General features: G+C 67.4%; 45 protein-coding genes. 15 read left to right on the top strand and 30 right to left on the bottom strand.

Annotated features, from left to right (window positions below; all coding sequences use genetic code 11):
• From ACFOD4_RS11095 to def, 6 genes are all read right to left on the bottom strand, one after another.
• Positions 1–980, bottom strand: a 980-nt coding sequence (locus ACFOD4_RS11095; RefSeq protein WP_379596431.1) for an OmpA family protein, incomplete at its 3' end; no start/stop codon positions are given.
• Between the two features lie 203 nt (positions 981–1,183).
• The gene (locus tag ACFOD4_RS11090; RefSeq protein WP_379596429.1) at positions 1,184–2,272 is read right to left on the bottom strand and encodes an OmpA family protein; all 1,089 of its coding nucleotides are present in this window, start codon (positions 2,270–2,272) and stop codon (positions 1,184–1,186) included.
• Positions 2,273–2,459: 187 nt separating this feature from the next.
• Entirely contained in the window at positions 2,460–3,584 is a 1,125-nt protein-coding gene (locus tag ACFOD4_RS11085; RefSeq protein WP_379596427.1) for a 5-(carboxyamino)imidazole ribonucleotide synthase, read from the bottom strand.
• Positions 3,581–4,036, bottom strand: coding sequence for a 5-(carboxyamino)imidazole ribonucleotide mutase (gene purE, locus ACFOD4_RS11080; RefSeq protein WP_379596960.1), 456 nt, complete (start codon positions 4,034–4,036; stop codon positions 3,581–3,583). Before purE ends, ACFOD4_RS11085 begins: the two co-directional genes overlap by 4 nt.
• A 124-nt stretch (positions 4,037–4,160) precedes the next feature.
• A complete protein-coding gene (locus ACFOD4_RS11075) occupies positions 4,161–4,802 on the bottom strand; it encodes a COQ9 family protein (protein ID WP_379596425.1) in 642 nt (213 codons plus the stop codon).
• A complete protein-coding gene (gene def / locus ACFOD4_RS11070) occupies positions 4,799–5,329 on the bottom strand; it encodes a peptide deformylase (RefSeq protein ID WP_379596423.1) in 531 nt (176 codons plus the stop codon). The genes ACFOD4_RS11075 and def overlap by 4 nt, the downstream gene beginning before the upstream one ends.
• 227 nt (positions 5,330–5,556) lie before the next feature.
• Between def and rpsU the strand changes: the two genes are divergently transcribed.
• From rpsU to ACFOD4_RS11055, 3 genes are all read left to right on the top strand, one after another.
• Positions 5,557–5,760, top strand: a complete 204-nt coding sequence (rpsU, locus tag ACFOD4_RS11065) for a 30S ribosomal protein S21 (RefSeq protein WP_007006360.1) — start codon at positions 5,557–5,559, stop codon at positions 5,758–5,760.
• 205 nt (positions 5,761–5,965) lie between these two features.
• The gene (locus tag ACFOD4_RS11060) at positions 5,966–7,084 is read left to right on the top strand and encodes an efflux RND transporter periplasmic adaptor subunit (protein WP_379596422.1); all 1,119 of its coding nucleotides are present in this window, start codon (positions 5,966–5,968) and stop codon (positions 7,082–7,084) included.
• A 10-nt stretch (positions 7,085–7,094) separates the two neighbouring features.
• Positions 7,095–10,178, top strand: coding sequence for an efflux RND transporter permease subunit (locus ACFOD4_RS11055; protein ID WP_379596421.1), 3,084 nt, complete (start codon positions 7,095–7,097; stop codon positions 10,176–10,178).
• A 9-nt stretch (positions 10,179–10,187) separates the two neighbouring features.
• Here the strand turns inward: ACFOD4_RS11055 and ACFOD4_RS11050 are convergent, their stop codons facing one another.
• Positions 10,188–10,415: a DUF3072 domain-containing protein gene (locus tag ACFOD4_RS11050; protein WP_379596420.1), complete on the bottom strand. Its 228-nt coding sequence runs from the start codon at positions 10,413–10,415 to the stop codon at positions 10,188–10,190.
• A gap of 162 nt (positions 10,416–10,577) precedes the next feature.
• Here ACFOD4_RS11050 and ACFOD4_RS11045 point away from each other — a divergent pair, with 162 nt between their 5' ends.
• A complete protein-coding gene (locus tag ACFOD4_RS11045) occupies positions 10,578–12,275 on the top strand; it encodes a tetratricopeptide repeat protein (protein WP_379596418.1) in 1,698 nt (565 codons plus the stop codon).
• Between the two features lie 12 nt (positions 12,276–12,287).
• Here ACFOD4_RS11045 and ACFOD4_RS11040 read toward each other — a convergent pair whose 3' ends face one another.
• From ACFOD4_RS11040 to ACFOD4_RS11025, 4 genes are all read right to left on the bottom strand, one after another.
• Entirely contained in the window at positions 12,288–13,727 is a 1,440-nt protein-coding gene (locus tag ACFOD4_RS11040) for an MFS transporter (RefSeq protein WP_379596417.1), read from the bottom strand.
• 51 nt (positions 13,728–13,778) lie between these two features.
• Positions 13,779–15,974 (bottom strand): HWE histidine kinase domain-containing protein, encoded by a 2,196-nt coding sequence (locus ACFOD4_RS11035; RefSeq protein WP_379596416.1) that lies wholly within the window; start codon positions 15,972–15,974, stop codon positions 13,779–13,781.
• Positions 15,975–16,100: 126 nt separating this feature from the next.
• Positions 16,101–17,615: an MBOAT family O-acyltransferase gene (locus ACFOD4_RS11030; RefSeq protein ID WP_379596414.1), complete on the bottom strand. Its 1,515-nt coding sequence runs from the start codon at positions 17,613–17,615 to the stop codon at positions 16,101–16,103.
• A 5-nt stretch (positions 17,616–17,620) separates the two neighbouring features.
• On the bottom strand, positions 17,621–18,664 hold the full coding sequence (locus ACFOD4_RS11025; RefSeq protein ID WP_379596413.1) for a hypothetical protein: 1,044 nt from the start codon (positions 18,662–18,664) through the stop codon (positions 17,621–17,623).
• A gap of 1,052 nt (positions 18,665–19,716) precedes the next feature.
• On the opposite strand from ACFOD4_RS11025, the gene ACFOD4_RS11020 reads away from it, so the two are divergent.
• Positions 19,717–21,123, top strand: coding sequence for an SH3 domain-containing protein (locus ACFOD4_RS11020; protein WP_379596412.1), 1,407 nt, complete (start codon positions 19,717–19,719; stop codon positions 21,121–21,123).
• A gap of 46 nt (positions 21,124–21,169) precedes the next feature.
• On the opposite strand, the gene ACFOD4_RS11015 is transcribed toward ACFOD4_RS11020, so the two are convergent.
• The 3 genes from ACFOD4_RS11015 to ACFOD4_RS11005 all read right to left on the bottom strand — a co-directional run bounded on the left by ACFOD4_RS11015 (position 21,170) and on the right by ACFOD4_RS11005 (position 29,565).
• Positions 21,170–22,774 (bottom strand): ABC transporter substrate-binding protein, encoded by a 1,605-nt coding sequence (locus tag ACFOD4_RS11015; protein ID WP_379596411.1) that lies wholly within the window; start codon positions 22,772–22,774, stop codon positions 21,170–21,172.
• 89 nt (positions 22,775–22,863) lie between these two features.
• Positions 22,864–25,065 carry a TonB-dependent siderophore receptor gene (locus ACFOD4_RS11010; RefSeq protein WP_379596409.1) on the bottom strand — a complete coding sequence of 734 codons (2,202 nt, stop codon included), beginning with the start codon at positions 25,063–25,065 and terminating at the stop codon, positions 22,864–22,866.
• A 174-nt stretch (positions 25,066–25,239) separates the two neighbouring features.
• The gene (locus tag ACFOD4_RS11005; RefSeq protein WP_379596407.1) at positions 25,240–29,565 is read right to left on the bottom strand and encodes a choice-of-anchor I family protein; all 4,326 of its coding nucleotides are present in this window, start codon (positions 29,563–29,565) and stop codon (positions 25,240–25,242) included.
• A 155-nt stretch (positions 29,566–29,720) separates the two neighbouring features.
• On the opposite strand from ACFOD4_RS11005, the gene ACFOD4_RS11000 reads away from it, so the two are divergent.
• Complete coding sequence (locus ACFOD4_RS11000) at positions 29,721–30,803, top strand: glycosyltransferase (RefSeq protein WP_379596405.1); 1,083 nt, start codon at positions 29,721–29,723, stop codon at positions 30,801–30,803.
• Between the two features lie 256 nt (positions 30,804–31,059).
• On the opposite strand, the gene ACFOD4_RS10995 is transcribed toward ACFOD4_RS11000, so the two are convergent.
• The 6 genes from ACFOD4_RS10995 to ACFOD4_RS10970 are packed head-to-tail and all read right to left on the bottom strand — an operon-like array spanning position 31,060 to position 36,074.
• Positions 31,060–31,914 carry an HpcH/HpaI aldolase/citrate lyase family protein gene (locus ACFOD4_RS10995; RefSeq protein ID WP_379596403.1) on the bottom strand — a complete coding sequence of 285 codons (855 nt, stop codon included), beginning with the start codon at positions 31,912–31,914 and terminating at the stop codon, positions 31,060–31,062.
• On the bottom strand, positions 31,911–32,384 hold the full coding sequence (locus ACFOD4_RS10990) for a MaoC family dehydratase (RefSeq protein WP_379596401.1): 474 nt from the start codon (positions 32,382–32,384) through the stop codon (positions 31,911–31,913). The genes ACFOD4_RS10995 and ACFOD4_RS10990 overlap by 4 nt, the downstream gene beginning before the upstream one ends.
• Before the next feature lie 15 nt (positions 32,385–32,399).
• Positions 32,400–33,566: an acyl-CoA dehydrogenase family protein gene (locus ACFOD4_RS10985; RefSeq protein WP_379596399.1), complete on the bottom strand. Its 1,167-nt coding sequence runs from the start codon at positions 33,564–33,566 to the stop codon at positions 32,400–32,402.
• On the bottom strand, positions 33,566–34,687 hold the full coding sequence (locus ACFOD4_RS10980; protein ID WP_379596397.1) for a CaiB/BaiF CoA transferase family protein: 1,122 nt from the start codon (positions 34,685–34,687) through the stop codon (positions 33,566–33,568). The genes ACFOD4_RS10985 and ACFOD4_RS10980 overlap by 1 nt, the downstream gene beginning before the upstream one ends.
• Positions 34,684–35,667 (bottom strand): Bug family tripartite tricarboxylate transporter substrate binding protein, encoded by a 984-nt coding sequence (locus ACFOD4_RS10975; protein WP_379596396.1) that lies wholly within the window; start codon positions 35,665–35,667, stop codon positions 34,684–34,686. Before ACFOD4_RS10975 ends, ACFOD4_RS10980 begins: the two co-directional genes overlap by 4 nt.
• On the bottom strand, positions 35,664–36,074 hold the full coding sequence (locus ACFOD4_RS10970) for a cupin domain-containing protein (protein ID WP_379596395.1): 411 nt from the start codon (positions 36,072–36,074) through the stop codon (positions 35,664–35,666). Before ACFOD4_RS10970 ends, ACFOD4_RS10975 begins: the two co-directional genes overlap by 4 nt.
• A 112-nt stretch (positions 36,075–36,186) precedes the next feature.
• On the opposite strand from ACFOD4_RS10970, the gene ACFOD4_RS10965 reads away from it, so the two are divergent.
• Positions 36,187–37,155 (top strand): LysR family transcriptional regulator, encoded by a 969-nt coding sequence (locus ACFOD4_RS10965; protein WP_379596394.1) that lies wholly within the window; start codon positions 36,187–36,189, stop codon positions 37,153–37,155.
• Here the strand turns inward: ACFOD4_RS10965 and ACFOD4_RS10960 are convergent.
• The 5 genes from ACFOD4_RS10960 to ACFOD4_RS10940 form a co-directional block, all read right to left on the bottom strand.
• Positions 37,083–37,340, bottom strand: coding sequence for a hypothetical protein (locus ACFOD4_RS10960; RefSeq protein ID WP_379596392.1), 258 nt, complete (start codon positions 37,338–37,340; stop codon positions 37,083–37,085). The genes ACFOD4_RS10965 and ACFOD4_RS10960 overlap by 73 nt on opposite strands.
• An 82-nt stretch (positions 37,341–37,422) precedes the next feature.
• Positions 37,423–37,647: a hypothetical protein gene (locus ACFOD4_RS10955; RefSeq protein ID WP_379596391.1), complete on the bottom strand. Its 225-nt coding sequence runs from the start codon at positions 37,645–37,647 to the stop codon at positions 37,423–37,425.
• A 222-nt stretch (positions 37,648–37,869) separates the two neighbouring features.
• Positions 37,870–39,342 carry an MDR family MFS transporter gene (locus ACFOD4_RS10950; protein ID WP_379596389.1) on the bottom strand — a complete coding sequence of 491 codons (1,473 nt, stop codon included), beginning with the start codon at positions 39,340–39,342 and terminating at the stop codon, positions 37,870–37,872.
• A gap of 78 nt (positions 39,343–39,420) precedes the next feature.
• Positions 39,421–40,854 carry a M20 family metallopeptidase gene (locus tag ACFOD4_RS10945; protein WP_379596388.1) on the bottom strand — a complete coding sequence of 478 codons (1,434 nt, stop codon included), beginning with the start codon at positions 40,852–40,854 and terminating at the stop codon, positions 39,421–39,423.
• A gap of 91 nt (positions 40,855–40,945) precedes the next feature.
• Positions 40,946–41,935, bottom strand: coding sequence for a Bug family tripartite tricarboxylate transporter substrate binding protein (locus ACFOD4_RS10940; protein WP_379596387.1), 990 nt, complete (start codon positions 41,933–41,935; stop codon positions 40,946–40,948).
• Between the two features lie 162 nt (positions 41,936–42,097).
• On the opposite strand from ACFOD4_RS10940, the gene ACFOD4_RS10935 reads away from it, so the two are divergent.
• Positions 42,098–42,808 carry a GntR family transcriptional regulator gene (locus tag ACFOD4_RS10935; RefSeq protein WP_379596385.1) on the top strand — a complete coding sequence of 237 codons (711 nt, stop codon included), beginning with the start codon at positions 42,098–42,100 and terminating at the stop codon, positions 42,806–42,808.
• On the top strand, positions 42,799–43,905 hold the full coding sequence (locus ACFOD4_RS10930) for an isocitrate/isopropylmalate dehydrogenase family protein (RefSeq protein ID WP_379596383.1): 1,107 nt from the start codon (positions 42,799–42,801) through the stop codon (positions 43,903–43,905). Before ACFOD4_RS10935 ends, ACFOD4_RS10930 begins: the two co-directional genes overlap by 10 nt.
• Before the next feature lie 108 nt (positions 43,906–44,013).
• On the opposite strand, the gene ACFOD4_RS10925 is transcribed toward ACFOD4_RS10930, so the two are convergent.
• From ACFOD4_RS10925 to ACFOD4_RS10915, 3 genes are read right to left on the bottom strand one after another with little or no spacing between them, the layout of a single operon-like run.
• A complete protein-coding gene (locus ACFOD4_RS10925) occupies positions 44,014–46,269 on the bottom strand; it encodes a xanthine dehydrogenase family protein molybdopterin-binding subunit (RefSeq protein WP_379596382.1) in 2,256 nt (751 codons plus the stop codon).
• Entirely contained in the window at positions 46,262–47,320 is a 1,059-nt protein-coding gene (locus ACFOD4_RS10920; protein ID WP_379596380.1) for an FAD binding domain-containing protein, read from the bottom strand. Before ACFOD4_RS10920 ends, ACFOD4_RS10925 begins: the two co-directional genes overlap by 8 nt.
• The gene (locus tag ACFOD4_RS10915; RefSeq protein WP_379596379.1) at positions 47,317–47,814 is read right to left on the bottom strand and encodes a (2Fe-2S)-binding protein; all 498 of its coding nucleotides are present in this window, start codon (positions 47,812–47,814) and stop codon (positions 47,317–47,319) included. The genes ACFOD4_RS10920 and ACFOD4_RS10915 overlap by 4 nt, the downstream gene beginning before the upstream one ends.
• 202 nt (positions 47,815–48,016) lie before the next feature.
• On the opposite strand from ACFOD4_RS10915, the gene ACFOD4_RS10910 reads away from it, so the two are divergent.
• Positions 48,017–48,643, top strand: a complete 627-nt coding sequence (locus ACFOD4_RS10910; protein WP_379596377.1) for a TetR/AcrR family transcriptional regulator — start codon at positions 48,017–48,019, stop codon at positions 48,641–48,643.
• Positions 48,644–48,711: 68 nt separating this feature from the next.
• Here ACFOD4_RS10910 and ACFOD4_RS10905 read toward each other — a convergent pair whose 3' ends face one another.
• Both ACFOD4_RS10905 and ACFOD4_RS10900 read right to left on the bottom strand, forming a co-directional pair.
• Positions 48,712–50,169 carry an amidase gene (locus ACFOD4_RS10905; RefSeq protein ID WP_379596376.1) on the bottom strand — a complete coding sequence of 486 codons (1,458 nt, stop codon included), beginning with the start codon at positions 50,167–50,169 and terminating at the stop codon, positions 48,712–48,714.
• Positions 50,170–50,214: 45 nt separating this feature from the next.
• Positions 50,215–51,204, bottom strand: a complete 990-nt coding sequence (locus ACFOD4_RS10900; RefSeq protein ID WP_379596375.1) for a Bug family tripartite tricarboxylate transporter substrate binding protein — start codon at positions 51,202–51,204, stop codon at positions 50,215–50,217.
• Positions 51,205–51,411: 207 nt separating this feature from the next.
• Between ACFOD4_RS10900 and ACFOD4_RS10895 the strand changes: the two genes are divergently transcribed.
• The 5 genes from ACFOD4_RS10895 to ACFOD4_RS10875 all read left to right on the top strand — a co-directional run bounded on the left by ACFOD4_RS10895 (position 51,412) and on the right by ACFOD4_RS10875 (position 56,166).
• Positions 51,412–52,185, top strand: a complete 774-nt coding sequence (locus ACFOD4_RS10895; RefSeq protein WP_379596374.1) for an ABC transporter ATP-binding protein — start codon at positions 51,412–51,414, stop codon at positions 52,183–52,185.
• Entirely contained in the window at positions 52,178–52,882 is a 705-nt protein-coding gene (locus tag ACFOD4_RS10890) for an ABC transporter ATP-binding protein (RefSeq protein ID WP_379596373.1), read from the top strand. Before ACFOD4_RS10895 ends, ACFOD4_RS10890 begins: the two co-directional genes overlap by 8 nt.
• An 85-nt stretch (positions 52,883–52,967) precedes the next feature.
• Positions 52,968–54,209 carry an ABC transporter substrate-binding protein gene (locus ACFOD4_RS10885; protein WP_379596372.1) on the top strand — a complete coding sequence of 414 codons (1,242 nt, stop codon included), beginning with the start codon at positions 52,968–52,970 and terminating at the stop codon, positions 54,207–54,209.
• A gap of 64 nt (positions 54,210–54,273) precedes the next feature.
• Positions 54,274–55,161, top strand: coding sequence for a branched-chain amino acid ABC transporter permease (locus tag ACFOD4_RS10880; RefSeq protein ID WP_379596370.1), 888 nt, complete (start codon positions 54,274–54,276; stop codon positions 55,159–55,161).
• A gap of 3 nt (positions 55,162–55,164) precedes the next feature.
• Positions 55,165–56,166, top strand: a complete 1,002-nt coding sequence (locus ACFOD4_RS10875) for a branched-chain amino acid ABC transporter permease (RefSeq protein WP_379596369.1) — start codon at positions 55,165–55,167, stop codon at positions 56,164–56,166.
• Positions 56,167–56,402: the final 236 nt, after the last annotated feature.

Below are 56,402 nucleotides of genomic sequence, written 5' to 3'. Positions count from 1 at the left end.
TCGGCGCGGCGCTGCGACAGGCGCTGGTTGTACTGCGGCGAGCCGGCGCGATCGGCGTGGCCGGCCACTTCGATGCGGGTCGCCTGCACGCGGCCGGAGTTCTGTGCAGCTTCGGAGATGATCTGGCGGGCACGGTCCGTCAGGTCGGCACGGTCGAAGTCAAAGAACACCAGGTAGGTGCGGGCGGGAGCGGGAGCCGCGGCCGGAGCCGGGGCAACCGGAACCGGCACCGGCGGCGGAGCCTGGTTGAAGGCGTAGCGGATGCCGACCATCGCGGAATGGTGCAGGTTCTCGGCAAACTCCAGCTTGCCTCGCTGCGGCGGACCCGCCTGACGCCACAAGGTCGCCTTGTAGTCGTTGTCCAGCTGACCGAAGAAGCGGTATTCGGCGGTCACCGCGAGACCGGGCACGGCGACGATCGGGAAGGCGGCGCCGGCCATGCCTTGGTAGGCAAAGTTGCCCCAGGTTCCATCTGCGGCCAGCCGGTCACCCGTCACGCGGCTGGTGGCGCGAACATTGCTCAACTCGGTCCACGCATAGCCGACGCCGCCGCCCAGATAGGGCGTGACAGGCAGACCTTCGATCTGGAAGTCATAAAGCAGGTTAGCCATGACGCCATAGGTGTAGGCCTCGCCCCGGAAGGCACCCCATGGGCTGAGGCCTGCATGTCCGCGATAGCTGTCGATGGTGGCTCCGCGCAGATTGGCCTCTGCCTCCGCCCGCAGACCATTGCCGAAGCCGTAGCCCAGGCTCAGCACGCCGACGCCACCCATGTTGTACTTGGCGGTGCCATCCCTGCCGGCGCCTTCGCTCTCGAATTGCTGGCCCAGCACGCCGATTGTCCGGGTATCCGAATCCAGGCGAAAATCCAGCCCCGCTCCGGCACCCAGGTAGAATCCGCTGATCGGTTCCGCCTGTAATGGGGACAGTCCGCAAACCATGACGACCAGCAATGTCGCCGTGCGTAGTGGAAGGGTCATCCTTGGGTTCTCCGCTTTCTGGCGGCATCCGATCTCCACCGATGCGGGATCAGCTTACCGGAAGGTTAAGATTCCTTTTCAGCGGCGGTATGCAACCCAAGATTGTCTTGAAGGTGTGATTTGCACGCGCACTGCGGCCTTAGTGCCGCAACGAGAAAGGGCGCCTTTCGGCGCCCTTTCCATTTCCGATCCGAAGCGGCTGCTCAGCGCAGCACGATCTCGACGCGGCGGTTCTGCGGCTCGCGCACGCCATCGGCGGTCGGCACCAGCGGACGGCTCTCGCCGAAGGCCTGGACCGTGATGGCGGAACGGGCAACACCCAGGCGGGTCAGCTCGGCAGCGACAGCGTCGGCGCGGCGCTGCGAGAGGCGCTGGTTGTACTGCGGCGTACCGGAGCGGTCGGCGTGGCCGGCCACTTCGATGCGGGTCGCCTGCACGCGGCCGGAGTTCTGCGCGGCTTCGGCGATGATCTGGCGGGCACGGTCCGTCAGGTCGGCGCGGTCGAAGTCAAAGAACACCAGGTAGGTGCGGGCCGGTGCCGGGGCAGCGGCCGGAGCCGGGGCAACCGGAACCGGGGCCGGCGGCGGGGCCTGGTTGAAGGCGTAGCGGATACCGAGGAAGGCAGAGTGGTTGTAGTTGTCCACATCCACCTTGCGGCTGACCGCGACGCCGGTCGGGCTACGGTTGACCGCAGTCATCTCCGGCTGCAGCGAGCCGAGGAAGCGGTACTCGGCGGTGATCGCCAGGCCCGGAACAGCGGCGATCGGGAAGGCGGCGCCGACAATGCCCTGGAAGGCGAAGCTGTTGTCGGTGTCGTTGATCGTCAGGCTGTTCACACCGGCATTGTTGGGCGTGAAGCGGCTACGAACGGTGTCGTAGTCGTGCCACACCCAGCCCACGCCAGCACCGACATACGGAACCACGGGCAGGCCGAGGTTGAAGTCGTACAGGGCGTTGACCATCGCACCGTAGGTGCGGGCCTTGCCGCCAATACCTGGGAAGCTGCCGATCTTGTCGACTTCATTCTCGCGGTAGTTACCCTCGAGCTCGGCGCGCAGGCCGTTGCCGAAGCCGTAACCGACGCTGACCACGCCGCCCCAGCCATGGTCGAAATCGATGTCGGCGGCGCCCAGGATGTTGGGACCGTTCTCCGGCAGGTCGACGCTGGTGGACTGCAGGTAGTTGTAGCCAGCACCAGCGCCCAGGTAGACGCCGGAGATCGGCTGCTGCGCGTTGGCCGCGAGCGGCAGCGACAGCATCGTCGCGGCCAGAAGCGCCTTCTTGAGGCTCATTAGAATTCTCCTCGATGCACCAGAGGCATGCTCGCCGCGCTCATCCCCGAGTTGGATTGCTTGGTTCTTGGCGCGTCGTGACGATGACGTAGCACTCCGCCGACAACTGTGCAGTATCCCCGCTTCATTGATGATCACTGCTGCATCGTCTGTGACATTCCCGCCACAGGATACCCTGGCTTTCTGGTCACAGCGCAGAGAGCAGCGAATCTCCTTCCACGGAAGAGATCTGGCGGAGGGCGAATAAGCGATTGTAATGGCCCATCTTCCGCCCCGGTCGCGCCGATGCCTTTCCGTAAAGATGAATTGAAACCATTTCGGCGCCATAAAGTTCCGGCAACTTGGCCATGTCGTCGGGCCCGACGAGGTTGTGCATCACCGCATCCGAATGCCGCTCGACTCCGCCCAGCGGAAGGCCCGCGACCGCCCGGATGTGCTGGTGGAACTGGCTCGACTGGCAGGCATCCATGGTCCAGTGGCCGGAATTGTGCGGACGTGGCGCAATCTCGTTCCCGAGCAGGGTGCCGTCGGGCAGCAGAAAGAACTCCACCGCCAGCACGCCCACCAAGTCCAGTTCGGCGGCCACTTGAGCGGCATGGCCCCGGGCCCGGCGCGCGACGTCCTCCGGCACACGCGCCGGGGCGATGGAAACGTCCAGAATATGGTGTCGGTGCCGATTCTCCACCGCATCATAGACGGCAACGGCGCCATCCGCACCGCGGGCGGCAATGGCCGAGATCTCGTGCGAGAAGGCCACGAAGGCTTCCAGGATCAACGGCCTGGGTTCCAACCGGGCGAATGCGGCAGCAGCCTCTTCGGGCGTGCGCAGAAGGGCCTGGCCACGCCCGTCATAGCCCAGACGCGTCGTCTTCAGCACTGCCGGAAGGCCGATGCGCCCGATCGCGGCCTGCAGCTCCTTCTCGCTGGTCACGGGGGCCCAGGGTGCGACCGGAACTCCGGCGGCCTCCAGAAAGGCTTTCTCCTGCAAGCGATCCTGACAGACCGAAAGCGCCCTCATCCCTGGACGCACCGGCACCAGCGGGGCCAGGATCTCGAGCGTGCGGGCCGGCACGTTCTCGAATTCAAAGGTCACCACGTCGACAGCGGCCGCAAAGGCGCCCAGGGCCACCTCGTCCTCGTAGCCGGCAACAGTGGAGGCGGCCGCAACCTGCATCCCGGGCGAATCGGCATCCGGCGCGAAGATGTGGCACCGGTATCCCAGCTCGGCAGCGGCCAGCGCGGACATGCGGCCCAGCTGGCCGCCCCCCAGGATCCCGATGGTGCTGTTGGGTTTCAGCGGAAACGCGCTCATTCCGGAAGCTCTGCCACAGCCTGGGTTTGCGCCTCACGCCAGGCTTCCAGCCGCTCGGCCAGCGACGGATCGGTGGTGGCGAGCATGGCGGCGGCCAGCAACGCGGCGTTCACCGCTCCTGCCCGCCCAATGGCCAGCGTGCCCACGGGGATGCCGGCCGGCATCTGAACGATGGACAGCAAGCTATCCATGCCCTTGAGCGCGTGGCTTTCGACTGGCACGCCCAGCACCGGGAGCCGCGTCATCGCCGCTGCCATGCCGGGCAAGTGGGCGGCGCCTCCCGCGCCGGCAATGACGACACGCAGGCCCCGCCCCGCTGCGGCGGCGGCATAGTCGTAGAGGCGCTGCGGCGTTCGATGGGCCGACACCACCCGAACCTCATGGGGGATGTCCAGCTTCTCCAGCGTCTCCGCCGCGTTGCGCATGGTCTCCCAGTCCGAGCGACTGCCCATGATGATGCCGACCAGCGGCGTGGATGACGGAGAGGCGGAGGTGTCGGTCACGGGGCGACATTCCTGCAACGGGGAAACAAGCGGGCGGCTGTGCCCCGCCGGGCCGCGCTTGTCCACCCCTTCTTCAGGCGGCCCGGTCCGTCCCGCCGCCGCGACGAGCCGTGAAGGAGCGGCTCCGGGCCTTGAGCTTCTGGAACCGGCCCAGCTCCTCCAGGCGGCGGTCAAGAAAGGCCAGGGTGGCTGTGCCCTCGGGATCAGGGTCCTGCAGCCAGAAGCTCAGCGTCGCGGCGTAGATTCCGGCCAAGGTCGCCCGGCGGGTGTAATACGACGCATCAGCCGAATGGTCGCCAGCCGCCAGCCACATCGCATCGACGGTTCGGGCGGTGGCGCGGGCTGCGGCACCATAATTCCAGGGCAGGGCCAGCACCGCCACGGCGCGCCGCACGGCCTCGCGATGTGGCGCCCGCTGCCGGAGCCGGATCTCCATCAGGGTCCGGATGCGCAGCGGAACCCGCATGGCATCCAGCCCGGCGCCAGCCGCCTCCCCGGCCATGTCCCGGTCGGCCAGATCTGTCCAGGCCTCGACCATGGCCGCGGGACCCTGCGGGAACAAGCCAACAGCCGCATCGGGATCGGTTCCGTCGGCCCGGAGGCCGGCGCGCAACGCCGCCTCCCCCCAGCCGAATCGGGGAACAAACGGAACGGCGGCGCGCAAGGCGGCATCGCGCTCGGCGCTGCGTTCCAGGGCGGGTGGCATGCGGCTCATGGCGCAGGCTCCCTGGAGCTGGACACGTGGTGCTGTGCGGCAGCGGCGCGGGCAAGTTCGTCCGTGAAGCCAAACAATCCCATGTCGCTCATCCGACTCGGATAGAGGACGCCGTTCAGATGGTCGAACTCATGCTGCATCACGCGGGCCGTCAGCCCCTCCGCCTCGCCTTCAACCAGATTTCCCTCGATGTCCGTGCCGCGGAAGGCAACACGGTGGGCACGCTCAACATTGCCACGGAGGCCGGGAATGGAAAGGCAGCCTTCCCAGCCGCGCTGGTCCGGTGGTCCCAGAAGCTCGATCTCCGGATTGATCAGGGCAGCGACGCTGTCGCCGTTGCGCCAAACAAAGATGCGTTTGGATACGTGGATCTGTGGCGCGGCAAGCCCCAGCCCCTGAGCGTCCAGCATGGTTTCCGCCATGTCCTGCACCAGTTGGCGGATCTCCGGCGCGGCGGGGTCAGGCACGGCGACTGCCACCTGCAGCAGCACCGGATGTCCCATCCGGGCGATCTTCAAGATGGCCATGCGCACTCCCCTCCCAAGCGATCCTTGCGAGGGGGAGATGGTGCGCGTCGCCCCGGCTTCCAACGCCACTCCGGGAAGGGCTTTCAATCGGGGCTGCGGGCATGCTATGGGCAGCGCCACCTCGCAGGGCGGCATCGGCGTTGGCCGAAGCCTCATGCATTTCGCCTTATACGACCCGGCCGGATGTTCCGGTGCACGGGCTGACTGGAAAAAGGATACCGCACAGCGTGCAGGTCGTCGTTCGGGACAACAATATCGATCAGGCCCTCAAGGCTCTGAAGAAGAAGCTGCAGCGTGAAGGCGTGTTTCGCGAGATGAAGCTGCGCCGCCACTACGAGAAGCCGTCTGAGCGCCGTGCTCGCGAAGCGGCCGAAGCCGTTCGGCGCGCCCGCAAGGTTGAGCGCAAGCGCCTGGAGCGCGAGGGCTTCTGATTCGCCACGCCTCGCTTGCTGCGGGGCGGTCGGAGGTGAGCCGAGCCGCGAACCTGGACGATATCGATCCAGGTCGCAGCTGCTTGCCCATCAGCGCAGCTGCAGGTTGCGCATCACGAATTTGTGACAACCTAATTCTCTACTAAATTGTAACGCAATGTAACGCCTGCTGTGCGGCTGCGCGGCGGCGTTTTATTGCGTTCCCATGCTCAAATCGCGTTCGCATCTCTGGCTGCTGGCGGGCGCGTTTGGCGCCCTCGCGGCATTTGCCCCTTCTCCCTCCGTTTTCGCCCAGGACGTCCGCCCGGCGCTGCCGGTGGTGACGGCCGCTGCGCAGCGTGGCCCGGTCGCACTGGAGATCTCGGCAAACGGCAATGTGGTGGCCGAGGCCAGTGTCGCCGTGCGGAGTCGTGTTGAAGGTCAGATGCGCCAGGTGCATGTGGCCGAGGGGCAACGTGTGAAGCGCGGCGACGTGCTGTTCACCCTGGATGCCCGGATGACCGAGGCCCTGCTTGCACAGCAGGAAGCGCAGCTGGCCCGCGATCGTGCCCAGGCCGTGCGCGCCCGGCAGGATGCGGTCCGATACACCTCCCTCCAAGGTGGCGGATTCGCGGCCGCGCAGAGGCTGGAGCAGGCGCAGGCCGATGCCGCCGCCGCCGAGGCCACCATGCGCGCAACGGAAGCGGGGATCAGCCAGACCCGCATCACCCTCGACTACGCCACCATCCGTGCCGAGATTTCCGGCCGTCTGGGGGCCATTCCGGCGACCCAGGGCAATCTGGTTCGCGCGGGGGACAGCGCGCCGCTGGCAACCATCACCCAGACCGATCCCATCCAGGTGCAGTTCGCTGTGCCAGAGCGCTGGCTGCCCGAGATACAGGCCGCGATGCAGCTGGGCGAGCCGCTGGTCACCGCCCACCCTCCGGCCGATTCCAAGCCACCGGTCCGAGGCCGCCTGTTTTTTGTCGACAGCCAGGTGGACACGACTTCCGGCACCATTCAGCTGAAGGCACGCTTTTCCAACCCCGATGACAGCCTCTGGCCAGGCCAGTACGTCAACGTGGTGCTCGTTCCGCGGACCGAGGCCGATGCGCTGTCAGTGCCGGTGCAGGCAGTGCAGACCGGGGCGGGGGGCGAACGCTTCGTTTATGTGGTCGATGCCGAGTCCCGCGCCCGTCGCCGGGCCGTGAAGCTGGAGCGAGTGGTGGCTGGCCGCGCCGTGCTGGCTGCCGAGATCGCCGCCGGTGACAAAGTGGTTGTGGAGGGCGCGCAGCTGCTCTCCGACGGGGCACGAGTTGCCGAACGCGCCGCGCGTCAAAGCTGAGGAACCGGCCATGCACCTCTCCGAGCTTTGCATCCGCCGGCCTGTGATGACCTTCCTGCTGGCAGTCGCCGCGGTGGTCGCCGGCGCGATTGCCTACCTGCAATTGCCGGTGGCAGCAGTGCCGCGCGTCGACTTTCCGGTGATTTCGGTCAGCGCCGACCTGCCAGGCGCCAGCCCCGAGACCATGGCCAACTCAGTGGCGCTTCCTCTGGAGCGGGAATTCTCCACCATCGCCGGCATCGATCAGATGTCGTCCACCAGCGGCTCCGGGCGCACCTCCATCACGCTGCAATTTGTGCTGGGCCGCAACATCGACGCGGCGGCGCTGGACGTACAGGCCGCGCTGTCGCGTGCCCAGCGGCGACTGCCGCAGGAAATGACCAACCCGCCGTCCTTCCGCAAATCCAACCCCGCCGACGCGCCGGTGGTGCTGCTCAATCTGAAGGGCGGCGATGTTCCGCTGTACCGGCTGAACGAGGTGGCGGCCGTGCTGATCGCGCCCGCCCTGTCCCGCATCCCGGGCGTCGCCCAGGTGGTGACCTATGGCGAGCAGAAATACGCCGTGCGGGTGCAGCTCGATCCCGACCGGGTGGCGGCGCTCGGCTTCTCCTTCGACGAGGCCCAGCGTGCCATCGCTGCCGCCAACAGCAACACGCCGGTCGGCACGCTGAACGGCCCACGCCAGCAACTTACCCTGCGGGCCAACGACCAGTTGCAGGACGCGCAGGAATTCGGCCGCCTGATCGTCGGCGGGCGGCCCAATGCACCGATCCGGGTGCAGGACATCGCGACGGTGCTCGACGGAGTGGAGAACAACCGTATTGCCGCCTGGGTGAATGGCGAGCGCGGCCTGACCCTCGCTGTGCAGCGCCAGCCGGACGCCAACACGGTGGACGTGGTCGATGCGGTTAAGGCCGCCCTGCCGGGGCTGCAGGCAGCATTGCCGCCGGGCGCCGGCATCTCCGTGATGCTGGACCGTTCGGCCTCCATCCGGGAGGCGGTGCACGACGTGCAGCACCACCTGATGATCGCGGTCGGGCTGGTGGTGCTGGTGATCTTCCTGTTCCTGCGCCGTGTCAGCGCCACGCTGATCCCCGGCATTGCGGTGCCGATCTCCCTCGCCGGCACCTTCGGGCTGATGCACGCGCTGGGCTACGGCATCGACAACATCACCCTCCTTGGCCTGACGCTGGCTGTCGGCCTTGTGGTGGACGACGCCATCGTGATGCTGGAAGCCATTGTCCGGCATATCGAGGAAGGCATGCATCCCCTGGCCGCCGCCATTCGCGGATCGAGGGAAATCGGCTTCACCATCATCTCCATCACCCTCTCGCTGATCGCGGTGTTCCTGCCGATCCTGCTGATGGGCGGCGTGGTGGGCCGGGTGTTCAACGCCTTCGCCGCCACGGTATCGCTGGCCGTCATCACCTCCTGCGTGGTGTCGCTGACGCTGACGCCGCTGATGGCCAGCCGCTTGCCGGCGCACCCTCGCCCTTCCCGCTTTGACGCGCTGCTGGAACGCGGCTTCCAGGCGGTGGAGCGCGGCTATGGCTGGATGCTGGACCGCGCGCTGCGCTTCCGCCCGGCCGTTTGGCTGGTGTTCCTGGCTTCGATCGGTCTGTCCGGCTGGCTCGCCATCTCCATCCCCAAGGGCTTTTTCCCGGTGGAGGATACGGGCCTGCTTAGCGTGTCGACCGAAGGGCCTCAGGACACCTCCTTCGACGACATGGTGGTGCGTCAGGCGCATGTGGCTGAAATCGTCGCACGTCACCCTTCGGTGGTTCAGGTGAACTCCTCGGCCGGGATCGGCGGCAACAGCCAGGCACTGAACCAAGGACGCATGTTCGTCCAGCTCAAGCCGCGCCGCGAACGGGCGCCGATCGGCGACATCATCCAGGAACTGCGGCGGCAAACCGCCGGCATTCCGGGCATGCGCGTCTACTTCAATCCCATCCAGAACCTGAATTTCGGCGCCCGGCAATCGCGCACGCTCTACCAGTACACGCTGCAAGGCCTCAGGGCCGACGAGCTTTATGTCTGGTCCGAGCGAATGACCGACGCCCTGCGTCGGCTGCCCGAACTGCAGGATGTGAATTCCGATTTGCAGATGGCCGCCCCCATTCTATCGGTGAATGTGGATCGCGATCGCGCAGCGGCGCTCGGCGTCAATGTCGAGCAGGTCCGGCAGGCCCTCTACTCAGCCTTCGGTGCCCGGCAAATCAGCACCATCTATGGCGCGTCCGACAGCTACTCGGTGATCCTGGAGGCGCTGCCGCGCGACCAGCAGGACGAGGCGGGGCTCGCCAAGATCTACCTGCGCGGAAGCGGCGGGCGGCTGGTGCCGCTGGCCGGCATCGCCACGCTGGAGCGTCGCGTCGGTCCGCTGACCGTGGCGCATCAGGGCCAGTTACCTGCCGTGACCATCGGCTTTAACACGGCTCCGGGCGTGGCTCTCGGGCAGGCCACGGAAGCCATCGCCGCTCTGGAACGGGATTTCGGCCTGCCGCCCACCATTGTCACCGGCTATGCCGGCACGGCGCAGATCTTCCAGGAGGCTTTGGCCGGCCAGGGCATGCTGCTGCTGGCCGCGGTGCTGATCATGTACGTGGTTCTGGGGGTGCTCTACGAATCGCTGGTGCACCCACTGACCATTCTGTCAGGCCTGCCGCCGGCGGCGCTTGGCGCACTGGCGACGCTGTGGCTGTTCGGCCTCGATCTTTCCGTGATCGCCGTGATCGGCGTGCTGTTGCTGATCGGACTGGTCAAAAAGAACGCCATCATGGTGGTGGATGTGGCCATCGCCCGCATGAAGACGGGGGAAGATCCTCGGTCGGCCGTGCGTGAGGCCAGCCTGATTCGGTTCCGCCCGATCATGATGACAACCCTAGCCGCGGCTGCGGGCGCGGTCCCGATCGCGGCGGGCTGGGGTGCAGCGGCCGAGTTGCGGCAGCCTCTGGGTCTGGCGGTGGTGGGCGGGCTCGCTGTGTCGCAGGCCCTGACCCTGTTCGTCACCCCGGTGCTGTTCCTGGCTTTCGAGGGGCTGGCGCGACGGTTCAGCCGCGCCGGAAGCACCGTGCATCAACCGGCCGAATAGAAAGACCGATCAGTGGTCGCGGCCTCGTCCGGTGCGCGCCTGCAAGGCGTCGATGCGCTGGCTGGCCTCCGCCTTGGTGAGGGAGGGATCGAACTCTTCCCCAGCCTCCTGGCAGAGGGTCTGAAGATAGCTGGCCTGGGCACCGGTCATGCTCTCGTCCCCGGTGCTCCATTCGGCTGGGTCTTTCTCGGCACTGCCCACAGGCTGCCGGTCCTGGTCGCTGGTGTTCTTTGCCATCCTGCTTCTCCGGTTCTTCTTTCGTTCCTAGAACGGCCACGATGCCCTCGGGTTGCTCCACTGGCTTGCAGCACCATGATCCGGATAGGAGGGAAAGGATGACATTCCTCCCGGTAGAATTTATAGGGCAATGCTAAGATAGCTTAATACAGGATGCGGCTTGTGAGTGATACGCCACGAGTGCGGGTGTTCGATAACGGCGTCACAACCGCAACCTTCATCGACGCCGCCGCCCTCCACGGCACGCTGGTCGTCACCTTTGATCCCTTCACCTACCTTAATCCCGACGGGCCAGGCTTCGGCGAAGCCGTGCTGGTGGCGAGCGGCTACGACGTTCTGGCCTTTCAGAAACGCCAGGAGAACTTCTACCAGGAGCTGACCCGCGAGGATGTTGCGGCGGTGCTGAAGCCGTATCAGCATCGCTACCGCCGTCTGGTGTTCTATGGCTGCAGCGTCGGTGCCTACGCCGTGCTGTACTTCGGCACCGACTTCGAGGCCGACATCCTGTCCATCTCACCGCGCGTCTCGACCCACCCGATCTATGTGCGGGAACTGAGGCTCAGCGCCCGATGGGCCGAACTGCACAAGCATGGGTCGATGGCCGATCGGCCTTCCCGTGCCCGCCAGGTTGCGTTGATCTACGATCCGGTCCTGGTCAATCAGCCTGCGGCGAAGGCCGATATCTTGTTCATGGAGCAGGAGATTTTGCCGGGCTTCCCGGGAATCACCATCCACGCCCTGCGCCACACCGGCCACCCCAGCGCCAGTTCCCTGGCTGAAACGCACCAGTTGCGGCCTTTGCTTTCTCAGTTCCTGGAGCAAGGTCGCATGGATTTCGCGCCGTATCAGGCGCTGCGGGCCAGTTCGCCCACCTACATGATGAATTTCTCGGCCTGGCTCTTGGAGCGCGGAAAGGCGCGCTGGGCTGCTTCCTTGGCGCAGCGGGCGGTGGACCTCGCCCCGCAGCTGGCAAACGTGCACTTCCAACGCAGCCATACCCATCTGGCGTTTGGCGAATTCGATGAGGCACGACAGGCAGCAAGGCTGGCCCTGAACATCGAGCCGCATCGGCACCACGAGCGGCTGCGGCTTTTGAATGCGTTCGAGGCGGCGGGCGATCTTGACGGCATGACCGGGCTGATCTCCGACGCGCTCGAGTTGCCGGAGGCGGCACTGGTCTCGACCGCGCGCTGTGCCCTGGCCGGGCGGGCCGCGCAAATGTTGGATACCGCCGGCAGAACGGAGGAGGCCCTAGCCTTCGCCCTTCGCGCCGTCACGCTCGGCGGACGCCCGAACCATCTGCTGCAGCAGGCCGCGCAGCTTCAGCTCAAGCTAGGGTACTGGGAGGAAGCCCTGGGGGTGCTGGACGAGGCGGCGGGCCTGCGCGCCGACGCGGCGCTGACCCACCGCCTGCGGGCCAAGGCGCTGGTGGAATTGAGCCGCACCGGAGACGCGCAGGCAGCGCTGCGCCGCGCGGCCACGCTGGATTCGGGAGACTGGACACTGCACCTGCAGATGGCGGAGTTGCACGCGATGAACTACGAAGCGCAGCAGGCGCGGCAGATCCTGCAAAACATCGTCCACGATGCCCCCCCGAGCGCGGCCCTGTTGCTGGGCGTGGCACGGGTGCATCTGAAGCTCGCAGAAGACAGAACCGCGCTGGAAACCCTGCAACAGGCGCTGCGGCTGGCGCCCGAGGACATGGAGGTGCGGCTGTTGCTGGCCGTCACCCAGCGTGGCCTCGGCCAAACAGCCGCGGCGTTGAAGCTGGTCGAACAGGCCCTGGCGCTGCGGCCGGATCACGTGTCGCTGCGACGCCTGCATCACGAGTTGCGCGAAGAGGCCGCCGCCTTCAGTTGAGGCCTCGCCCGCTTACCGCTTGCGGGCGCCGCCACCGGAAACGATCCCCTCTCCGGCATCGCGTGGCAGCCCGGCGGCCAGCGGCCCGGCCACCATGGCAAGCGCGGCTGCCACCAGGAAGCCGGCGGTGAAATCCGGCAAGGCCACCCCTTCGCGGCCGGCGAGGGCAACGCTGATCTGCAGAACGGCGGAAGCCACCGCCACGCCCAGCGCCTGCGGCAATTGCTGCGCGGTGCTGTAGAGGCTGGTGGCCGCCGACAGCTTTTCCTGCGGCACGTCGGCATAGGCCAGCGTGTTCATCGCGGTGAACTGCAGCGACCGGCAAAGGCCGCTGATCAACAGCACGGTGAAGATGGCGGCCATGGGCCAGCCCGGGCGGAAGGCTCCGCAAAGGGCAATGCAAAGCGCGGCAAGCACCGCGTTCCAGATGAGAACGTTCCGGAAGCCGAAGCGGCGCAGCGCGAACTTCGCCATGGGCTTCATGGCAAAGGCTCCGAGTGCGCTGGCAAAGCTGATCAGGCCGCTCTCGGCCGCCGAGGCACCGAAGCCGAGCTGCAAGGTCAGGGGGATCAGGAAGGGCGTGGCGCCAGCACCGACGCGGAACACCGTGCCGGCAATGTTGGGCACCCGGAAGCTTGGAATGGCAAGGAGGCGGAAATCGAGCGCCGGATGCGGCGTCTTCAGGCAGTGCCGGATCGCCCAGACCGTGAGCACGATCGCGGCCAGTACCCCTCCCTCGGCAAGGTGGGCCGGTACCAGCCCACGGCCGAGCGTTTCAAAGGCGAACATGGTGCAGGCCAGTGCCGCGCCGGTCAGCGCCAGGCCGCGGATGTCTGGCGGAGGAGGCAGGCTCGCTGGCAAAGGCGGAATGATGCGCCACACCAGCACCATGCCGATCATGCCCACCGGCACGTTGATCCAGAACACGGCGCGCCAGGAAATCAGGTCGGTCAGCAGCCCGCCGAGCGGCGGACCCAGGAGCGGTCCGATCAGTGCCGGCATGGTGAGCCAAGTGGTGACGGACAACAGCTCCTCGCGGCGGACCCGGCGCAGCAGAAGAAGCCGTCCCACGGGCACCATCATGGCGCCGCCCAGGCCCTGCAGCACGCGCGCGGCCACCATCTCCGCCAGCCCTCCCGCCATGCCGCACAGCGCCGACGCCAGGGTGAAGGTGCCAATGGCCACCAGGAAGACCTGCTTGGCGCCGAACCGGTCCGCCACCCAGCCGGAGAGAGGGATGAACACGGTAAGCGCCACCAGGTAGGAGGTGATGGCAACGCCCATCACCAGCGGGTCCTCGCCCAGCGAACGCGACATTGCGGGCAGCGCCGTGGCCACCACGGTGCCGTCAAGGTTCTGCATGAACAGGGCCGAGGCGACGATGGCGGCCATCAGACGCGGATCGGGCAGCTTCGGTTCGACGGGGGTGATGGAGGGCGATTCGGCAGTCACGCCGGCAAGGCTACGCCTGCCCGCGTGTCCCCGCCATGCCTGGCCGGCGCCTCAATCGGTGAGGATGCGTGCCACTGCGCGGCGCGTAGGCACCATCAGGTCGCAGCAAAGCCCGGCCGCCCGCCACTCCCAACGCACCATTCCGCCCAGCTGCTGGCGCAGGGTGGTTTCGATCACCCGCGCGCCAAAGCCGCGCCGTGCCGGCGGGCCGTTCAGCACCGGACCGTCCAGTTCAATCCAGCGGAAATGCAACATGTCCTGTTCCGCCCCTTCCACCGCCTCCCATTGCAGCAGCACACGCCCTTCGGCAGTGGACAGCGCACCGTGCTGCGCCGCGTTGGTCGCCAGCTCGTGCACCACCAGCGAGAGCGGCTGCACCGCTTCGACGGTGAGGGTCAGGGGCGGCCCATGCATGCGCACCGACCCGCCTTGCACCTCGTTCAGAAGCGCCCCGAGTTCTCCCTCCAGCACCAAGCGCAGATCTGCGCCGCGCCATTCCGCCTCGGCCAGGCGGATCTGGGCACGCGCCAGCGCGGAAACCCGCCCTTCCACCGCCTGAACGAAAGCCTCCGTGCTGTCGGCACGCGTCATCCGCAAGGCGGCCTGCACCACGGCCAGGGCGTTCTTGGCACGGTGATCGACCTCACGCGCCAGGACGCGGTGCTGCTCGGCGGCCAAGCGCGCTCCCGTCACATCGTGGAAGGTGCAGACCACCATCAGCGTCTGCCCGCTGCCGCTTCGCACGGGGGCAGCACTCATCTCCAGTGCCACCATGGCGCCGTCGCCACGCCGGTAGAGCATCGGCTCTGCCACCACCGATTCGCCGAGGCGCAATGCCCTGGCGATGGGCATGTCCTCCGCCTCGTAGGGGAGGCCGTCGCGGCGCAGGGCGCTGAAGGCCGTCTGCATCGGCAGCGGCGCATCCAATTCCAGGGGGCGTCCCAGGATCTCCGCCGCGCGGGCGTTGCGGAAGACCAGGCGGCCATTGGGCATTTCCGCCAGCACCACGCCCACCGGCATCTGTTCCAGCACGGCGCGAAGCCGCCCCTCCCCGTCCGCAAGGTCCTGCTCTCGCCGGCGCAGCGAGGCGTGCAGCGCGCCCAGCGACTCTGCCAGCAGCGAGGCTTCGCGCAACCTGCCGCCGCTGGGAAGGGGGTGCTGTGGATCGTTGCGCAGCTGCAAGGCGGCATCCGACAGGCGCTGCATCGGTCGCGCCACCAGCCCCGCCAGCCACCAGCCCAGCCCGGCCGCCACCAGCGCGCCCAGGGTTCCCCAGCCCAGGATCTGCAGCCGCAGTCGCTGCACGGGCGCAAAAGCGACCTTGGCATCGCCTCGCACCAGCACGGTCCAGCCCAAAGAGGCAGCATCGCGGTGGCCGCGCGTGGGGGCAAAGCCGACCAGGCTGCGGCTTCCATTGTCCTGCATCACAACACTGCCGCCGCGGCCCTTGCGAAGCTTCGGCGCCAGACGCGCCAGATCGACGGCCGCCTCGCCGGCCTCTCCCAGGATGACGCGGCCTTCCTTGTCCAGGATCAACGCCTGTGCTTCCGGGTGGCGCTGGCGCAACGGCACCAATGCGTCGCGCGCCAGGGCGATCGCCCATTCCCAGTAGAGGTGAGCGGCCAGCACGCCCGCGCTGGCGCCCCCTTCGCCGGTCACTGGTGCCGCCAGATCCACAAACCGCGCCGGGTCGTGCGCCGGGCGGCCCAGCAGCGGCGACATTAGCCGGCCTTCATGGACGTCGCCCAGAAAGGGCGCCTTCTGCCCGGCGACGAAGTAGTCGCGGTGGCCGACCTTGGCTCCCTCCAGCACACCGCTGCTGGTGACGCGAATGGTTCCGGCATCATCGATCAGCAGCAGGATCGCGTAGTCGGGATAGCTACGCTGCACTTCACGCAGCAGGTGGCGCTGCTCGTTGGGGGATGCACCGGCATCGCGCATCAGCGGCAGGGAGGCGACGATGCGGATCTCCCGCAGCCGCTCAAACAAGCCGCGGTCCAGAAGGTCGGCGAGGCGCTCGGCCGCGGAGCCGAACTCGGCTCCGATGTCGGCCCTGAGGCGGCGGTCAGCCTGCGCCCCCAGCGCCACTGCGGTGATCCCGGCGGCAAGCAGTCCTAACCCGCCAATCGCCGTCGCCAGCATCCCCCGCAAGCCGAGCCCGGCCCCTGGGTGACGGGACGGAGAGGATGAGCTCTGGCCTGGCGCGTCCGCAACGCCTGATTCCGTGGCGCCCTGCCCCAACTTCATGGCGAATGCCCCTGGGGGCAACTCTCCCCCGAGATCATTTCAACAACCTCATTATCCCGCTAAGGTTGTCTTCATTGAAGCAAATTCCCCACTCGCGAGCAATGAGACTGAGGCATCAGGAAGGGATCAAAACTGGAAGTAGACGAACTCCTTGACGTCGGCCATCAGGCTCAGGGCCAGAAGGAAGGCGCCCGCGGCCGTCACGGCCATGCCGATGCGTGGCCGGAACCGCAGGCGTGAAAGGGTGGAAGCTTCACCGTCGATGATGGCCTGCGAATTTGGTGCCACCATGATCAACACGAGCGCTATGCCCAGCATGGCCAGGCTGCCAGCGAGGCCTAGCAATGCAGTGCCGCCCATTTCCTGCACAAGTCCGATCGGACCGCTCGTGACCAGCAGCGCCAACAGGCGTGTCGTTTCCGGCTGCGCCCAGCCCTGAGTCCCGGAAAGGCCGCCAAGGATTGCGCGCGCGGAGGCCAGATCGGGTGCCGCGAAGAACACCCAGGCCAGCATCACCGCCAACAAGGTCAGCACCCGGCCGAGGCCGACGCCCAGGGCCGGCGCCCGCCCGGCGGCTACGGCACCGCGCCACAGGTGGTTGACCAGCAGGTAGAAGCCGTGCAGCGCCCCCCAGACCACAAACGTCCATCCGGCACCATGCCACAACCCGCCCAGCACCATGGTTGCCATCAGGTTGACGTGCCGCTTCCCGCTGCCCTGGCGACTGCCTCCCAGCGGGATGTAGATGTAATCACGCAGGAAGCGCGACAGCGTCATGTGCCAGCGACGCCAGAAGTCGATCATGGACACGGCCTGGTAAGGCGAGTTGAAATTGTACGGGAACCGGATGCCGAACATGCGCGCCAGCCCGATCGCCATGTCCGAATAGGCCGAGAAGTCGAAGTACAGCCCAGCGGAGAAGGCGAGCAGCGCGATCCAGGCCTCGGCGAAACCGGGGGGTGCCCCGGCGGCCGTTTGGAACACCGGCGCGGAAAGCGCACCCACCGGATCAGCCAGCACCAGCTTCTTCAGCAAGCCCAGGATAAAGAAGGCCAGTCCGGCCACGACGTCCTCCGCCCGGAAGCGGTAGATGCCGCGGTCGTGGAATTGCGGGATCAGCTCGTTGTGGTGGACGATCGGCCCGGCGATCAGATGCGGGAAGAAGGTCACGAAGAGGGTGTAGTCGAGGACGCTGTAGCGCTCCGCCCGGCCGCCGCGGCAATCGGCAAGGTAGGCGATCTGCAGAAAAGTGTAGAAGGAGATGGCGAGAGGCAGGATCACGCCCCCCACCGCGAAGTCGAGCCCGGCAAGTGCTCCCACATTCTGCAGCACGAAGGCGGAATACTTGTACCAGGCGAGCAGTCCCACATTGGCTGAGATGCCCAGGATCGCCAGAAGCCTCGCGCGGCCGGGGGCGTTGTCGCGCACCGACAGGATCGCGTTGCCGAGCGAGTAGTTGCCCGCCATCGAGAGCAGCAGCAGACCCAGATAAAGCCAGCTCCACCAGCCGTAGAACACCAGCGAGGCGGCCAACAGCCAGAGCCGCGCCGGCCGCGTGTCCTGCAGCCGTCCGAGCAGCAGCCAACCGGCCAGCGTCAGGGGCAGAAAAGCCAGGATGAAGATGTGCGAGTTGAACAGCATGGCCCTCAGCTCCCTTCAACACGCCGGGTCAAGTCGAAGCCGGCCTTCTGCATGGCCGCGCCGATAAGGTCGCTGAAGGCCGAGTGCTCCGGGTAGATCAGGTGGACGGGATCGGCGAAGCGGCTGTTGTCCCACTGCAGCGTCCGGCCATCCACGAACAGCGTTTCAGGTCGTGTCAGTCGGGCCCGCATGTCGCGCACCCAGCCATCCACCCGGCGGCCCTCGGGATCGTTGGCTGAAGCCCATTCCGGCATCATGGGCAGGACAGCGACCACCAGCCGGGCCCCACGCTCCGCGACCACGGCCTCGAGATCGGCCAGCCCCTGCATGCAGGAAGGATCGAGCTGCAACTCGGGGCGCCAGAAATGCCGATGGCGCAGCACGGCGGAACCGAAGCGGTCCTCGGCCACGCGATCGCCTTCCGGCTGCCCGCCTGCACGTCGCTCTGCGGCGGTACGCGCCAGATACAGGGGCCGGAAGCCACTGACATAAGGCAGCCAACCGGGCACCGTGCCATCCAAGTAGGCACCGAACAGGGCTGGTTCGAAGAAGGCGCGCGCCGCCGCCGGGCAGGCTTCGAAGTCACGCGGATGCACCACCGTCAGCACTGTAGTGACGGCTGGAAGCCGCGGCAGCAACTGCTCGGCCAGAAAAGCGGTCTGATCGATGTGCAGGTAGCACGGCGCGGCGTTGTAGGGTGTGGCGCCGGGAAGTCGCCGTGCGATCGCGGCCAGGTCCAGATTGCGCCAGGTGGCCGAGGAGCCGATGGCGATCAGGTTCGGGCTCGTCAGGTCGATCGTCCGCAGTTCCGCGAACTTTCCGTCGATGCAATCCGTGGCGGCCAGCGGCGGCGGGGGCAGCAAATCCTGCCGGGCCAGCAGCCAATGCGCCCCCGCTATGGCACCGAAGCCCGCCAGAACCAGCAATGCGAAGGCGGAAAGGAAGCGCAGGGCCGCATGCCGGTGAAAGGCCGGCCTTGCCTCCATCCCGGGCGGCAGATGACGGGCGTCGGCCGCGCGGGGCGGCACGAAAGGATGCTGATCGGGCACGGGGAATCCCTGGACACAGGCAGGCGCAAATACGTCCGCCAGGATTGGAGGGTCTTCAAAGACAGGAAGGTTCAGGGGCGGCAGGATCGGGAGCCGCAGGGGCCGTGCTTCAAGGCTGCGGGCGCACCACACCTAACGGTGCCGCGCCATCCCTTGGATGAACGGGCACGCGCTGGCCGGGCGCCGTCCGCTGCCGAGAGGCAGGGCGACGCTCGGAGGCTGCGCTAGGGCGGCGTGACCGTCATGGCCACACCGCAAGGGGTGCCGGAGCCGAACATGGCCATTGCTTAACCAGAAGCGAACCCGTTCTTCAACCTTGTTGGCGAGCCATCGTGTCGCTGGATGCACACATCCTGGAGAGGCAGAGACCGCCAGACCACAGTCGTGCTGCGAGCCACTGCGCTATCATTCTTCAACTTCAAGTTAAAATAACGGAGATGTGACCTTAACTTCGGCTTCGTTCCTTTGATCACAGCGCCTGCAACGTCGCCAAATCTCGCGTCCGCGAAGAAGATGCAGCGCGCTGCCGGCAGGCCGCTCCGGACCTTTTACCGGGTCTGGGAGGTGGCGGTCAGCCGCAAAGGCTCCGGTCAACAGCTGGGCCGCTTGGACGGGGAACCGCTTCTGTGCCAGATAGCCTTATGTCATCCGGACTGCGCGCGCCTCGAGGCCCTTTCCGCAAGGGTCAACCCCCGCACGGGCCCTCAAACCCGTCCTCTCAGGCTGTGCCGTCGCCTAAACCGGGTACACAGGATGGCGCCATCACGCCCAACCGTGACGGCAGCGCGGCCGGCTCCCCTTCATCCACGACGGCTGGCGCGGTTGCCTCCGTGCCAGGGCCGAGACAGGCGGCCCGCCAGGCACCCCCCGGGGCTGCTCACCCCGCTGCCGCTCCGGCCGAGGATTGGCTGCGTTCCGGTACGGATGAAGGCTGGGCGGGGGCGGATGCCGTACCGCGGCAGGCCTCTCCTCCGGACACCGGCTCCTCGGACAACCAAGCGCGTGCCGTTCCGCAGCAGCAAGCCGCCTCTGCGCTATCGGCCGCTTCCGGCATGCAGGCCCCTCCATCCGCGCCTGCCCGCCCGGCCAGTGTCGGCGCCGGGCCAGATGCCCGATCGCCGGCGGTGCGACCGCAGGGGCCATCCCTGCCGCCGGATCCAGCCCTGACCGGAGAATACGGCCCGCAACCTTCGGTCAGCGAGCAGCGCCGCGCAATCTTGCCGGAGGCGGCACGGGTGCTGGAAAGCCCCGAGGTGGAGCGGGCCTATGGCGACTTCCTGCAGGCGGCCATCGAATTGTCCCATGCCGGGATGGTGTTCGAGATGGTGCACCGCCCGGATCCGATGCTGGGCGCGCTGGTGCCGCGTGAGCCGCGCAACCTGACTGTGTCCGCCGTGCCCGAGGCCGCCCTCGGCAAGGAAGCACAGACCGTGGTGCTGATGGGCGTCGGCTTCTGGGAGTTCCTGCCCGGCTTCTTCTTTGGCAGCGACCGCATCATCGATGGCCGCCGCATGGCCATGGATGTCGGCAGCTTCCGCTTTACCGAGAACTCGCCCTCAGGGGACGCCGAGATCATCGGCCATTCCGAGAACGGGCCACTGGCGCAGTACATGCGCATCGACATCAGCGGCGACGGGCTGGTGAAGTCGCTAGCGGTCAGCAATGTGGCACTGGGCGGAGCCTTTGTGGCCGCCTACCGCGCCTATATCGAGGCGTTGGCCGGGTATCCCTACAAACTGCTGCATCCTTATCGGCAGCTCAGTCTGCCGGTGCAGGCGCCTGCGCCCGTGGCACAGCCGGCGGAGCGCCCATCCCGCCCCTTGCAGCCGGCTGCCAGGGCTGTTCCGGCGGCAGCGGCGCCGCGTCGCTCGCGGGCGATCTGGGGGTGGCTCGCCGTGCCGCCCCTGATCGGACTGGCCTTTTTCCTGGGCAGCCTGACCACAGGTGGAGGTTCCGATGGACCGCAGCCTTCGTCGCCCCCGCAGCCCCAGCCCGTGGCACCGGCTCAGCAGTCACCTGCGACCGCCTCACCTCCCGTTCTGGCGCCGGTTCCGGAGGTGGCGCTGAGCGAGCAGCCGCCGGTGGTGGAGGACCCTAACGGTCTACCCATGCCGCCTCCGCCCGCGCCGCCCGCACCGCCGCGCAGCGCCGGCGCGACCGAGGCTCCGTCCGAAAGCGCTGCGGCGCCGCCTGTGATCCAGGCTCCCGGCCCCCGCAACCTGACGTTGCCTGGCGAGGCACAGCCACCGGCAGCCGGAGCGGCCGCCACGGCTTGGCGGCCGGGCGCGATCCGACAGGCCGCCAATCTGCGCGCGGCTGCTTTCGGCGGTTCGCCGGTCCTTCGGGTGCTGCCCGCAGGCACGCCGGTCCGCATCGTCGAGGAAAGCGAAGGCTGGCTGCGATTAACCTCGCAGGAGGGAGAGAGCCTGGGCTGGGTGTACAATACGCTCGTCCGCTGACCAGCAGAGCCCGGCGGCCGGCGGTCCATCCGCCGGCCATCCGGCATCAGCCGGGCATCACATCCATGGCGCGCGTGCGTTCATCCATGCGCGGTGAATGCTTCAACCCCTTACGCACGGCCCATGTGTTCATAAGCTGGTGCAGGGGATAAATAGCCACATCGTCCATCGCCAGCTTTACCGCCTGCTTCAGGATCTCCTCACGCTCCTCGTCATCCAGCGTGCCGAGTGCCTTGGCGGTAAGGGCATCCAGCTCCGGGTTGCTGTAGCGACCCTGGTTGTTCGCGCCCATGCGCTTCTCGGTATCGTAGGTGGCGAGAATGTTGACCAGCGCATAGGACGCTTCGCCCGTGACGCTGCCCCATCCAACAAGACGCATGCCGAATTCCTGCCGGTTGGCACGCACGGAGAAGGCCGACCAGGGCAGTGCGTCCACCTGGGTCTGCACGCCGATGCGCGTCCACATCTGCGCCACGGCCTGCGCCGTTCGGGCATCATTGGGGTAGCGGTCGTTCGGTGTGCTCAGCACCATGCGGAAGCCCTGCGGAAATCCAGCCTCAGCGAGTAGCTTTCTGGCTCCTTCGGGATCGTAGGCCGGCACCTTCACATCCGGGTTGTAGGAATAGGCGCCTGGTGGCAGCCACTGCCCGTTCGCCGTCGCAGTGCCCTGCATGACCTGCTTGGCCAGTGCCTCGCGCTGAATGGCCATGGTCAGGGCGCGGCGCACTCGCAGGTCGTTGAACGGGTTCTTCGGCAGGGGCTTGCCGTCATTGTCGGTGACCTGGATGGGATTGTCGTCCCGGGACCGGTCGGGAGAAAGGTAGATAACGCGCAGGCCCTGGATCGACGTCAGATCCAGCCGGGCTTCCTCGCGCAGTCGCGGAAGATCGGAGGACGGCACGGTGTCGATGATGTCCACATCGCCGGACAGGAGTGCCGCGGTGCGGGCGGGCGGCGAGGAGATGATGCGGAAATCCACCGCTTCCCAGGGGGGCGTGCCGCCCCAATAGGCATCGTTGCGCACCATCTGAACGCGGTTGCCCGGCAGGTAGGACCTGAAGCGATAGGGGCCGGTGCCGACCACAGCCTTGCCGCTGTTGTAGTCCTCGGTGGAAGCACCCTCCCCCACATGCTTGGAGATGATGGCGAGCGAGGCGAAGTCGGTCGGCAGCATCGGATAGGGACCGGGCGTATGAAACCGGATGGTCAGCGGATCGACGATCTCAAGCCGCTCGACACCTCGGGTAAAAGGTCCGAAGCCTCCCGGGCTATTGGGAACGTTGGGCGCGCGCTGTATGGTGAACGCGACATCCTCGGCAGTGAAGTCGCGGCCGTCATGCCACTTCACGCCGCTCTTGAGCTTGAATTCCCACACGGTGGGCTCAACAACCCGCCAGCTTTCCGCCAGCTGCGGTTGCAGCTTTCCGTCAGCACTGAATTCCGTGAGCCGTTCGAAGAAGTGCTGGCTGGCGCTGTGGTTGGGCGAGGCATTGTAGAAATGCGGGTCAAGCGAGGTGACCGAGCCGCCGATGGCGATGGTCAGGGTCCGAGCGCCCTGGGCAGAGGCCCGGCGCGGCGTGGCAGCGGGCACGGCCAATGCGGCGGCTCCCGCCGCCAGCGCGGCGCGGCGCGTCAGGAATGGTGTTGTCATCGGCGGAACCTCCCGTTTTGTCCACGACAGTGACACGGCGGAACGGGAGGTAGCAAGCCGCGTGCCGGGCACCGCGACCGGCCTCGGCATCACCAGCGATAGTTAACCCCGGCCAGGATCAGCCGCCGCTGCCCGAAGAAGCAGTTGGTGGCGGTGGAACAGCTGGCGACGAACTCCTTGTCGCCCAGGTTGGTGCCGTTGACAGTGAGTTGCAGCCCATCCGCCTTGGGCAACACGGCGCCGAGATCGTAGCGGATCGCGGCATCGAAGAGCGTCACCTCCGGCACCTTGAAGCTGTCGGTATTGGTGCCCGAGGTCTCACCCACGTAGCGAACGCCACCGCCGAAGGACAGGCCGCGTAACGGTCCGTCGCGAAAGGTGTAGTTGGCCCAGCCACTGGCGATGTGGTGCGGCACCTGCGGCACCGGGTTGCCCTGCACGCCGGCCTGGGTGGAACGGGTGATCTCTGCATCGATGTAGGAATAGCTGCCGATCACGTGGAGCCCCTCAGTCAGCGCGGCGCGTCCCTCAAGCTCGAACCCTCGCGAGCGGATCTCGCCTTCCTGGATGCTGAACAGGAGGCTGTTCGGGTCCTGGGTCAGCACGTTCTTCTGGGTGATGTGGTAGATGGCCGCCTGGACGAAGCTGCTGCGGCCCGGTGGCTGGTACTTGATGCCGGCCTCGTACTGCTCGCCCTCAGTCGGATCGAAGGGGTTGCCGCCACGTGCCGGGGAGAAAGTGCCGGAATTGGGCAGAAACGAGGTGGAGTAGCTGACATAGGGCGCCAAGCCGTTGTCGAACAGGTAAAGCAGCCCAGCCCGCCACGTGGTGGCGGAATCCGATTGGCTCGTGTGCGTGCCGGCGGCGCGCTGATTGGCCTCGCTCGTCGCCCAGTCATGCCGCAGGCCGATATTCAGGCGCCAGCGATCGTAGGAGATCAGGTCCTGCAGGTAGAGGCCGAGCTGGTCGGTGATGTTGCTCGTCGGCGTCACCGCCGTGGGTGCCGCGATGTTCTGCCAGTAGACCGGCGCATAGAGGTTCAGCGTCGGCACATTGGTCGACACGCCGATGCGCGATTTGGACTGGGCGCGCGACCAGTCGAGGCCAGCCAGAACAACGTGCCGCAATGCGCCGGTGTCGAACTCAGCCTGCAGCTGGTTGTCGAGGGCGAAGGTGTAGGCATGTTCCCGCGCGAACAAGGCGCGACGGTTCCACACGGCACCGTTGGGCCCGCCGATCGGGGCCCCCATCGTCACAATCTCGCGGTTCGAGGCGATGGTGCCGAAGCGGAAGTTCTGCCGCGCGGTCCAGACTTCGTCGAAGCGGTGCTCCAGCTGGTACCCGATGGTGGCCTGCCGCTTGCTCTCCTTCTGGTAGTTCGGATCGCCAACGAAAAGGTTGGAGCCGAGCCGGCCATTCGGGTTGAACAGCACCGTGCCCGAGGCCGGCACGAAGTTGTAAAACCCGGCCTCGGGATCATCCTGGAAGCTGGCCAGCACCGTGAAGCTGGTGTTGTCATCCGGCCGCCAGGTGATGGCGGGGGCGATGGCGAGGCGCTGCTCGCTGATGTAGTCGTACTGGGTGTCGTTGATGCGGCCCATGCCGGTCAGACGGAACAGCACCGTCCCCTCGTCATTGGCACGGCCGCCGAGATCAAAGCCCGCCATCAGGCGGCCATTGCTTCCGGCCTCGATCCGCACTTCCTGCACCTGGTCTGCGGCCGGACGGCGGCTGACCAAATTGACGATGCCGCCCGCACCGGTTTGCCCGTAGAGCACCGAGGCCGGGCCGCGCAGCACCTCGATCCGCTCCAGCAGCCAGGGGTCCACGTTGGGAACGGCGTAGTTGGCGCCTCGACCCATGCGCAGCCCGTCCAAGAAGTTCACATAGGCCGCATCGGTGCCGCCGCCGCCAAAGCCACGCACGAAGACGCTGTCGTAGCGACCGCTCGGGCGCACCTCGGGGAGCACCCCTGCCGTGTATCGCAGGGCATCGGAAACGGTTTGTGCCGCTTGGTCGTCCATCTGGTCGCGGGTCACGACGCCAACCGATTGCGGCGCCTCGATCAACGGAACATCCACCTTGGAGCCTGTGGTGGTCTGCGGCGCGACGTAGCCTGGCACATGCTCCCACGAGCGCCATGCCGTTGCACCCACCTCCACCGTAGGCAGCTCCAGCGCACCCTGCGCCCGCACAGGCGCGATGGACAACGCCAGCACCATAGCGGCCGAGCCCAGCAAGGCGGCACGTCCGGCCTGGGATCGTGTGATGTGGAATGGGATGCGGCGCATGGCGACTCTTTCTCGCAGCCGCGGACCGTGCAACCCCCATTGGTCCGGCTTCCGCTGGCACAAGCGGTCTTATTAAGATTGCGACGCGCTTGCAATAAGCTGCACGGGGAAAAGCATGGGTCACGACGGCCCCTGTGCCAGTGAGGTGCCGCCGGGAGCCCCGGCGGCGGCAGATCAGCCTACCCAGATGTCCGACGCGCCAAGATCGAGATCCTTGCCGATCCAGCCGATCCGGTTGGCGGCTTCCCCGCCCTTCCCGTCGGCATCGTAGTAGAGGTTGCCGCTCGCCGCCTCGTAGATCAGGCGGGTCGCGCCGGTGGCCGCGGCACCGGTAGTGGTCAGAGCATCCTCCCGCAGCGTGCCGTCATTCCCGCAGCCGGAAAGGGCGGTGAACACGGCACCGTCGAACTCCAGCCGATCCTCGCCCGGGGCAAAGTCCATGATGCGCTGCAGATCGCCTTGCTGAAGGGAGGAGAACACGAAGGTATCGGCTTCCCCATCGCCCCAGAGGCGGTTGTTGCCGCTGCCGCCATCGAGTCGGTCTCCACCCGCCCCGCCCCGCAGCACGTCGTTGCCAGCCTCACCCAAGAGAACGTTGTCCAGGGCGTTGCCCATGATGACATTGTCCTGCGCGTTGCCCGTGCCGGTCTTCGACTCGCCGTGGAGTTGCAGCTTCTCCACGTTGCCGGGCAGCGCGTAGTCGATCCGCGAGACCACTCGGTCGGTGCCCTGGCCGGCGCGCTCGATGACAATGTCGCCGGGCTGGGCCACATGGTACACGTCGTTGCCTACGCCGCCGATCATGATGTCGTCGCCATCGCCGCCGAAGAGCTGGTCGTGGCCGTCACCGCCAGCCAGAATATCGTCGCCGGCGCCGCCCAAGATGCGGTCATCCATGGCCGTGCCCTGGAGCACATCGTCGCCATCGGTGCCAAGGATTCGGTCACCGCCCTCATCCGGCCTCTCCCCGGCGACCGGCACAGTGTCCTCGCGCACAGCGAGGTTCTGGATCCGCTCATCCGTCGCCGGACCGGCATCGACCGCACCGTAGGCGGTTTCCGGCGTGGCATGGCGGGCGGCCAGGTACTCGGCCAGCGCGTCCTGTTCCGTGCCCCTGTCGGCAAAGGTCGCTGCGCCCTCCGTCAGTGCGGCGCTGCCTGTCAGATCGACCTTGTCCTGTGCGTAGAGGCCGATCGGGTAGCCGTCTCCTCCTTCGGCGAGGTAGGTCAGCGTCACCATCTTGATGGCACGGGACGCATCGCCGACCAGTTCGCCGTTCTGCATGATAGTATCCAGCACTGCACCGTCCTCATCGAGGATGGACAGGGTACGGATGCGGCCGCCTGCGGTCGCCACGCCGCCATCCGCGTTCAACACCTGGGCCGCGCCGGTGGCATCGTAGCTGAAGGCGACCCCCCCGACTTGGCCGAAGGAGCCCGGCGTGGCACCGTCGCGCACGCCGGCCACGGCATGCTCGAACACCTTCACCAGATCCTCGGCCGAGACTGTGACAATCGACAGGGCGTTGTTGAACCGGAGAGAGTTCTCGATGTCGAGTTGGCTGACGGCGCCGGTTGCCTTGCCTGCGGCCGGATTGGCGGCAGGGGGCAGTTCCTCGGCTTCGGCCCCGGTGCCGATGGTACCAATCTCGGCCCGGATGCCGCCGCCATTCTTGATGGAAACGGTCACCCCGGCGTCCACCTGCCGGGCGACGAAGAGGTTGGCGTCGGCTGTCAGGTTGCCGAGGTTGGTTTCCTCCGTGCGAACTTCGCTGCGTCGGCCTTCCAGAAAGACATCGGAGTAACCGAAGACGTTGCCGTCCTTGGCTTCGATCACCTCGCCGATGGCGTCGGTGAGCTTTAGCACCTCGCCGCCGCGCGTACCGTCGGCATAGGCGTCCTCGTTGCCCCAAATGCCGGACACCGTGTCCTCACTCACGGCATAGGCGCCGGATGCGGCGGGATCGACGCTGTCGCGGATGATGTTGCCGTTCTTGTCGAAGGTGACCACGAGCCGACCGACGTAGCTGTACTCGTTGGCGGTGTTGACCACCGCCACCGTATGGCCGTCCGCACCCTCGACAAAGAGCGGATAGCCTTCCGCCGCAGTGTCGCCCGGATTCAGCGTGTCGCCTTCATTGGCGAAGACGGCATGGCTGCCGCCGGCGACGATGACGTCAACGCCCGACAGTTTGCCGGCCAGCTCCACCTCCAGCTCATACTGCTGCAGATGGCTCAGCAGCACGATCTTGTTGATGCCTTGCGCCATCATCTGATCGACAAAGGGCTGCAGGATCGCCGCCAGCTCATCGGTGTTGTTCGCACCGCCATCGCTGGCGGGGTCCTTTACCAGCACGTTGCCAGGCGAGGAGATGGAAGCCAGCAGCTGGGTCGTGACGCCCAGCACGCCGATGGTCTCGCCGCCTTCCTCGATGGTGGTCCAGGGCGACACCTGCGGCGCAGCCGCAGCTGCGGCGATGGCCTCGGCGCTGGCCAGGTCCTCCGCGATCGCGCGATAGTTGGTGGAGCTCAGCAGCACCTCGGTGAACAGGGCCGACATGCCCGTGTCGCCGGAGAAATCCAGGTTGGCCGAAAGATAGGGGAACAGGGCGCCGATGGAGCCAATGTCGCCCTGCTTTCCCGAGAAGCCGATGGCGGCGGCCACGGTGCTGGCCCCCAGATCCCATTCGTGGTTGCCGAACACGCTGGCCTGAAGGCCGATGGCGTTCATGATGGCGATGTCGGCGGCGGCGGGGCTCAAGGACAGGCCCGCCAGCTGCTCGCGCGGAACGCCGAGCAACCATGCGTAGAGATCCTGGTACTCTTCCTCGATCGAGCTGTCGGTACCGGCGGCGATGAAGGGGCCGGGCAAGAAATTGTCGCCCGACGACAGGGTGATGCTGTTGGCCTCGGCGTCCTCCAGCCGGTCGACGATGGCGGCGAACTGGCTGGCACGCTCGACGGCGGCAAGCCCGGCCTCGAAATCCGACCCGTGCAGGATCTGAAGCGTATAGGTGCCGTCGCCCGGTTGCTCGCCACCTGGCTCGATTTCCAGCCGGTGCGCAGTGGTGATGCCGGAGCCCTCATTGGGCGCGATCAGCATTGGGCCGCCAACCCCGGCCGGGGCATCCTCGGCGGAGATGAAGCGGATGACCTCCGGTGCGTCGTCGGTGGCGATGATGCCGGCGTACTCGACCTCGGTAGGCCCGTTGATAGCGAAGGCCATGACGGAGTCGGCGCGCTCCAGAGCCACAAAGGCGTAAAGCTGGCCGTCGATCGTACCCATCACCACGCTTTCGGGTTCCGGCCCCTTGTTGTCGGAGCGGCCATCATCCAGCAGCCCGGGCGCGTGCTCGGCCAGCATGCGCTCCATCAGCTCAGCCGAGTCGTAGGTGCGGGCCAAACCATCATCGGTCACTTCCCAGATCGAGAAGGAGCGGCCGCCGAAGCTGTAGAGCGCTTCGAACTGGCCATCGCCGTCAACGTCGCCGTCGGCAGTGGAGATCTCCAGACGACCGATGTCCTCGTCCCGCTGCAACTCGGCCGCGTTGGGAAATGCACCCGAGTCCAGCGCCACGTCCTTGATCCGCGCCACGTCGGAATAGTCACCCCATTCGGAAGCGTCGCCCTCATTGGCGGTGACCAGGTAGGTCTGGCCGTCATGGACGAAGGTGGCGATGCCGTCGGGCATGTAGAGGCCGCGCACGGGCGCGGTGACGACGTTCGGCACGCCGTCCTGATCGTTGGTGTCGAGGCCCTGCCCCTCCAGCGAGTGGTCCTTGGTGCCAAGGGCGTGGATCGCCTTCCATTCGCCGCTGGCGACATCCAGGATGCCGATGGCGTTGTTCTCCTGCAGCGACACAAAGGCTGTCGCACCGTCAGCGGAGAAGGCGATGTATTCCGGCTCCAGGTCGGTCTTCGCGGTGATGCCCTCGACACCGGCGATGCGCACACCGGCCGTCCTGAGCGCCTCGGTGTCGAAGCCCGTGAAGCCGGAGAAGCGGCTCTCGCCGCTGGCGGCGTCGATGGTCGCGACACCGCCCACCGGGTCCCCCACAACCGAGCCATTCTCGGCCGTGGCATAGGAATCGGTCGGCTCCCCCTCGATGGCGACCAGGAGCTGGCTGCCATCCGGGGTAAAGGTCACCATGTCAGGCGTGGCGCCCACTTTCACGGTGCGGATCAGCTCCGCGGAACCGCCATCGGTGGCCAAGCGGAACAATGCGACCGTGCCATTGCCGCCCTGCTCGGCGCCGTCGAAGGAGGCGGCGACCACGTCGCCATGCACCGCGACGCTGTTCGCCGTCCCCATCGAACCCAGAGCGCCGGCGGATAGGCTGAAGCGGGACGCGCCCGTGGCGGCGTCCAGCGCCTCGATGCCTTTGGCGCCGAGCACAAGAACCAAGTTACGCGCCGCATCATAGGCGACCATCTCGGCTCCGCCGGCCGCGCCCGCTCCGTTGTCCATGCTCCACAGCGGAGTGCCCACAAGTCCCGACATTTTCGCCTCCGAGGTCGTTTCGACCCTGGCGAGTAGTCCGGCTCCGGCCTGCTCACATGCACGGTTCGATGACAATTTACGGCCCAGCCCCGTTGTTCATGAAACCTGGCGCCACCTGGGCCGTTACGATTGCGGCGGTTTAGGGGGTTGGAGGCATGGCGGGCCTTCGGATCGATGTTATTTCGCAGCTGGACTACCCGGTCGCGGAACCCTTTCCAGGAGGTGCCCAGCACCACACTTACAGCCTGGTTCGTGCCCTCCGTCATAGGGGCCACCGCGTCAGGCTGTTTGCTGCCGAGGGGTCCGATCCGCATCTGGGGGCAGTTTGCGTCGGTCCGGCCACAGGCCCCATCTCCCGTATTCCGGGGCGTAAGGCATCCGAGGCCGCCGCGCTGGCGCAGTTCGAGGCGCAGGGCCGCATCATCGACATGCTGCGGCGCGATCCCCCTGACATCATCCACAATGACAGCCGCCACGAGCTGCCGGTGATGCTGGCACATGAGCTGGCGGCGCCCATGCTGACGGCCCTCCACGCACCGCCCTGCCCCGTGCTCGATCAGGCCGTCGCCGAGCGGCAGTGGCCCGAGATGCCCTTCGTCGCCTTGTCGGGCACCGTGGCCCGAGCCTGGGAAGGCCGTCTGGGGGCAGTGCCGGTCTTGCCCGGCGGCATCGACCTGGAAGTGTTCCAGCCTGCGCTGCTTCGGCCCTCTGGCACTCATGCTTTGTGGTGTGGTCCGGTTGGTCCCGGCCAGGGCGTGCTGATGGCCCTGCAAGCCGCGCTGATTGCCGGATTGCCGCTGCTGATCGCCGGACCGATCACCGATCTGGGCTTCTGGAACGATCGCATCAGGCCCCGGCTGCGCAATGGCAGCCGGCATCTGGGGCAGCTTGATCCCCGGGGATTGGCGCTGGCGATGAGCGCTGCGGCGGTGGTGGTGTGTACCGACCGGCCCTCCGATGCGTATGGCCTGTCGGCGGCGAGAGCCCTTGCCTGCGGAACGCCGGTGGCAGGCTTCGCGCAAGGACCGTTGCCGAGCCTTGTCAATGAGGTGAGTGGCCGCCTTGCGCCGCCGGGCGATGTGGCCGCCCTGGCGCGCAGTATTCAGGGTGCTGCGGTGCTGCGGCGGATGGATTGCCGTCGCCGCGCGGAGCAGGTCTGCGACATCCGGCTGCGAGCGGGTCAGTACGAGGCCGCCTACCGCACGGCGATAACCCGGCATCGAACACCTGCCGCCTGACGGACCAGCTGTGGCTTTGCGGCCATGATTTCGCTGATTTGATAAGGCACAGACAGAAAATGCTCGCGTAACGCGTAAAGTCATGCAGAAATTTACGCGTACAGCAGGAGCCGTCCTGTGCAGCAGAACGCCGCGCCACCAGCCCCACCCGTGCCTGACGCCCCGGCATCCAATCCGGGGCCGGTCCTGTTCGCCGAGATGATCGCCGTCTGGCTGGCGCAGCGCCCGCAGGTGCCGCGCGAAGGAAAATAGGGCCTCAGCCGGCCAGGGCCAGCAGGCGCTGCGCCAGGCGCAGATGCAGCCGCTCGATCATGCGTCCATCCAGGGAAATGACGCCGGCTTCCGGCGCCGCGCGGAAGGCAGCCTCGACCTTCCGTGCCCAATCCAGCCGTGCGGCATCGGGGGTGAAGGCCTGCGCCACCGGCCCAATTTGCGCAGGATGGATGCAAAGCTTGCCGGAAAACCCATCGGCCGCCGCCGCCGCAGCTTCCAGCGCCAGTCCCTCCGCGTTTCGCGGGTCAGGAAACGGCGTGTCGAGCGCGGGCAACCCAGCGGCGGCAGCTGCAAGCAGCAGCGCCGCCCTGGCCTGATGCACCGGCGCCGGGTATCGGCCCGACGCGTCGCGCGCCGGAATACCGAGGTCAGAGGACAGGTCCTCAGCTCCGAAGCACAGCCCCCGGAGCCGGGCCGGCGCGCCGCGGTAATCCAGCCCGTGCAGCGAGGCCGCGGTTTCCGTCACCAGCGCCAGCACGCCGATGCGCCCGGGCTCCAGCCCCGCCGCCACTTCCAGTGCCTCGAGATGGTGGTCCAGTGCGGCGATGTCGCCCGCGCCCGTGCATTTCGGCAGCATCACCGCCATGGGCGCGCCCGGCACGATGGAGGCAAGGTCACGCAGATACCAGTCCGTGCCGCGCGCATTGACGCGCACCACCACCTCGCGCCGCTCGCGGCCGGGCAGAAGGGCGGCGAGCTCCGCACGCGCCGCATCTTTTTTTTCGGGTCCGACGGCATCCTCCAGATCCAGCACCACCGCATCCGCGTCGCTGGCCAGGGCCTTGTCGCGCTTGCGCTGCGAATCGCCGGGGGCGAAGAGCAGGTTGCGTAGCTTCATCGTGTGCTCTCCATCGTGCCGGCAGGGCGGCGGTGCATCAGCGCCGCGCGCTCGCATCGTGCCACCACTTCGCCACGCTGATTGTAGGCCTCGTGCAGAAAGGTGACGATCCCCGCATCCGCCCGCGACTTGCTGGGCCGCGCCGTCAGCACGGTGGTGCGCACCCCGATGGTGTCGCCGGCGAAGACAGGCACGGGAAAGCGCACATCGGTCATGCCCAGATTGGCCACCGAGGTACCGTTGGTGGTGTTGTGCACGCTCATGCCGATCATCAGCCCGAGCGTCAGCAGCGAGTTCATCAGCGGCTGACCGAACTCGCTGCTCTTCATGTACTCGGCATCCAGGTGCAGCCGCGCGACGTTCATGGTCATGCCGCAGAAGGCGACATTGTCGGCCTCCGTCAGGGTGCGGCGCCATTCGGCATCGATGACGCGCCCCTCGACCAGTTCCTCGAACCACAGACCGGCCATGGTGTCCCCCCCCCCTCAATAGGATTTCGGCAGGCCGAGCACCTTCTCGGCGATGAAGCAGAGAATGAGCTGCGGGCTGACTGGCGCGATGCGCGGGATCATCACCTCGCGCAGGAAACGCTCAACATGGTATTCCTTGGCGTAGCCGAATCCGCCATGGGTCATCACCGCCTGCTGGCACGCCTTGAACCCTGCCTCAGCGGCCAGGTACTTGGCCGCATTGGCCTCGGCGCCACAAGACAGCCCCTGGTCGTAGCGCCAGGCAGCCTGCAGGATCATCAGCCGTGCTGCCTGCAGCTCCATCCAGTTCGCCGCAAGCGGGTGCTGGATCGCCTGGTTCTGCCCGATGGGCCGGCCGAAAACCTGGCGCTCCTTGGCGTAGTGAGTCGCGCGTTCCAGCGCGACGAAGCCGAGCCCCACCGCCTCGGATGCGATCAGGATGCGCTCGGGATTCAGCCCGTGCAGGATGTACTCGAAGCCGCGGCCTTCCTCGCCGATGCGGTCCTCCTCGGGCACTTCCAGTCCGTCGAAGAACACCTCGTTCGAATCGACCGCCTTGCGGCCCATCTTCTCGATCTCGCGCACATCGACGCGGGACCGGTCCAGCGTGGTGTAGAACAGGCTCAGCCCCTCGGTCCGGCGTCGCACCTGCTCGATCGGCGTGGTGCGGGCCAGGATCAGCACCTTCTCGGCCACCTGGGCGGTGGAGATCCAGATCTTCTGGCCATGCACCACGTAGCGGTCGCCGCGCTTCTCGGCCCTTGTGCGGAGCTGTGTGGTGTCCAGTCCGGCATTGGGTTCGGTGACGGCGAAGCAGGCCCGCTCCTCGCCGGCGATCAGCGGCGGCAGCATGCGCCGCTTCTGTTCCTCACTGCCGAAGACGACCACCGGATTGAGGCCAAAGATGTTCATGTGCACGGCCGACGCGCCGGTCATGCCGGCACCGGATTGCGCGATGGTCTGCATCATGACCGCGGCCTCGGTGATGCCAAGTCCGGCGCCGCCATAGTCCTCCGGCATGCAGATGCCAAGCCAGCCATCCCGCGCCAGCGCCGTGCAGAATTCACGCGGGAACTGACCATCACGATCGCGGGCCAGCCAGTACTCGTCGCCGAAGCCGGCGCAGATGCGGGAAACCGCCTCGCGTACCGCTTCCTGTTCCTGGGTGGGGGCGAAATCCATCAATCGGACTCCCATTCTGCCGCGTCCGGGGCCGGCCAGGCAGGCGGAGGGCGCGGCGGCGCGGGCGGCGTTTTCGACCAGCGGCCAAAGGCAGCCGTGGTGTGCAGGGTGCGGCCATCCGGCAGGGCAACATCCTGCCAGAAACCGGTGGCGCGCAGATGCGGGTCATCGCGAAGCGCGACAATGTCGTTGACCGGGGCGGCAGGAATATCCGCGCCGGACAGCATTTCCATCCATTCCGCCGTGCCGCGATGGGTCAGGGCCTCGGCCACCACGCCATAGGCATGGTCGATCGCCACCTGCCGCGCCGCGTGGCTCGCCAGGCGCGGATCATCGAGCGCATCCTCCTGACCGATCAGCGCGAAGAAGCGCCGCCAATGGGCATCGGTGTACAGCAGCACGGCAATCCACCCATCCCGTGTGCGGTATGGCCGGCGCTGCGGCGACATGAGCCGCCCGTAATAGGCCTCGCCCTCGGGAGGGTCGAAGCTCAGCCCGCCGAGATGATCCCCTGCCACCAGATCGGCAAAGGTCTCGAACATCGGCACCACCACTTCCTGCGCGGTGCCGGTGCGCTCGCGGCAGGTGATGGCGGCGGTGATGGCGAAGGCCAGATGCGCACCCACCACCCGATCGGCCAAGGTCAGCGGCACGTAGCGGGGAGCATCGCCCGACGCACGGCCGATGGTGTCGGCCAATCCGCTCGCCGCCTGGATCAGGTCGTCATAGGCGGGGCGCGCGCTGTAAGGGCCACCCGCGCCATAGCCATAGGCGCAGACGGTGATCAGGCGGGGGTTGAGCGCCGACAGATCGGCCTGCCGCAACCTGAGCCGCGCCGCCGCATCGGGCCGCATGTTGTGCACCAGAACATCGGCATCGCGGGCCAGTTCGCGGAAAGCCGTCTGCCCGGCATCCGATTTCAGGTCGAGCGTGACGCTCCGCTTGCCGCGGTTCAGATGTGCGAAGATGGCTCCGCCCTGCCCGGCCCTGCGCATCACATCGCCCTCTGATGGCTCGACCTTCAGCACATCGGCACCGAGATCGGCCAGCAGCCGTGTCGCATAGGGCCCCATCACCACCGTGCTGGCATCCAGCACGCGAAGGCCGGCAAGCGCGGTCATTCCGGCTCGATCCCCGCCGCCTGGATCAAGTCGCGCCACTTCACGAGCTCCGCGCGCACAAAGCCGTCCAGCGCCTCCGGCGAGCCCGAAAAGGCCTCGAACCCGATGGAGGCGAAGCGTTGCTTCACCTCCGGGCGGGCAATGGCGCTCTGAATAGCTGCATTGACCGTCCCGGTCACGGCAGCCGGCAGCTTTGCCGGGCCGAACACGCCGTTCCAGGAAGTGATGTCGAAGCCGGTCAGCCCGGCTTCCGCCATGGAGGGCGTGTCCGGCATCAGCGCCGAGCGCTCCCTGGTGCTCATGGCCAGCACGCGCAGCTTGCCCGCCTGAGCGTTGGCCAATCCTGCCGCGATGTCCACGAACATGCAGGTAACACGGCCGGCCATGACGTCGGTCATGGCCGGCGGCGTGCTGCGATACGGGACGTGCAGCATCTCGGCGCCGCCCATCCGTGCCATTGTGGCGCCGGCCACGATTCCGGTGCTATTGCCGCTCGCATAGGAAACGCTGCCCGGCTTCTGGCGCGCCACCTCCAGCAAGCCCTTCAGATCCCGGACCTTCACAGCGTCCCCCACCACCAGCATGAAGGGCAGGTTGCCCACACGTGCGATGGGTGTGAAATCCGCCACGGGGTCGTAGTCGATCTGCTTCAGCAGCGAGGGATTCGCTGAGTGGGTCGTGTTGGTCGTGACGAACAGCGTATGGCCGTCAGGTGCGGCCCTGGCCACCGCCATCGCCGCGATGGCGCCATTGGCCCCGGCGCGGTTGTCCACCAGTACCGGCACGCCGAGTTGCGGCGAAAGCAGGTCGGCCAGAATGCGGGCCACGGCATCGGTGCCGCTGCCGCCGGCAAAGGGCACGACCAGCGTCACCGGGCGGTCGGGCTTCCACTCGCCACCCTGGGTCTGCCCCTGGGTCCGCGCCGGAACCGCGAGCGGCAGCAGCGCCGCGCCGCCCAGCAGGGAACGGCGGCGGATCATGGATGCCCCTCCACCGCCCGGCGCACCACTTTGGAAGGATCCTCGCCATAGGGCGGGGAATAAATCACCAGAACCTGCACGGGCTCATCGCCCAGCACGGTGAAGATGTGCTCCTGGCCCTTGGGGAAGAAGCACATCTCGCCAGGGCCAAGGTCCCGGCTTTGCCCGCCCACCTCGGCACGCGCCCGGCCGGAAAGGATGTAGCAGGCCTGCTCCATGCCGGGATGCGCGTGCGGCATGGCGCCCTGCCCCGGCTCGATGGTGCCGAGCAGCACCTCCATGCTGGTGGCGCCTACCGTTTCAGGCGCGATGAGCCGTCGGTTGACGGTGCCCGTGTGATTGGCCGGGCTGTATCCGGGCACGTCCTCGACGCGCACGAAATAGCGTTGCTGAACCGTCTCGGACATTCGCGCTTCCCTGTTCTCCCGCACTTGCCGCGCGGCGTGATGAGGCGCGATTGCGTCTCCGCAGGCTCCATAAATCAATTGAAAAAAATCTGCGGCTCCATAGACGTTCTTTATGACTGTGACCCTCAGAGGGCTGCGCGCCTTTGCCACCGTGCTGCGCTACGGCAGCTTTACCAGAGCCGCGGCGCTGCTGAATGTCACGCAGCCGGCGCTGACGGTGCAGATCCGCCAGCTCGAGAATGGGCTGGGGCTGCGGCTGCTGGATCGCACCCCGCGAGGCGCGGAGCCAACCGCCGCAGGACGCGAACTGGCGCGGTCGTTGGAGCCCATGCTGCAGGAGCTGGATCACACCATCTTGAGCCTGAAGGACCTCGCGGCGCGGCATCGCGGCGTGGTCCGGCTGGCGGCCTTACCTTCCGTCGCCTCCGGTCTGCTGCCAGACACGATCGCCCGGCTGCAGTCAACATACCCGCACCTTCAGGTCCGGCTGCGCGAGGCGGTGACGGGCCAGGTTTATGAGATGGTGCGGTCGGAGCAGGTGGACCTTGGCTTGGCCACCGATCTCTCACCAGGCGGCGCACTGGCGGTGGAACGGCTGTTCCAGGACCGCATCCTGGCGTTGTTGCCGGCTGCGCACCCGCTGGCCCGGTTGCGAGCCATCCCTCTGGCGCGGCTGGCAGGGGAAAAGCTGCTGCTGCTGGAAAGCGACAGTTCCATTCGCCGGCTGGTGGACGATGCTTTCGCCGCGGGCGGGCACATGCTGCGGCCGGCCTTCGAGGCCGTCCATATGGGGACGCTGGCAGGCATGGCCCGAGCCGGGCTCGGCATCGCCCTCATGCCGTCAACGGCACCCGAAACCGCCATGGCCCCGGGCCTGGTGACACGCCCCCTGGGGCCGCCGGAGTTGCGGCGCTGGGTCGGGCTGATCAGGCTGCGTGACCGATCCCTGCCCCCTGCGGCAGAGGCTTTGGCGGACATCCTGCGGGACCACTGCACCCGCGCCGGTGCTCAGGCGGTGGCGAACATCACATCCAAGCGGAAGCGTGCGGCAACGACGGGGGGCATCATGACCCGGCCGTGATAACGCCCGTTCCGCAAATCGGCAGGCTCCAGCATGGCGAAACCGTCACGCCAGCTACGGCGATCCGCAGGCTCCGGCCAGTCATCGCCACGCCAGAGCAGAGGCCGCAATCCATCGCCATCCTCAATCCAGTGCCAGTCACTGCGATGCGGCTCATCCGGCAGGCCATTCCACAGATCAGACATGTCGAACGCCTCCCGCCGCTTCCTGCAAACACGCCGCTGTAGCAAAACCGCCCAGCCGGCCGCAATCATGGCGACGTGGCGCTCAGGCACCAGCGCCGAACAGCCCCAGCACGAAGCCCTTCAGCGCGTCCCAATGGATCAAAGCCTTGATCGTTTCTTCCGGAACCATGTCGATGTCCTGGAAGATGTCGATTTGGAGCACGCGTTTGATCTTGTAGGCGGCCGCGACCCCGATCACCAACAGCAAGGCGATGCCTGCCTGGCGCAGCAGCCGCGTGGAGGGAAACGGGGATGGCTGAACAAACATCGGCAAGGTCATGAGGCCCGGAACGGATCTGTGCAAGAGGAGGCTGCGGCAGCCTATACTAGGGCTTGGCTACCCCGGTGCGGCATCACCTTCCCGCGCGCCGCCTTGCCCTAGGGATTTACGCTCCTCGGCATTGCCGCGGAGTTGCCGGCTGCTGTTCCGGCTGTCATCCGCGGCAAGCACGGCTCAAGCTGCGGCGGAAGCGTTTCTGGGTTCGGGGCTTCAACCAGGCTTCGGCCGGGCTTCCTGCGCCGGCTGACCGATCGCAACGCGCGGCACCAGAAGCGCTGCCAGCAGCGTCAGCACGGCAATCGTGAAGACACCCCAGAAGGTCAGGTGCAGAGCACCGTCCAGCGCGGCGCGCAGCGCGGGATCGGACAGGATGCTGTCCATGCCGCCAGCACCTTCCCCCATGGCCAGTGGCAGCGTGCCACCGTCCTGCTCCCGCAGCCCCCAGTTCATGACGGCGCCCAGAACCGCGGCCCCAAGGGTGCTGCCGAGGTTGCGCGAGAAAATGTTGGACGCGGTGGCGGCACCCCGCTCGGCCCAGCCCACGCTGCTCTGGATCAGCACAATGGCCGCAGTGCTCAGAAAGCCCATGCCGAGGCCCATCACCAGGGAACCGCCTCCCGCCACCGCCGGCGACAGACCGGGACGCAGCAGAAGAAAGGCCGTGGCACCTGCCGGCAGCAGCGCGCCACCCAAGATCAACGTGCCGCGCAGCCCGAAGCGGTGAAAGTTGCGGGCGGCCACCGTGGCGCCAACCGGCCACCCCAGAACCATCATGGTGAGGGCAAAGCCGGCCACCAGTGCCGTTTGCCCGAGAACTCCCTGCACATACATCGGCAGAAAGGTTGTCAGCCCGATCACCGCCATGCCGCTGAACAACGTCGCGGCATTGGCCGTGGCGATGGGGCGGCGCGCCCAGAGGCGGATATCGATCATCGGCTCTGCGGCACGGCGTTCCTGCAGCACGAAGAGGATGGCGCCGATCAAGGCCAGCCCGAAGGCCACGGGCGTGGCCGCGCCGCTTCCCGTGCCGGTCAAGGTCAGGCCCACCATCAGCGATGTGATGCCGAGCGTGAACAGCCCCGCCCCCGTCAGGTCCAGGCTATGCCGCCGCTGCCCGACCTTCTCGTGCAGAAAGGCGATGAAGCCGAATGTGGCCAGCACGCCGATGGGCAGGTTGATCCAGAAGATCCAGACCCAGCTCAAATGCTGGGTGATCAGTCCCCCCGCCAGAGGTCCGGCCACCGACGAGACGCCCCAGACACTGGCCAGCCAGCCCTGGATCTTGCCCCGCTCCTGCACGGTGTAGAGGTCGCCTACGATGGTCAGGCAGATGGGCTGGATAGCGCCGGCCCCTGCGCCCTGCACCAGCCGGAACAGGATCAGCGACGGCATGGACCAGGCCATCCCGCACAGCACCGATCCCACCAGAAAGAGCGCGATTCCTCCCAGCAGAACCGGCCGTCGGCCATACAGGTCGGCCAGCTTGCCGAACATCACGGTGGTGGCTGTCTGAGTCAGCAGAAAGGCCGAGAAGGCCCAGGAATAAAGATGCAGGTCGCCGAGTTCGCCGGCGATCTGCGGCATCGCGGTGGAGACAATGGTTGCCTCGATCGCGATCATGAAGGTGGCGGCCATAACGGAGGCCAGCACCAGCGGACGCCGCAGCGTCAGGGTTGAGGACATGCCACCCTAGCTACGGTGTTTCACCGCGAGGGGGAATGGCGGCGCCCGAGTCCCGAACAGCGCCACCGATGATCTTCCTCAGCCGCCGCGCGCCATGTTCAACGGCGGCGCCACATCCGCGGGGATCGGGCACTGGTACGGCGTAGCGGCCGTGCGGGTCGCCAGGTCCGCCTTCGCCGCTTCCAGCAGCTTCGGATCGTTGATCAGGTCCAGCGCTGTGCCGGCCATCACCTTCGCCACATGCACCATCCCCTTGTGCGCGGCGGGTGTTTTGCCCTGAGCCGTCCATTGCCAGGAATGCGCGGGCGTGCCGATGGCCTCGGTGGCGCCGCTGGCTTGCACGGTCGGCACCACCCACGACACGTCGCCCACATCGGTCGAGCCGAGCAGGCTCGGGCCGGTGCGCTGGGCGATAGGCGGCTGGACGGCATCGGTCAGCGGCTTCTCGCCATGCTGGATGAAGCCGGAGCGGTTGTAGTTGCTGGCGATGTCGGCGGCCGACAACGTTCCCTGGATCTGCCGGGCGAAATCGCGGTCCGCCTCGTCAAAGGGAGGCGGCCCCAGACGCTCGAACTGCGATTGCATGGCGGCTTCCAGGGGCGCATTGCCCAGGAGGTTCGCGGTGGCCGAAAGAATGCGAGAGGAGACGGTGGTTTCCGTCATCAGCGCCGCGCCCTCCGCGATCTTCTTCACCCGCGCGATCAGCGCGAACATCTCATGCAGCGTGTGCGCCCGCACGGCGTAGCGCACCTTGGCCTCACCCTGCACCACGTTGGGCGCGATGCCGCCGGCATTGAGGTAGGCGTAGTGAATGCGCGCATCCGACGGCATGTGCTCGCGCATGTAGTTGACGCCGACATTCATCAGCTCGACCGCATCCAGCGCCGAGCGTCCAAGATGCGGCGCCGCGGCGGCATGGCTGGCGCGGCCGGTGAAGGAAAAGTCGATCCGCGTCATCGCGAGCGAGTCGGCTTCCTGCACGCCCGCCCAGGCAAAGGGATGCCAGGTAATGGCCGCATCAACATCGGCGAAGGCGCCTTCGCGGACCATGAAGGTCTTGGCGGCACCGCCTTCCTCGGCCGGACAGCCGTAATAGCGCACCCGTGCCTTAATGCCGTTCTTCTCCAGCCAGTCCTTGACCGCCGTGGCAGCCAGCAGCGCGCCGGCGCCCAGTAGGTTATGCCCGCAGCCATGGCCATGCCCACCCGCCTCAACCGGGCGGTGCTCGGCCACCCCCGCTTCCTGGCTCAGCCCGGGAAGGGCGTCGTACTCGCCAAGAAACGCGATAACCGGCCCTTCCTGGCCCGCCTCGCCCATGACGGCGGTGGGGATGCCCGCCACCTCTCGGGTCACCCGGAAACCCTGCTGCTCCAGCATGGCGGTGTGCTCGGCGCAGGAGCGGGTCTCGGTATAGAGCAGCTCGGGCATGTCCCAGATGCGGTCGCTGAGTCCGATGAACTCCTTCTTCCGGTCCTCGACCAGGCGCCAGATTTCGTCGGTGTTGTGTTGCATCGGGGCCTTCCTCCGGCTGGAAAGCCGCTACTGGCGCCGTGGGGGCGCCAGCGTCAAGTCTGCGCTGCAGGGTCGGGATGGCGGGGCCGCCTTATCCCTCCAGCTTCACATTGGCCTCCCGCGCGACCTGCCGCCACTTGGCGATCTCGGAGCGGATGAAGGCGCCGAACTGTTCGGGCGTGCCGGGATCGGCGAAGCCGCCCAGCTCCGCCATGCGGGCCACAACGCCTGGATCGCCCAGGATGGCCACGGCATCGGCGTTGATGCGGCGCAGGATGGCGGGCGGTGTGGCTGCCGGCGCCACCAGGCCGGACCAGCCGAGCGCCTCGTACCCGGAGATGCCGGCCTCGGCGACAGTCTGGGTGTCGCGCAGCTGCGGTGGCCGGGCGCGGCCTGTGGTCGCCACGGCGCGGGCGCGGCCCGCCTGGATCTGCGGCAGGGCACTGGCCAGGCTGTCCATCATGAGCGTCACATTGCCGGCGATCAGGTCCGCCATGGCGGGGCCGCTGCCGCGATAGGGCACATGCGTCATCCGTACCCCCGCGCGATGCGCCAGCATCTCCATGGCCATGTGCTGCGCGGTGCCTGGTCCGGCAGAGGCGTAGTTCAGCGCGCCCGGCTTCTCCCGGGCACGGTCCAGCACGGTGCGCAGGTCGCCAAGCCCGGCGCCGGGATGGGCCACCAGCACCAGTGGCAGGGTGAAGATGTTGGTGATGGCGGCGAAGTCGCGCTCGGCGTCGTAGGGCAGGTTCGGCATCAGCGAGGGGTTCACCCCCAGCGTACCCGAGGTGCCGATGGTCAGGGTGTAGCCGTCGGGTACGGCACGGGCCCCGGCCTCCATGCCAAGTGCCCCGGCTCCGCCCGAGCGGTTCTCCACCACCACGCGCTGCGGCCAGCGCTTGGACAGCTCATCGGCCACCAGTCGCCCGAAAATATCGGCCGCCTGGCCGGGTGGAAAGGGCACGATGAGGCGCACCGGCCGTTCGGGAAAGGCGCCGGCTTCCTGGGCACGAAGAGTGGCCGGTGCCGCCAGAATGGACGGAGCCAGGGCCAGCATGGCCCGGCGCGTGCTGGTTGTCATGATCTCCTCCCCACTTTCGCACGGCTTGCCGCCGCCTGCTTCCGCCGGACGTTCTGGCGGTCGACCACCCCGATCCGACTTGACGCAGCCATCCTGTCACCGTCATCAATGCATACGCAAACGGATTCTCAAGCGCATCCGCCTGGATGCGCAAACGGAGGCATGACCTTGCTTCGCCACCGCGCCGCCGCTTTTGTGGAGCCTGCCGACCGCCGCACACCCACCGCCGCCGATCAGGCGCATGCGCGGCTGAAAGCGCTGATCCTGGACAACCACCTGCCGCCAGGAACACAGCGCCTGGAAGGTGAGCTTGCTCTGCAACTCGGCCTGTCCCGCACCCCTGTGCGCGAGGCGCTGGTGCGGCTGGAGCAGGAAGGGCTGATTGCCATCACGCCGCGCCATGGCATGCGGGTGCTGCCGATTGCCGCCGCCGACATGCGGGAGATCTACGACGTGCTGACGAGCCTGGAGCCCATGGCGGCCGAGCTGCTGGCCCGCCGCCCGGAGCCCGCCGTGGGGCTGGAACGACTGGAACGCGCCTGCGCCGACATGGAGAAGGCCCTTGCGGCGGGTGAACGCCCGGCCTGGGCGGCGGCGGACGAGGCCTTCCACCTCGGCCTGGCTGATCTGTGCGGCAACCGGCGCTTGGCGGGCATGGTGATGCAGGTTTGGGAACAGTCGCACCGCGCCCGCCTCTTCACCCTGAACCAGCGCCCGCTGCCTGCCCGCAGCACTGCTGAGCACCGCCGCGTTCTGGGTGCCATCGCCGCCGGCGACGCAGAGAAGGCGCGTGAGCTCTACCGCCGGCACCGCCGCCGCAGCGGCGCCGAACTGGTTTCCCTGATTGAACGGAGTGGCATCCCATGGCTCTGAGCAGCAACACGGTGCGGGTGGCGCTGATGCCGGGAGACGGCATCGGCACGGAGGTGACGGAGGCCTGCGCCTCCGTGCTGGAGCCGTTGGCACGGCGCCATGGTCTCGGTCTTTCCTTTGATCCGTTGCGGGCTGGCGCCATGGCCTATCGCGACACCGGTAGCGCCATGGACGAGGCGACCTTTGCCCGCGCGCGGGATGCGGACGCCATCCTGCTCGGCGCCATGGGGTGGCCGGGCATCCGCTACCCCGATGGCACCGAGATCGCGCCTCAGCTCGACCTGCGCTTCCGCCTCGGCCTCTACGCGGGCGTCCGGCCGATCCGTGCCCTGCCCGGTGTGCCCACCGCACTGGCCGATCCGCGCGCCGCGAAGATCGACCTTGTCATCCTGCGCGAAAGCACCGAGGGATTGTTTGCAGCACGCGGCCGTGGCGAGGTCATCGAGGACCGCGAGGCGCGCGACACGATGGTGATCACCCGTGCCACCACCGAGCGACTCTCCACCTTCGCCTTCAACCTGGCAAGGCGCCGCGCGGCACGCCGTGGGCGGCCCGGCCGGGTCACGCTGGTGGACAAGGCGAATGTGTTCACCGGCTTCGCCTTCATGCGCAAAGTGTTCCACGAGATCGCCGCTCAGCACGGCGATGTCGTGGCTGCGCATCACTACATCGATGCCATGGCGCTGGACCTGATCCGGCGTCCCTGGGATTTCGACGTGCTGCCGACCGAGAACATGTTCGGCGACATCCTTTCCGATCTCGGCGCCGGGCTGGTGGGGGGCATGGGCTTCGCACCGTCGGCCGATATCGGCGACGGCCATGCGGTGTTCCAGCCGAGCCATGGCACGGCACCCGACATCGCCGGCCGGGGATTGGCCAACCCTACGGCGATGCTGCTTTCTGCGGCGATGATGTTGGACTGGCTGGGTGAGCGCGGTGCCGGCGAAAGCTGGTCCGAGGCGGCGGCGGAGCTGGAAGCGGCGGTGGATGCCGTTTTCGCCACGGGGCTGCGGACACCGGATATCGGCGGCAACGCCGGCACGGCGGAGGTGGCGCGCCGCGTTGCGGAGCGCATCGGAAGCTCGGCGAAGGTCTGAGGGGCGGCCTGTCCTGCCAAGGACCTGAGTCTTCGGAACCCGGTCCTTGGAGGACGCCGCTCAACCCGGAGCCTTGGGGGCGAAGCCCCTCATGAGCTGCCCGACACCCTACCCCTGAAACACATCCCGCAGTGTCACCGGGAAGCGTCGCACCCGCACCCCGGTCGCGTGCCACACAGCATTGACAATGGCACCCGCCGATCCGGTGATGGCCATCTCGCCCACACCCTTGATGCCGAGAGCATTCACGTGCGGATCGTGCTCCTCCACCAGAATGGCGTCCATCTCAGGCACGTCCGCATTCACCGGCACATGGTACTCTCCAAGATTGGCATTCATGATGCGGCCATGCCGCGCATCCATCTCGGCCTTTTCCAGCAAGGCGAAGGAGAGGCCCCAGATCATGCCGCCATAGAACTGGCTGCGCACCATGCGGGGATTGATGATGCGCCCCGCCGCAAAGGCGCCAACCAGGCGGCTGACGCGGATCTGACCGAGTTCCGGATCCACCTTCACCTCGGCGAAGACGGCCCCATGGGCGTGCTTGGCATAAGCTTCCTGCGTGGCGGGGTCCGGCGCGCCGGTGCCTCGCCCTTCAATCTCGGCGAGGCCGGCGCGATCGAGAATGTCGGCGTAGCTTTCGCTGCGGCTCTCATCGTCGCGGCGGTGCAGCCGCCCTTCCCGCGCCACGACGCCGGCATTGTTGGCGCCGAAGAGCGGTGAGCGCTCATCCGCCATGGCCAGCTCGGCCAGCTTGCTGATGGCGTCGGCGCCGGCCTCATGAATGGCCATGCCGGCCGTCGCCGTATGTCCCGAACCACCGGCGATGCCCGCATCGGGCAATGTGGAAGTGCCGGCGTGGAAGGCCACACGATCCGAAGGAAGCGCCAGCCCGTCGGCAGCGATCTGCGCCAGGGCCGTCCAGGCGCCCTGCCCCATGTCATGCGCGCCGGTCTCCACCACCCCGGTTCCGTCGTGGCGGAGCACGGCCCGGGCGTGACCCTGGAACATCAGCGCGGGAAAGGTGGCCGTGCCCATGCCCCAGCCTACCAGCAGGCCGACCTCGTCGTGCATCTGCCGCGGCGCCAGCGGCCGCCCCGACCAGCCAAAGCGCTGCGCCCCTTGCTCATAGCATTCACGCAGCGCCTTGGAGGAGAAAGGTTTGCCGGAGATCGGCTCCACCTCGGCGTAGTTCCTCAGCCGGAACTCAAGCGGGTCGATGCCGCATTGCTGCGCCATCTCGTCTATGGCGCTTTCCAAGGCGATGCTGCCACTTGCCTCGCCGGGTGCGCGCATGGCCATCGGCGTACCGGTGTCCCGCCGGACGCCGCGGTGCCGTGTCAGAAGATGCGGCGTGGCGTAGAGCGTGTGCGAGATGTTGGCGGCCGGCTCGAAAAAATCGTCGAAGGTGCTGGTGGCAGACAGTGAATGGTGACTCAGCGCCTGCAAGGTGCCCTCGGCATCGGCGCCAAGCCGCAGGTTCTGCCGCGTTTCGCCGCGATGATTGTAGGGGCCGTACATCTGCTCTCGGCGCGACACCAGCTTCACCGGACGGCCCAGCATCCGTGCCGCCAGGATGCACAGGATGTAGGGCCCGGCGAGCAAGGCCTTGGAGCCGAAGCCCCCGCCCAGAAAGGGGCTGCGGATCTCGACCTGCTCCGCTGGGATGCCGAGGATCTCGGCCACCCGGCCCTGGGTCATGGCGAGCCCCTGGGTGGGCATGTCGAGGATCAGCCGTTCGCCCTTCCACCGGGCCACCATGGCGTGCGGCTCCATGGCGTTATGGAATTGCGGTGGCGTCTCATAGACCGCCTCGATGCGGCGTGCCGCGCCGTTCAGCCCCGCCTCCACATCGCCCTTGACGGCTTCCGCCTCGCCGCCAACGCCAACGCTGTCGGGGACGAAGTGCTCGCCATCCATCGACAGGCGCGCGGGCTCCTCGGCATAGCACGGCGCCAGCAGCCGTGCGCCTTCCGTCGCCGCTTCCAGGGTTTCGCCGATCACGAGGGCGATGGGCTGACCGGCATAGCGGACGGTGTTGTCCTGCAAGGCCTCGGTGCGGAAGGAGAAAGGGCCGGTCTTTTCATCCGGATGCAGGGCCAGGGGGGGGCGGTTGGCAGGGGTCATCACTTCCACCACGCCGGGATGACGGCGTGCCGCCGCCTCGTCCAGACGCTCCACCCGGCCGCGTGCGATGGAGCTGGTCGCCAGCACCGCGTGCAGCACTCCATCTGGATGATTGTCGGCGGCGTAGCGGGCGGTGCCGGTGACCTTCAGCCAGCCATCGCGCCGCGTCAGCGGCTGGCCGATGCTGGAGCCGTGCCGCAGATGTGCCGGCGTGGCGCTCAGGGGAATTTCAACCATGCAGGGGAACTCCCGCGGGATGCGACAGGGGCGAGGCCGGCAGGGCAGGCAGCCTTTCGGGCCGCTGTGCCGCTGCCAGCACCAGGGCGCGCCGGGCGATGCGACGTGCCAGCTCGATCTTGTCCTCGTTGTCGCCCGAGGGCGCGGCATCGCGCAGCGCAAGCTCGGCCGCGCGAGCGAAGCCGGCGGCATCGGGCGGAGTACCTTGCAGGATCTGCTCCGCCTCGCGCGCGCGCCACGGCTTGGTCGCGACGGAACCCAGGGCCAGTCGCGCCTCGACGATGACACCTTGCTCGATGCGCAGCGCGGCGGCGGCGGACACCACCGCGAAGGCATAGGAGGTGCGTTCCCGCAGCTTCACGTAGCGAGAATGGGCGGCGAAGTCGCGGGCTTCCGGCGGCAGGCGCAGCGCCACCACCAGTTCTCCCGGCTCCAGGGCGTGCTCGCGCTGGGGCGTGTCGCCGGGCAGGCAATGGAAATCCTCCAGCGGCAATTCTCTTCGGCCGTCCCGCCCCTCGATCTCTACCACCGCGTCCAGGGCGGCCAGCGGCACACAGAAATCGGAAGGGTGCGTGGCGATGCAGGCCTGGCTCCAGCCCAGAATGGCGTGGTTCCGCGTTTCCCCACCCTGAGCCTCGCAGCCGGCGCCGGGCTGCCGTTTGTTGCAGACACTCGCGGGATCATAGAAATACGCGCAGCGTGTCCTCTGCAGCAGGTTGCCGCCGGTGGTCGCCGCGTTGCGCAGCTGGGCTGAGGCCCCCGACAGCAGAGCCTCGGCCACGGCCGGGTAATCCCGCGCAAAATCCGGGTCATGCGCCAGGGTCGCATTGCGCACCAGCGCTCCGATGCGCAGCGAACCATCCGGCAGCGTTTCGATACGGTCGAGCCCGGGCAAGCGCGTGATGTCGATCAGGCGATCCGGCAGGCTGATTCCGCCTTTCATGAGATCGAGCAGATTGGTGCCGGCGGCCAGGAATGCCGCTCCCGGCTGCGACGCGGCCGCCACGGCTTCCGGTATGCTGTCAGGCCGAAGGTATTCAAAGGGTCTCATGCGGCTTCGCTCCGGTCGGTGCCCGCCAGCCGACGTTGCGCGTCCTGCACGGCGGCGGTGATGCCGGCATAGGCGCCGCAGCGGCACAGATTGCCGCTCATGGCCTCGCGGATGCGCTCCGGATCGTCGCCGGTCTGCGCCTCCTGGATCAGGCCGATGGCGCTCATGATCTGACCCGGCGTGCAGTATCCGCACTGGAAGGCGTCATGCTCGATGAACGCGGCCTGCACGGGATGCGGAACCTCGCCGCGGGCCACGCCTTCAATGGTGAGGATGTCGGCACCATCGCAGCTTGCTGCCAAGGCCAGGCAGCTGTTGATGCGGCGTCCGTCCACCAGCACGGTGCAGGCGCCGCACTGGCCGCGATCGCATCCTTTCTTGGTTCCGGTCAGATGCAGCCGCTCGCGCAGCAGGTCGAGCAGGGTGACACGGGGATCATCCAGATCGACGCGCCGCGGCGCGCCATTCACGATCAGGGAAATCGACAAGCTCATGCGGCTCTCCGATGAGGGCTGTGAACTGGGCAGGGTCGTCGATATCGGCGGGCGGGCCGGGTGGAGGTTGAAGGCGCGGCCGCCCCAGGCGAAAACGCAAACGTCGGACAGCGTGAAGCGTTTTTCGCGTCACCAGCCGACATGCTCGGTTTATATGGAGGAACCCTCCGCTTATCAAGGGGCGCAGGGCCACAGAGGTGAGATGACGGATCGCAGCGGCGGCACTGAGGCAGCACCGAAAACAGGACGGAAGCCGCGCGCCGATGCGCAACGCAATCGGGAGCGGGTCCTGGAAGCGGCGCGGGACATCTTCAGCGCTGGCGGCGCCGGCGCCAGCCTGGAAGCGGTGGCGCGGCAGGCCGGGGTCGGTATCGGCACGCTGTACCGCCACTTTCCAACGCGCGAAGCGCTGTACGAGGCAGTCTACCGGCGCGAGGTGCAGCAGCTGGTGCAGCTCGCGGTGGCCTGGCGCGACGATCCTGAACCGGTAGCAGCCCTGCGCCGCTGGGTTGCGGCTTTTATCGGCTTTGTCGCAACAAAGAAGGGCATGTCGGCCGCCCTGGCCGTGGCGGCGCAGAGCTCGTCCAAGGTGTCCCTGGCCGTGATGGACCAGATCATCCAGGCCCTGGACGAGTTGCTGCGGCGCGCGGCAGCAGCCGGCGAGATCCGCGGCGATGTCGGCGCGGAACAGATGCTACGGGCCATGGTCGGGCTCTGCTACGCCCAGGATAGCCCGGACTGGCAGGACACGGTGCGGCACCTGTCGGACATCTTCATCGATGGCATGGCCAGGAGCGCCTCGCTTCCTCCCGCAAGCAAGGCGGGCTGAAGCGCTCCCTGGCGGGCGAAGCGGTCGGTCAATGGCCCCGCCCCAGGCGTCTTCGGAAGGCCATGGCCTCAGCTTTCCGGCGGCGGCACCTTGCCAGGCCGGGGATCAATGGGCACCCGCCGGTCCAGGCCAGATGCCCGCTCGAAGAGGGCGGCGGCCTGCAAGGCGATGTCGTCCCGACGCGAGGGGGCGGCGATTTGCAGACCCACGGGGCGGCCATGCTGGTCGAAGCCGCAGGGCACGGCGACCGCCGGGCAACCGGCCATGGTGAGAGCGGCGTTGATCATGGAACCGGCCATGTAGTTTTCCAGCCGCACGCCGGCGATGCTGTCGGGATTGCGCAGCATCACGTCAAAGGCGGGCGTCGCCGCGCCTGGGGTCACGAACACGTCGTAGCGCGCGAACAACGCGGCCATGCGCCGGCAGAAGGCCGCCCTTTCCCGGTCGGCCCAGGCCAGCTGGCTAGGCGTCGCCCGCAGCCCGCGCTCGGTGTTCCAGATGATGTCCGGCTTGATGAGGTCGCGATGGGTGGCCAGTTGTGCCTCGCGGTCGACCACGAAGGCCTGGCTGCGCAGCGTCAGGAAGGCCTCGCCCAGGGCAGCAAGATCGGGCGCGACCTCCTCCACAACGCAGCCCATGCGCTCGAAAGCACGAACAGCTTCCGAGCAGAGGGTGCGTGTTTCACGGTCCACCGGAAGCTGCCCGTTGAAGTCAGCGGTGAAGGCGATGCGCCTCGGCCGTTCCGCCTCGGCCATGGCCACCGCGTCGGCGTAGCTGCGGGCCGGGGCGTCATAGGTCAGCGGGTCACGCGGGCACCACCCGGCCATGCTGTCCAGGAACAGGGCAAGATCCGGCACGTTGCGGGCCATCGGACCCTGCACGGAAAGGGTGGAGAACATGTTGTTCACCGCGCCGCGCGTCACACGCCCAGGCGAAGGCCGCAGCCCCACCACGCCGCAGTAGGTGGCGGGGCGGCGCAGGCTGCCACCATGGTCGCTGCCCTGCGCCAGCCAGGCTTCGCCGGAGGCCACCGATACGGCGCCGCCTCCGGTGCTGCCGCCGCAAGTCAGCGCGGTGTTCCAGGGATTGCGCGTGCGACCGAACACCTCGTTGAAGGTGGAACCGCCAGCGCCGAATTCCGGAGTGTTGGACTTGCCGATGACGATGCCGCCATGCGCCTCGATCCGCTCCACCAGGGGGTGCGAACGTTGCGGAACATGGTCGCGGAAGATCGGCGAGCCGTAAGTGGTGCGCACCCCCGCCACATCGGTCAGGTCCTTGATGGTAACCGGCAAGCCGCCGAGCCAGCCGGGCTGGGCTTCCGCTTCGCGCCCTTCGCCACGCATCAGCCGCCGCGCGTGGTCGCGCGCGCGGTCGAGGCAGAGGGTAGGCAAGGCATTCACCGCCGGCTCCACTGCGGCGATCCGTGCCTCGGCAGCATCGATCAGATCGAGCGGCGAGATCTCCCGCCGCTGCAACAGAGCGATGGCCTCGCCAGCCGTCAAGCGGATCAGATCGTCAGTCATGGGCCGCCTCGTGCTTCGGTGCCCCTGCCCGCCCGGCGCGGAGCATCAGGAATCCGCCGTGATGCCCGCCTTGCGGATCACCGCGCCCCAGCGATCGATCTCGGCGGCAAGGAAGCGGCCGCATTCCTCAGGGGTGGAAGCCACCACATCCGCTCCCTGCTCCTCGACCTTGCTGCGCACGGCAGGCTCGGACAGCACCTGCGCCAGTGCCGCATGCATGCGCGCGGTGATGGGCGCAGGAGTGCCTGCCCGGCCCAGCATGGCCCACCAGGTCAGCGCCTCGAAATCGCCGAACCCTTGCTGGGCAAAAGCTGGGGTGCCCGGCACATGGCGGCTTTCGCCGCGCGTGGTGACGCCGAGCGGACGCAGCAGGCCGGATTTCAGGTGCTGCGCCACGGCGGGAAGGTTGGTCATGAACAGGGGCACGTGGCCGGCCACCGCGTCCTGCGTCGCGGGACCGGCACCCCTGTAGGGTACATGCACCATGCGGAAGCCACCCTGCTGCTGCAGCAGCGTGGTCGAGACATGGGCGAGCCCGCCGACGCCGCTGGTCGCGTAGTTGACGGTGTCCGGCGCCGCCTTGGCCGCCGCGATCACATCGGCGAAGCTGCGATAGGACGTGGTGTGGTGCGTCACCATGGCGAGCGGCCCAGTGGCGATCAGGCTGACTGGCGTAAAGGCTTCCATGGTGCGGAAGGGCAGCTTCATCACGCTCTCATTGGTGGCCTGCGTGTCGTAGACCATGATCCAGGTGTCGCCATCCGGCGCGGCGCGCGAGGCCTCGATCGCACCGATGGAACCGGAAGCCCCGCCCCGGTTGTCGATGATCACTGGCTTGCCCAGCACTTCCTGCAGGCGTGGCTGGATGATGCGCGTGACCGTGTCCACCGATCCACCGGGCGGCCAGGGCACGATCATGCGGATCGGGCGCTCCGGCCAGCCGGTCTGGGCGCGCAGCACGGTGGGGGCGAAGAGCCCGGCCGTGGCCACGGCGAACAGGCCGCGGCGGCGGATCGTGGATCTCGAATCGGTCATTGTTCTTGGATCTCCCGGCATCCTTTATTGCACGGGAGCATGCACCGGGCGCCGTCACCTGCAAACCGGCAAATCGGCGGCCCCGCCTCGCCGGGACGTGCAAGGCCGACGTCAATCCTTCCCTTGCCTCCGCTGCGCGGCTTCGGTCATGCTCTGCGGGCGGAGGGGCTGGAGACAGGCCCCGGGGAAGGTTCAAGGAGATCAGGGATGGACGCCATCCTCGAGACGCGAGGGCTGAGCAAGCAGTTCCTGGGCTTCTCCGCCGTCAGCGACGTGTCGCTGGCGGTCCGCAGGGGCAGCATCCATGGTTTGATCGGGCCGAACGGTGCCGGCAAAACCACCTGCTTCAACCTGCTGACCAAGTTTCTGCCGCCCAGCAGCGGCACCATCCGCTTCGACGGGCGCGACATCACCCGCATGAAGCCGGCCGAGGTAGCGCGGCTGGGGCTTGTCCGCTCCTTCCAGATCTCCGCCGTGTTTCCCCACCTCAGCGTGCTGGAGAATGTGCGGGTAGCGCTGCAGCGCGCGCGCGGCGGCAGCTACGACTTCTGGCGTTCCGACGCGGTGCTGCGGCGCTACGACGCGCGGGCGCGCGAATTGCTGCACGAGGTCGGGCTGGCCGGCTTCGCGGATCAGCCGGCGGTGGAACTCTCCTATGGCCGCAAGCGGGCGCTGGAGATCGCCACAACCCTGGCGCTGGAGCCCACCATGATGCTGCTGGACGAGCCCACGGCGGGCATGACGGCGGAGGATGTCGACCGCATCGTCGCCCTGGTGCGGCGGGTCGCCGCCGGACGCACGGTGCTCATGGTGGAGCACAATCTGAAGGTGGTGGAAGGCCTGTGCGACACTATCACCGTTCTGACCCGCGGCAAGGTTCTGGCGGAAGGCCCTTACGCCGAGGTATCGCGCAACCCCGAGGTGGTGGCGGCTTATCTGGGTTCCGACCCGGCGATCAGTGGCGGCGCCGCGCATGGCTGAGCCGCTGCTGAAGGTTGCTGGCCTGCAGGCCTGGTACGGCGAGAGCCACATTCTGCACGGCGTGGACATCGATGTGCGCGAGGGCGAGGTCGTCACCCTGCTCGGCCGCAATGGCGCGGGCAAGACCACGACGTTGCGCGCCATCATGGGGCTGGTCGGCCGCCGCTCCGGCAGCATCCGCTTCGGCGGCGCAGAGCTGGTGGCCACGCGCAGCGACCGCATCGCGCGCGCCGGCATCGCGCTCTGCCCGGAAGAGCGCGGCATCTTCGCCAGCCTGGACGTCACGGAGAACCTGCTGCTGCCGCCCGTGGTGCGTCCCGGCGGGCTCTCCCTGGACGAGATCTACACCCTGTTCCCCAATCTACGCGAAAGAGCGCGCTCGCCGGGCACCAGGCTTTCCGGCGGCGAGCAACAGATGCTTGCGATTGCGCGCATCCTGCGCACCGGAGCGCGGTTGCTGATGCTGGACGAGCCGACCGAAGGGCTGGCGCCGGTGATCGTGCAGCAGATCGGCCGCACCATCCGGGAGATCAAGCAGCGGGGCTTCACCATCCTGCTGGTGGAGCAGAATTTCCGCTTTGCCCAAACCGTGGCCGACCGGCACTACGTGATGGATCACGGGCGGGTGGTCGATGCCGTCGGCAACGCAGAACTCGCCGGCGCCATGGGGCGGCTGCACGAGTATCTCGGCGTTTGACGCGCAAACATTCGCGCCAGCCCCCGCGCGGGGCGCGCCGCATCTCCGGCCCCGGGAGCGACAGGGGCGAGAGGGAGCACACAGCATGATCCAAGACCGTCGCAGCCTTCTGCAATCCGGCCTGGCCTTGGCCCTGGCACCGACCCTGGCCGCGGTGCCACGCAGCGCGCGTGCCCAGGGCACGACACTCAGGATCGGTGTCCTGAACGACCAGTCAGGCGTGTACCGGGAGGTCTCCGGCCCGACCTCCACCGCCTGCGTCCGCCAGGCCATCGCCGACAGCGGCATCGCCGCGCGCGGCGTGAATGTCGAAGTGGTGCAGGCCGACCACCAGAACAAGGCCGATGTGGGCGCCACCATCGCGCGGCAGTGGATCGACCGCGACGGCGTGGACGTGATCGTCGACGTGCCCAATTCCGCCGTCGCCCTGGCGATCAATGGCATCGTGCGCGAGAAGAACAAGGTTTACCTGAACTCCACCGGCGGCACGACGGAGCTGACCGGCAAGCAGTGCAGCCCCAACACCGTGCACTGGACCTACGACACCTATATGCTGGCGAAATCCACGGGCGGCGCCATGGTGAAGACCGGGGCGGATAGCTGGTTCTTCATCACCGCCGACTACGCCTTCGGGCACGACCTGGAACGCAACACCTCGGCCTTCGTGCAAGCCGCGGGCGGCAAGGTTCTCGGCGCCGTTCGGCATCCGCTGCAATCCACGGATTTCTCCTCCTACCTGCTGCAGGCGCAGCAGAGCCGCGCCAAGGTGATCGGCCTGGCCAATGCCGGCACCGACACCATCAACAGCGTGAAGCAGGCCGCCGAATTCGGCGTCACCCGCCGCGGCACCAAGATCGCGGTGATGCTGATGTTCATCAACGATGTGCACAGCCTCGGACTGGCGGCGGCGCAGGGATTGGTCTGCACCGAAAGCTTCTACTGGGATCTGAATGACCGCACCCGTGCCTTTACCAACCGGGTGAAGGGCAGCCTCGGCGGCAACTATCCTGCCATGTCGCATGCCGGCTGCTATGCCTCGGTGCTGCACTACCTGAAGGCGGTCGGTGACGTGGGTGGGTCCGCGGCCAAGGCCGATGGCGCGGCGACCGTGGCGCGGATGAAGGCCATGCCGACGGATGATGATTGCTTCGGCGCCGGCAACATCCGCGAGGATGGCCGCAAGCTGCACCCGGTCTATCTCTTCGAGGTCAAGACGCCCGAGGAGTCCAAGGCGGCCTGGGACTACTACAAGCCGTTGCAGACCACCTCCGCCCAGGAAGCATTCCGCCCGCTGAGCGAAGGCGGCTGTCCGCTGGTGCGCAGCTGAGAACCGGGCCGGGCCGATCCTGGCCCGGCCCCCAACGTCCACGCTGCCACAGGATGGGACCGCGGTGCTCGAGGATCTGCTTTTCCAGCTGGAACTGGGTTTGCCACAAATTGTGCTGGGGCTGGTGAACGGCGCGTTCTACGCGCTGCTCTCCCTCGGCCTCGCCGTCATCTTCGGCATGCTGAACGTCATCAACTTCGCCCATGGCGCGCAGTTCATGGTCGGCGCATTCGTGGCCTGGATGCTGCTGAACTGGACCGGCATCGGCTACTGGCCGGCGCTGATCCTGTCGCCGCTGATTGTCGGTGCGTTCGGCGTCCTGCTCGAAAAGACGATGATCAGCCGCCTCTACAAGCTCGATCACCTCTACGGGCTCCTGCTGACCTTTGGCCTGGCGCTGATCATCGAGGGGCTGTTCCGCAACCAATTTGGTTCGTCCGGCCTCCCCTACGCGCCGCCTGCGGCACTGGCCGGCCCGCCGGTGGATCTCGGCTTCATGTTCCTGCCGAAGTATCGGCTCTGGGTGGTTGCCGCGGCCGTGATCATGAGTGTCACCACCTGGATCGTCATCGAGAAGACGAGGCTCGGCGCCTACTTGCGCGCGGCCACGGAGAATGCCGCGCTGGTGCAGGCCTTTGGCGTGAACGTGCCGCGCATGGTGACACTCACCTATGGCGCGGGCGTGGCGCTGGCGGCCTTCGCGGGCGTTCTGGCGGCACCGATCTACTCGGTGAACCCGCAGATGGGATCGAACCTCATCATCACCGTCTTCGCGGTGGTCGTTATCGGCGGCATGGGATCAATCCTGGGCTCGGTGGTGACCGGCTTCGGGCTGGGGCTGGTGGAGGGACTGACCAAGGTCTTCTATCCCGAGGCTTCCTCGACGGTCATCTTCGTGATCATGGCCATTGTGCTGCTGGCGCGGCCCGCCGGCCTGTTCGGGAGGGCCTGAAGGATGGCAGACCAAGCCGCCACCGCCGCCCCCGCCGCAGAACGGGAGGCCCGGGGCCTGCCCGTGCTGTCGCAGCTCGGCTTCGGCCGTGCCCAGGGCTTTGCCTTTCTGCTGCTGCTTGCATTGCTCCTCGTCGGGCCCTTCATCCTTTATCCCGTGTTTCTGATGAAGCTGCTCTGCTTCGCGCTTTTTGCCTGCGCCTTCAACCTTTTGCTGGGTTATGTCGGGCTGCTGTCGTTTGGCCACGCCATGTTCTTCGGCATGGGGGGCTATGTGTCCGCTCATGCGGCCAAGGTCTGGGGACTGACCCCTGAACTGGCGATCCTGGCCGGTGGCGTCACTGCGATGGCGCTCGGTGTTGTGGCGGGATGGATCGCCATTCGCCGCCAAGGCATCTATTTCGCGATGATCACCTTGGCCCTGGCGCAGATGATGTTCTTCATCTGCCTGCAGGCACCCTTCACCCATGGCGAGGATGGCATCCAGGCCGTGCCGCGAGGCGCCCTGTTCGGCATGATCGACCTGGGGCCGGACCTGCGGATGTACTGGCTGGTCGCAGCGGTTTTCCTGGCCGGCTTCCTGCTCATCAACCGCGTGATCCACTCGCCCTTCGGCCAGGTCCTGAGGGCCGTTCGCGAAAATGAACCGCGTGCTGTTTCTCTCGGCTATCGCGTCGACGACTACAAGCTGGTGGCCTTCATTCTTTCCGCCACCCTGGCCGGCGTTGCAGGCGGCACAAAGGCCCTTGTCTTCGGCATCGCCACCCTCACCGATGTGCACTGGGCCATGTCGGGCGAGGTGGTGTTGATGACCCTGCTCGGCGGCATGGGCACGGTGTTCGGTCCCGTGCTGGGCGCCGCGGTGCTTGTGTCGATGCAGAACTATCTGGCGGAATTCGGAGCCTGGGTGACGGTGATCCAGGGCTGCATCTTCGTCCTCTGCGTATTGGCTTTCCGCAGCGGCGTTGCCGGCGAAATCGGCCGCTGGCTGAGGATCAGGCTCTGACGGCCGGCCCATGAGAGGCACGGTAGCAGGGGGCGCATAGCCGAACCGGGCCATCCTATCGCACGGTTCGGCACAACTCGGGGCCGGTTCATCTGTTCATGCCTGAGCACCCCTCGAACCGGAGAACCCGATCATGTTCATGCGCGTGGACAAGCTTCAGGCTGAGCTACCGGCGCCGAAGCGCGCGGACCCGAATGCCGGCGCGGCGTTGCAGGAGCTGCTTGGCGGCAAGTACG

The organism is Teichococcus globiformis (assembly GCF_042646265.1).
In the GTDB taxonomy this organism is placed as follows: domain Bacteria; phylum Pseudomonadota; class Alphaproteobacteria; order Acetobacterales; family Acetobacteraceae; genus Pseudoroseomonas; species Pseudoroseomonas globiformis.
Note: the sequence above shows the minus strand (reverse complement) of the source record. Positions and strands in the feature narration are given on the sequence as shown.

Excerpts from the sequence above, each read along its gene's own strand:
- ACFOD4_RS11090 (WP_379596429.1), bottom strand. The coding sequence starts at position 2,272 with ATGAGCCTCAAGAAGGCGCTTCTGGCCGCGACGATGCTGTCGCTGCCG.
- ACFOD4_RS11085 (WP_379596427.1), bottom strand. The coding sequence starts at position 3,584 with ATGAGCGCGTTTCCGCTGAAACCCAACAGCACCATCGGGATCCTGGGG.
- purE (WP_379596960.1), bottom strand. The coding sequence starts at position 4,036 with ATGGGCAGTCGCTCGGACTGGGAGACCATGCGCAACGCGGCGGAGACG.
- ACFOD4_RS11075 (WP_379596425.1), bottom strand. The coding sequence starts at position 4,802 with ATGAGCCGCATGCCACCCGCCCTGGAACGCAGCGCCGAGCGCGATGCC.
- def (WP_379596423.1), bottom strand. The coding sequence starts at position 5,329 with ATGGCCATCTTGAAGATCGCCCGGATGGGACATCCGGTGCTGCTGCAG.
- ACFOD4_RS11060 (WP_379596422.1), top strand. The coding sequence starts at position 5,966 with ATGCTCAAATCGCGTTCGCATCTCTGGCTGCTGGCGGGCGCGTTTGGC.
- ACFOD4_RS11055 (WP_379596421.1), top strand. The coding sequence starts at position 7,095 with ATGCACCTCTCCGAGCTTTGCATCCGCCGGCCTGTGATGACCTTCCTG.
- ACFOD4_RS11050 (WP_379596420.1), bottom strand. The coding sequence starts at position 10,415 with ATGGCAAAGAACACCAGCGACCAGGACCGGCAGCCTGTGGGCAGTGCC.
- ACFOD4_RS11035 (WP_379596416.1), bottom strand. The coding sequence starts at position 15,974 with ATGAAGTTGGGGCAGGGCGCCACGGAATCAGGCGTTGCGGACGCGCCA.
- ACFOD4_RS11030 (WP_379596414.1), bottom strand. The coding sequence starts at position 17,615 with ATGCTGTTCAACTCGCACATCTTCATCCTGGCTTTTCTGCCCCTGACG.
- ACFOD4_RS11020 (WP_379596412.1), top strand. The coding sequence starts at position 19,717 with ATGCAGGCCCCTCCATCCGCGCCTGCCCGCCCGGCCAGTGTCGGCGCC.
- ACFOD4_RS11015 (WP_379596411.1), bottom strand. The coding sequence starts at position 22,774 with ATGACAACACCATTCCTGACGCGCCGCGCCGCGCTGGCGGCGGGAGCC.
- ACFOD4_RS11010 (WP_379596409.1), bottom strand. The coding sequence starts at position 25,065 with ATGCGCCGCATCCCATTCCACATCACACGATCCCAGGCCGGACGTGCC.
- ACFOD4_RS11005 (WP_379596407.1), bottom strand. The coding sequence starts at position 29,565 with ATGTCGGGACTTGTGGGCACTCCGCTGTGGAGCATGGACAACGGAGCG.
- ACFOD4_RS11000 (WP_379596405.1), top strand. The coding sequence starts at position 29,721 with ATGGCGGGCCTTCGGATCGATGTTATTTCGCAGCTGGACTACCCGGTC.
- ACFOD4_RS10995 (WP_379596403.1), bottom strand. The coding sequence starts at position 31,914 with ATGAAGCTACGCAACCTGCTCTTCGCCCCCGGCGATTCGCAGCGCAAG.
- ACFOD4_RS10990 (WP_379596401.1), bottom strand. The coding sequence starts at position 32,384 with ATGGCCGGTCTGTGGTTCGAGGAACTGGTCGAGGGGCGCGTCATCGAT.
- ACFOD4_RS10985 (WP_379596399.1), bottom strand. The coding sequence starts at position 33,566 with ATGGATTTCGCCCCCACCCAGGAACAGGAAGCGGTACGCGAGGCGGTT.
- ACFOD4_RS10980 (WP_379596397.1), bottom strand. The coding sequence starts at position 34,687 with ATGACCGCGCTTGCCGGCCTTCGCGTGCTGGATGCCAGCACGGTGGTG.
- ACFOD4_RS10975 (WP_379596396.1), bottom strand. The coding sequence starts at position 35,667 with ATGATCCGCCGCCGTTCCCTGCTGGGCGGCGCGGCGCTGCTGCCGCTC.
- ACFOD4_RS10970 (WP_379596395.1), bottom strand. The coding sequence starts at position 36,074 with ATGTCCGAGACGGTTCAGCAACGCTATTTCGTGCGCGTCGAGGACGTG.
- ACFOD4_RS10965 (WP_379596394.1), top strand. The coding sequence starts at position 36,187 with ATGACTGTGACCCTCAGAGGGCTGCGCGCCTTTGCCACCGTGCTGCGC.
- ACFOD4_RS10960 (WP_379596392.1), bottom strand. The coding sequence starts at position 37,340 with ATGTCTGATCTGTGGAATGGCCTGCCGGATGAGCCGCATCGCAGTGAC.
- ACFOD4_RS10955 (WP_379596391.1), bottom strand. The coding sequence starts at position 37,647 with ATGTTTGTTCAGCCATCCCCGTTTCCCTCCACGCGGCTGCTGCGCCAG.
- ACFOD4_RS10950 (WP_379596389.1), bottom strand. The coding sequence starts at position 39,342 with ATGTCCTCAACCCTGACGCTGCGGCGTCCGCTGGTGCTGGCCTCCGTT.
- ACFOD4_RS10945 (WP_379596388.1), bottom strand. The coding sequence starts at position 40,854 with ATGCAACACAACACCGACGAAATCTGGCGCCTGGTCGAGGACCGGAAG.
- ACFOD4_RS10940 (WP_379596387.1), bottom strand. The coding sequence starts at position 41,935 with ATGACAACCAGCACGCGCCGGGCCATGCTGGCCCTGGCTCCGTCCATT.
- ACFOD4_RS10935 (WP_379596385.1), top strand. The coding sequence starts at position 42,098 with ATGACCTTGCTTCGCCACCGCGCCGCCGCTTTTGTGGAGCCTGCCGAC.
- ACFOD4_RS10930 (WP_379596383.1), top strand. The coding sequence starts at position 42,799 with ATGGCTCTGAGCAGCAACACGGTGCGGGTGGCGCTGATGCCGGGAGAC.
- ACFOD4_RS10925 (WP_379596382.1), bottom strand. The coding sequence starts at position 46,269 with ATGGTTGAAATTCCCCTGAGCGCCACGCCGGCACATCTGCGGCACGGC.
- ACFOD4_RS10920 (WP_379596380.1), bottom strand. The coding sequence starts at position 47,320 with ATGAGACCCTTTGAATACCTTCGGCCTGACAGCATACCGGAAGCCGTG.
- ACFOD4_RS10915 (WP_379596379.1), bottom strand. The coding sequence starts at position 47,814 with ATGAGCTTGTCGATTTCCCTGATCGTGAATGGCGCGCCGCGGCGCGTC.
- ACFOD4_RS10910 (WP_379596377.1), top strand. The coding sequence starts at position 48,017 with ATGACGGATCGCAGCGGCGGCACTGAGGCAGCACCGAAAACAGGACGG.
- ACFOD4_RS10905 (WP_379596376.1), bottom strand. The coding sequence starts at position 50,169 with ATGACTGACGATCTGATCCGCTTGACGGCTGGCGAGGCCATCGCTCTG.
- ACFOD4_RS10900 (WP_379596375.1), bottom strand. The coding sequence starts at position 51,204 with ATGACCGATTCGAGATCCACGATCCGCCGCCGCGGCCTGTTCGCCGTG.
- ACFOD4_RS10895 (WP_379596374.1), top strand. The coding sequence starts at position 51,412 with ATGGACGCCATCCTCGAGACGCGAGGGCTGAGCAAGCAGTTCCTGGGC.
- ACFOD4_RS10890 (WP_379596373.1), top strand. The coding sequence starts at position 52,178 with ATGGCTGAGCCGCTGCTGAAGGTTGCTGGCCTGCAGGCCTGGTACGGC.
- ACFOD4_RS10885 (WP_379596372.1), top strand. The coding sequence starts at position 52,968 with ATGATCCAAGACCGTCGCAGCCTTCTGCAATCCGGCCTGGCCTTGGCC.
- ACFOD4_RS10875 (WP_379596369.1), top strand. The coding sequence starts at position 55,165 with ATGGCAGACCAAGCCGCCACCGCCGCCCCCGCCGCAGAACGGGAGGCC.